A 57,671-nucleotide genomic window follows, 5' to 3' on the forward strand; every position below is an offset into this window, starting at 1 on the left:
ACCTCAGACGACCGCGCCGCCGATCTGCCCGTCTGGACACATCTCTACAATTGGCACAGACCACACGCGGCCCTAAAATCAAAACCACCAATCAGCCGGTTACGATTAAATCGGAACAACCTATTGAGGCTCCACATCTAGCGCCGGGAGGCTACGGAAGGGACCTGCGCATGAAAAAGCCGCCCAACGGGCGGCTTTTGGTGTTCATAGATCTAAAGGATCACAGCTCAACCGGGCGGACCATGCCGATGATGTCGTAGGTCTGGCTCAGGATAGGGGCGGTGATGGCGCGGGCACGGTCAGCGCCGCGGGCGAGGATCTTGTCGATCTCGTCCTGGTTTTCCATCAGCCGGGCCATCTCAGTTGTGATTGGCGCCATCTTGGACACAGCCAGATCCGCAAGCATTGGCTTGAACTCGGAAAACTGCTTGCCGCCTACATCTGCCAGCACCTGATCCACGCTCATCTCTGCCATGGCGGCGTAGATGTTGACCAGATTGCGCGCCTCGGGACGTCCCTCCAGACCATCGGCCTCGGACGGCAGCGCCTCTGGGTCGGTTTTGGCCTTGCGGATCTTCTTGGCGATGGTGTCCGCATCATCGGTCATGTTGATACGGCTGGCATCCGAGGGATCGGACTTCGACATCTTCTTGGACCCATCCCGCAGGCTCATGACACGGGTTGCAGCCCCTTCGATCACCGGCTCAGTTTCCGGGAAGAAGTTCACGCCATAGTCATGGTTGAACTTGATCGCGATGTCCCGTGTCAGCTCAAGATGCTGTTTCTGATCCTCACCCACCGGCACATGGGTTGCGTGATAGACCAGAATGTCCGCAGCCATCAGCGCCGGATAGGCAAAAAGACCAAGCGACGCGTTCTGCGTGTTTTTGCCTGCCTTGTCCTTCCACTGGGTCATCCGCTGCATCCAGCCCATCCGGGCCACACAGTTGAACACCCAGGCCAGCTGTGCGTGCTCTGGCACCTGGCTCTGGTTGATGAGAATGGATTTCTCCGGATCAAGACCTGCGGCGATGAAACCGGCGCACAGCTCGCGCGTGGACTGTCGCAGATCCGCCGGATCTTGCCAGACGGTGATCGCGTGCAGATCCACCATGCAATAGATGCTCTCCACGTCCTTGGTCTGCCAGTCGACGAACCGCTTCAGCGCGCCAAGATAGTTGCCCAGGTGCAGATTGCCCGAGGGCTGGATGCCGGAAAACACGCGAGGCGTGAATGAGGTCTCGGTCATCAGGGAACTCCCGTCTGGAATTAGGATGCTCAGTGGCTTAACCATGGCAGGAACCGTCGTCAACCGCGCGCGGATCCGCAAGACGGACCACAGCGGGGCGATAGCGCAGGCGAGTAGGAGAAAGCCCAAAGATGGACCAGGTCAGAGAACCCTCCCCAGTGAACCCATTGCCCCCCGGTGTGATCGCTTTGGTGTTGATCATCATGGGCATCGAGGCGGCGTTTTCGCTGGGCGCCCGGAGCATCATTGGCGGACCCGAGGCCATCGGCTGGCGGCTGGACGCGGTGCAGAACTACGCTTTCTCGGCGGAGATCTTCGCCTGGATGTGGGAAACCGGCCAATGGCCTGCGGAACATCTGATCCGCTTTGTGTCCTACCCGTTTGTGCATGTGGCCTTCACCCAGACGCTGTTTGTTTGCGTCTTTGTGCTGGCGATGGGCAAAATGGTGGGAGAGCTGTTTGGCGATGCCGCAATGGTGCTGATCTTTGTGTTGTCCGGCATTGGCGGCGCTTTGGGATATGCTGTGCTGACGGGATCACCAACCCCGTTGATCGGTGGCTTCCCGGCCGTCTATGGCTTGATCGGTGCCTTTACCTACATCCTGTGGCGGCAATTGTCGCTTGTCGGCGCCCAGCAAAGCCGCGCCTTCACGTTGATCGCTTTCCTGATGGGGGTGCAGCTGCTGTTTGGCCTGCTGTTCGGCGGCTCGCTGGATTGGGTCGCGGATCTCTGCGGTTTTGCCACCGGCTTTGGGCTGTCGTTCTTCCTTGCCCCTGGTGGCTGGGCCCGCATCCGCAGCCGCATCCGTCGGGATTAGGGCCGGGCTCTACACGCTGCCGCCCCGGCGGACAGATCGTTTCAGATCGCCCAGACGCACCGCGCCGATCACTTGACCAACGCCGAAATAGATCGCTGCGCCCAGAAGGATCAGTCCCAGCAGCGCGAGATAGCGCCAGCTGGGCACATAGAACAGCCAGCCAAACTGCTGCACCACGGCAAAAAGCACGGTTCCCATGATGGCCGAGGCCGCCAGAATGCGCAGGCTGCGGGCATAGAACCGTTGATCGAAGCGCGCGACCTCGCCCATGCGGCGGGCGCCCCACCACAGGCAGGCCACCATCGCCCAGCCTGCCACCGTTGCCGCAATGGCGGGCGCAATCCAGCCCAGATAGGGTTTCAACCCAAAGGCCAGCGCCGCGTTGATGACCATTGCCACCAGCGCATAATGAAACGGCGAACGGGTGTCCTCGCGGGCGAAATACAGCGGCTGCAGCACCTTCTGCAGCACAAATGCAGGCAATCCCGCGCCATAGATCGCGACGGCCAGTGCAATGGCGGCCACGTCCTCGGCCCCTGTGGCCCCACGTTCATAAAGAACCGAGACCAGCACAACTGGTACCGCCAGAAATGCTGCGGTCGACGGCAGGGTCAGCAGCAAAGAAAACTCCCCGGCGCGGGAAAACGCGTCGCGCGCGCCAGCATCATCGCCCGCGCGCAAGCGGCGCGACAGATCCGGCAACAGCACAATTCCGATGGCGATCCCCACTACCCCCAGCGGCAGCTGATACAGCCGGTCCGCCACAAACAGCCAGCTCACCGCGTTTTCGATGTCAGAGGCCACTTGCTGGCCGACCACCAGATTGATCTGCGTCACCCCCATCGCCAACGCGGCGGGCAGGGCGACTTTCACCAGGGCCTTCATGCGCGGGCTCCAGCGCGGCAGACCTGGGCGCAGGCGAATGCCCGCCTGGCTGGTGGCGCGCCAGACCAGTGCCAACTGCGCAACCCCGGCCACCGGAATGGTCCAGACCAGCCAGGTGATGACATCCCCACCCAGAGCGGCGCCCGCCACCATTGCGGCGCAGGCAAAGATGTTCAGCAACACAGGCGCCGCCGCTGCCGCGGCAAAGCGGCCGGTGGCGTTCAACACGCCGGAAAACAGCGCTGCCAGCGACATGAACAGAATGTAGGGAAAGACGATCTGACCATATCCCACTGCCAGATCAAATCGGGCGTCCCCGATGAAGCCGCCTGCCGTGGCCCAGACCAGCGCGGGCATGAACACCATGCCCAATCCCACCAACAGCAACACGGTTGCCGCCAGCAGGTTGAACGCCTCCTGCGCAAAGCCCTGCGGATCTTCGCCGCTTTCGACCCGCTTGGCAAACATCGGCACAAAGGCCGCGTTGAACGCGCCTTCGGCAAAGAAACGGCGGAACATATTGGGCAGGCGAAAGGCTGCAACAAACGCGTCCATCAACGGACCCGGCCCGATATAGGCCGTGATCAGGATCTCGCGCAGAAATCCCAGGATGCGGCTTGCCAAAGTCCAAAAACCAACGGTCAAAAATCCGGAGAGCAACTTGATCGGCTTCATGATCCGGCCCGTTTTGCCCCATCGACGATGGCCTTGCGCAGCTTGGCCTCCAGCGTTTTTTGCTTGGACTCGGCGTAATACTTCAATCCAAACATATCCTTGACGTAAAACGCATCAACCACCTGTTCGCCGTATGTCGCAATCACGGCGTTGGCGATGTAGATATTGGTCCCCGCCATGGTGCGCGCCAAATCATACAGCAAACCCGGCCGGTCCCGCGTGTCGACTTCGATGATGGTGTAGATGTCAGACCCATCATTGTCGAAGGTGATATGCGTGGGCACATTGAAGGCGCGTTCCCGCTTCTTGATCTTGTCGCGCGATTTCAGCGCCTCGCCTGCAATCACCTCGCCCCTCAGGGTCTTGTGGATCATCTGGCTCAGCCGGGCGAGACGATCCACTTCATAGGGGTGGCCCTCGGCATCCTGGATCCAGAACGCATCGGTGACATAGCCATCTTTGGTGGTGTAGGAGCGGGCGTCGACCACATTGGCCCCGACCAGCGCCAAAGCCCCGGCAATGCGGGCAAAAATGCCGGGATGATCCGCCATGCAGAAACAGGCCCGCGTGGCATCGCGGTCTTCGTCCGGATGCAGGCGGATGATGACCTCTGCGGGGTTGTCACGCTCCGTCAGCTCCCGCAGCATCTCGGCAAAATCCACATGCGCGGTCACATGCAGCCCCTGCCAATAGGGATCATAGTGGCGGGCGGTCTCCACCTTGAGATCCGCTTTCGACCAGTCGGGCAGGGCCGCACGCAGGGCTTTCTTGGCCTCGGTGCCGCGATGGGCGCGGTTCAGCGCCTCCATCCCGTTTTCCAGCGCCTCGCGCGTTTGATTGTAGAGCGCGCGCAACAGCGCTGCTTTCCAATTGTTCCAGGTGTCCGGCCCGACGCCGCGAATGTCACAGACCGTAAGCAGCAACAGCAGGTCCAGGCGTTTGACCGTCTTCACCGCCTTGGCAAAGTCGCGCACGGTGCGCGGATCGGCAATGTCGCGTTTCTGCGCCATGTCCGACATCAGCAGATGATAGCGCACCAGCCATTCGACGGTTTCGGTTTCGGTCTTGTTCAATCCCAGCCGCGGGGCCACCCGCCGTGCGATCTGCGCCCCAAGGATCGAATGATCCTGTTCGCGTCCCTTGCCGATATCATGCAGCAGCATCGCCACCAGCAGCACCTTCCGGCTCAGGCCTTTGCGCAGGACCTGCGACGACAGCGGCAGCTCGTCCTCCAGCTCGCCCCGTTCGATGGCCGCAAAATTGGCGATCACCTGAATGGTATGCTCGTCCACGGTGTAGGAATGATACATGTTGAACTGCATCATTGCCACGATCGGTTCGAATTCGGGCACAAAGGCGCTGAGCACGCCGAGTTCATTCATCCGCCGCAGCGCCCGTTCCGGGTTGCCATGCTTCAACAAGAGATCGAGGAAAATCCGTTGCGCTTCTTTGTTGTTGCGCATGTCGTCATCGATCAGATGCAGATTGGCCGTGACCAGCCGCATGGCATCGGGGTGGATCAACATGCCGGTGCGCAAGGCCTCTTCGAACAGGCGCAGAATGTTCAGCTTGTCGGCACAAAACCCATCGGGATCAGCGACACCCAAGCGGTTGTGCAACACCTTGTAGCCGGGCTTCACCCGCGGGCGGCGGCGAAAGATCCGCTCCAGCAGGGGTTCGCTCTTCAGGTGGCTTTCTTCCAGCTTGGTCAGGAAGATACGGGTCACATCGCCGACGGTGGTCGCATGGCGAAAGAAATCCTGCATGAAGACTTCGACCGCGCGCCGCCCAGAGCGATCCTCATAGCCCATGCGTTCGGCCACTTCGACCTGCATGTCGAAGCTCAACTGTTCGGTCGCGCGCCCTGCAATCAGATGCAGATGGGCACGCACAGCCCAGAGGAAATTTTCCGCCCGCGCGAATGAATTCAGCTCATCAGCATTGAACAGCCCCATGGGCACCAGTTCAGCGACGTCCTGAACCTGATAGAGGTATTTGGCGATCCAATAGAGCGATTGCAGATCGCGCAGGCCGCCTTTGCCTTCTTTGACGTTGGGCTCCACCATATAGCGCTGGCCCTGTTTCAGATGGCGCGCGTCGCGTTCGGCCAGCTTGGCTTCGATGAAATCGCCAGCGTCCTTCGAAAACAACTCTTCGCGCAAGCGCAGGGTCAGTTCCTGGGCAAGGGCGCTGTCGCCCTCCAGAAACCGCTGCTCCAGCATCGCGGTGCGGATGGTGAAATCCTCACCGCCCAGACGAATGCAATCGCGTATGGTGCGGCTGGAATGGCCCACCTTCAGCCGCAGATCCCACAGGATATACAGCATCGACTCGATCACGCTTTCGGCCCAAGCCGTGATTTTGTAGGGGGTCAGAAACAGCAGGTCGACATCAGAGGCCGGTGCCATTTCACCACGCCCATAGCCGCCAACCGCGATCACCGAAATCCGCTCTCCCTGGGTCGGGGTGGCCAGCGGGTGCAGCAGGGTGGTGGCGGTGAAATGCGCCGCTGTGACCAACCCATCCGTCAAATACGCATAAGAGCGGGTCAGAGCGCGCGCTGCAAACGGCTCTTTGGCATAGGCCGCCGCGATGGCGGCACGCCCCTCTTTATTGGCCTGCCGCAAGCGCGCGACAACGGCACCGCGCAGCGCGCCATCGTTGCTGTTATTGGCAAGCGAGCGGATATCGGCCCGGATCGCTGCGGCATCAAAAATGTCATTGGGGTCGCAGATCAGCGGCCCCAATGGGTGCAACATCTGGCGGGCGTCGGTCAGGTCGCGATCAGAAGCCTGCGCCGGAGAAACTGGTGGGAGCTGGCTCAATGACGACAACCTTCTGTTCTTGGATGGTGGCAACCGCTAGGCCGCGTTCGTTGGTGCCATCGGCCAGCAGCCGGAACACGCCGCCTGTGCCTTGAAACCCGCTGCCTTGGGTCAGCGCGACGGCGGTCAGCGCGTCGGATTTCCCGGCTTTGACCAGCGCGCCAATGGCCGCCACACCATCATAAGCCAGCCCGCCAATCGGATGGGGTGCTGCGCCATAGGTGCCTTGGTAGCGGGCGCGGAACTGCTGCGATTTCGTCGGATCCGGCAGCGCAAACCAGCCACCCTGAATGCCGGGCAACGCCAGCGTCTGCGCAGGAATGTCCCAACGGGTCAGACCGATGTATTGTGTTTCTGCGGGATTGACCCCCGCTTCGGGCATCAGCTGTGTCAGCAGGGGCAGGGCACCTGCGGTGTTTGCCGTCAGGAACACGGATTGTGCGCCGCTGCTGCGCACCGCAGAGCGGATGGTGGGGATCGCGTTGATGACGCCCTGCTGCGACAGCTCATAGCTGACCGCACCGTTCACATTTGCCGCCGTCTGCGCCGCAGCACGTTCTACCGCCTGGCGTCCAACCTGACCGGCCGGATCATCGCCGCTGACAACGATCATATCGCCCTTGCCCTGACGCGCGGCATAGCCTGCCAGCCTGCGCGCGGTGTTGTCAAAGGTCGGCCCCAGGATGAACACATTGCCCCCGGCGATGGCCGGGTTGTTGGAAAACGCCAGCACATTGACGTTGCGCTGCGCGGCCACCAGACCGGCGGCATTGGCCGCTTCGGCATAGACCGGGCCCAGAATGATCCGCGCGCCATCATTGATCGCTGTCGCCGCCGCCGTCGATGCCTGCTCCGGTGTGCCCGCTGTGTCATAGATCCGCAGATCGACCTGCACGCCATTCAGATCCGCAATCGCCAGACGCGCCGCGTTCTCCAGACTCTGGGCCAAGACTGCATCGCCCGACTGGGCCGAGCCGCGCGGCACTAGCAACGCCACCGGAACCGGCTTGGAGGTGTTGATCGACGGGCCGCTGCCGGTGGGCAACGTATCACAGGCAACCAGCGTCAGGGCCGAGGCCGCGGCCAAAGCCGCCACTGCCGCCTTGCGGGCATGTTTAAAAACAGCAAACATAATGGACTTGAAACTCCCTTGTCCGGCAGCGTAGGCCGTGTTGGTACCCTGACGGATCATAAACGACCAACAAGGCGGGTCCAGCGTGAATCACAAGATCGTCCATTTGCCAAGCGGCCTCTATTTCGTGGCCACCCCAATCGGCACTGCCCGTGACATCACATTGCGGGCGCTTGACGTGCTGGCCTCCGCCGATGTCATCGCGGCAGAAGACACCCGATCTCTGCGCAAGCTGATGGAAATTCACGGGATTCCTCTGAATGACCGACACATTGTGGCCTACCACGATCACAGCGGTGCAGGCGCACGCACCCGGCTGCTGTCGGCGCTCGAAGACGGGCAATCGGTCGCCTATGCCTCAGAAGCGGGGATGCCGCTGATCGCGGATCCGGGCTACGATCTCAGCCGCGCTGCGGCCGAGGCGGGCCATCTTGTGACCGTGGCACCGGGGGCCTCTGCAGCCCTTGCCGCGCTGACCTTGGGCGGTCTGCCAACGGATGCGTTCTTTTTTGCGGGGTTTTTACCCAATGCCAGCGGCGCCCGACGCAAACGCCTGCAAGAGCTGGCCGCCGTGCCCGGCACGCTGGTCTTTTATGAATCGCCCAAACGCATCGCGGCCTCGCTGCAGGATATGGCCGAGGTGCTGGGCGACCGTCCCGCCGCGCTGTGCCGTGAACTGACCAAGAAGTTCGAGGAAATCCGCCGCAACCCGCTGTCAGAGCTGGCCGCAAGTCTGGCGCAGGCCCCCGTCAAAGGCGAGATTGTCGTGCTGGTGGATCGCAGCCGTGGCGACAGTGTCAGCGATGGCGATCTGGAAAGTGATCTGCGCAGCGCGCTGCTGTCCAATTCGGTGAAAGATGCCGCCGCTATCGTTGCCGAGATGCACAATATGCCACGACGCAAAATCTACCAGATGGCGCTCGAGCTCGCCAAAGACGCGGGCTGATCATGGCGGCGGGCAGGGGATCGTCACCGGGACCCAGAACAGCCCGCCAACGCCGCGGCGCGCAGGCCCATCACGCCGGAAGTGCCGCCGAGGAACTGGTCGCCCGTCACTACGAACGTGCAGGTTATGCCATCGCCGCACGCCGCTGGCGGGGCGGTGGGGCCGAAATTGATCTGATCCTGCGGCAAGGCGCGACGGTGATCTTTGTGGAGGTCAAACACAGCCGCAGTTTCGACGCTGCCGCGGCGCGAATCACACCGGCGCAGATGGAACGCATGATGCAGAGCGCGGCACGGTTCCTGGAGGGTGAACCAAACGGCGCGCTGACAGAGTGTCGCCTCGACATCGCGCTGGTGGATGGCACCGGTCGGGTGGAGATTTTGCCAAACGCCTACGGGCAGGGCTGATGGCCCGCGGCTGGACCCGCCCAGATCACAACCACCAGATCGAACCTGCCAGATATCAGCAGCCAGACAACAGCAGCTAGGTAACAGCAACCAGTCAAGAGCCTCCCTGTCAGAGCAATGTGAAACCCACACCCCCATTGAACAAAGCGGCCCACTGCGCCATCTATTCCGCACGGCGGTTTGCTCCGGGGCTTGACCCAGAGGTGATTGTCGACCCATACGCACTGCCACTTGCCCATGTCATGAGGGACCGACATCATGAAAATCGCCTTTCAAATGGACCCGATCTCTGCGGTCGATATCAACGCCGACAGCAGCTTCCGCCTCGCCGAAGAGGCTCAGGCACGCGGGCATGAACTGTTCTTTTACGGCCCCGATCAGCTGGCCTATCAGGAGGGCCGCATCACCGCCCGTGGCCAGGACATGACAGTGCAGCGGGTGGCCGACACGCCTGCCATCCTCGGCCCGGAACGGGAGGTGGATCTGGCGGATTTCGATGTGGTCTGGCTGCGCCAGGATCCGCCGTTTGACATGCACTACATCACCTCCACCCATCTGCTGGACCGGCTGAAAGGTCAGGCGCTGGTGGTCAATGACCCGTTCTGGGTGCGCAACTACCCCGAAAAACTGCTGGTGCTGGACTTCCCGGAGCTGACGCCGCCCACAACCATCGCCCGCGATCTCCAGACCATCAAAGCGTTCAAGGAAAAACACGGCGACATCATCCTGAAGCCGCTTTATGGCAACGGCGGCGCTGGCGTGTTCCGTCTGGAGGCCGACGACCGCAATCTCACCTCCCTGCACGAGCTGTTCACCGGCTTCAGCCGCGAGCCCCTGATTGTGCAGAAATTCCTCCCCGATGTGTCCAATGGCGACAAACGGGTGATCCTGGTGGACGGGGAGCCTGTGGGTGCCATCAACCGGGTGCCTGCGGCGGGGGAAACCCGATCCAATATGCATGTTGGTGGTCGCCCGGAAAAAATCGGTCTCAGCGACCGCGACTTGGAGATCTGCGCCGCAATCGGCCCGTTGCTGCGCGAAAAGGGGCAGATCTTTGTCGGCATCGATGTGATCGGTGACTACCTGACCGAAATCAACGTGACCTCGCCAACCGGCATCCAAGAATTGGAGCGCTTTGACGGTGTGAACATCGCTGAAAAGATCTGGCAGGCCATCGAGGCCAAGGTCTGATCAACGCAGAGGTCAATGCACAGATCAATCTGGCTGCTCCAACTGTCTCAAACGCCTGCCGAATGCGGTGGGCGTTTTTGGTTCAGAACGGCTGCGCCAAGGCTGGCACCTGCTCAGGATGGGATCCGGAAACTCAACGCCTCGGCCACATGGGGGCGGCGAATATCCTGTTCTCCCGCCAGATCCGCAATGGTGCGGGCGACGCGCAACACCCGGTGATAGCCGCGCGCCGTCAGCCCAAAGCGGTCCGCCGCATGCAGCAACAGCGCGCGTCCCTCGCTGTCCGGTCCCGCGATCTCCTCCAGCAGCTTGCCCTCTGCATCCGCGTTTTGGCGCAACCCGCCATAGCCCTGATAACGCGCAGTTTGCACCTCCCGCGCGGTGGCCACCCGCTGCGCCACGCTGGCCGATCCCTCGCCATCGGCGGGCTGGTCGAGATCGGCAAAACCCACCGGCGGTACATCCACCCGCAGATCGAAGCGGTCCATCAAAGGGCCTGAAATGCGCCCCATGTAATCCTCCGCGCAGCGCGGTGCCCGGGCACAGGCGCGGGCCGGGTCGCTCAGCGCGCCGCATTTGCAGGGGTTCGCAGCGGCAACCAGCATGAACCGGCTCGGATAGCTCACATGGGCATTGGCGCGCGCCACATTGACCGATCCGGTTTCCAGCGGCTGGCGCAGTGTCTCCAGCACCGACCGGCTGAACTCCGGCAGCTCATCCAGAAACAGCACACCATTGTGGGCCAGGCTGATCTCTCCCGGCTGCGCCCGCCGCCCACCGCCGACAATCGCGGCCATCGACGCGGTGTGATGTGGCTCGCGAAACGGTCGGCTGCGGCACAGCCCACCGCTGTCGATCAATCCGCACAGCGATTGGATCATGGATGTTTCCAGCGCCTCTGCCGCACTCAGCATCGGCAAAATCCCCGGCAGCCGGGCCGCGAGCATCGATTTGCCAGCGCCGGGTGCGCCCACAAACAGCAGATGGTGCCGCCCGGCCGCGGCGATTTCCAGCGCGCGTTTGGCCCGTTCCTGCCCTTTCACATCGCGCAGGTCCTTGCAGCCGCGCGTATCGATCACCTCTCCCGGTGTGGCGGGGGCAATGACGTTTTGGCCTGTGAAATGACGCACCACATCGCCCAGACTGTCCGCTCCGATCACCGTCGCCTCCGTGACCCAGGCCGCTTCCGCTCCGGACGCGCGTGGACACAACAACCGCCGGTCTTCGCTGGCAGCCGCCATTGCAGCGGGCAACGCGCCCACAACCGGCATTAGGCTGCCATCGAGGGACAGTTCCCCCAAGGCTATCGTATCTGATGCGGCCTCGGGCGGGACGATGTCGATGGCCGCGAGCAGGGCCAGCGCAATCGGCAGGTCGAAATGGCTGCCCTCTTTGGGCAGATCGGCAGGCGACATATTTACAGTGATGCGCCGGGCGGGCAGGGCGATCGACATCGCCGCAAAGGCCGCGCGCACCCGTTCGCGGGCTTCGCTCACGGCTTTGTCCGGCAGGCCGACAATCGAGAACGCAGGCAGGCCCGGGGCCACGGCGCATTGGACCTCCACCAGACGGGCATCGACCCCTTGAAAGGCCACCGTATATGCGCGTGAGATCAAGGCTCCCCTCCCTGTGGTGGATGGCCGTTCCGTAGTTGGGTCCATTGGTTGGATCCGCGGTTCGGAACGTGCCGTGGGGAGAGGCTTGGCAATCGTGGTTTCGGAGTCGTTAACGCCGCCAGGAATTTTCTGGGGATTTTCTGCGGATTTACGGTTTATTTACCGCATCCGTCTGGGAGGGCATGAGCCCACACCCATCAGATTGGACGCGTGATCCCAAGCGATGTGTTGATCCGGGCTCAGATCCACAGCGTGCACACTCATCTGAGCCCGGGCTAATCCCAGGTCAATCTCAGGCTAATCCCAGGCTAATTTCGGGCCAATCCCAGCGAGATCACCCCAACTGCCAGGGGCGGTGCGGCAGATCCATCGGATAGGGGTCGTGGCCATAGCTGGTTTCGTCAATCCGCGCTTGCCAGGCCAGCAGGGCAGGATCTGACAGGGTTTGGCGACAATAGGCCCGCAACCGCTCCGACACCGGCAGATCATACCCCACGATCCGCGCCGCCACCGGGGCATAAAACGCATCTGCCACGGAGTAGGCCCCAAACAGCCAGCCATCCTGCGATCCAGACACGGCACGAGCATGATCGAACAGGGTTTCGATCCGGGCTAGATCCGCGCGCACGGCGTCGGATGGAACAAACCCGTCATAGATATGCGCCAGTTGCATCGGGCAGGCCTGACGCAGCGCCGCAAACCCGGACGCCATTTCCGCCACCAGCCAACGCGCTGTGGCCCGCGCCGCCGCATCTGCGGGCCAGAGGCCTGCATCGGGGTGGCGCTCTGCCAGGGTTTCAGCAATAGCAGCCGTTTCCCCAACCACGGTGCCGTCTGGCAGAACCAAGGTCGGCAGCAACCGGGCCGGCGCCAGAGAGGCCATCCGATCCGCCATCGTGCCCGAGAACATCTCGATCAGCGTGGCCTCATAAGGCAGGTTGAACTTTTCCAGCATCAGCCAGCCGCGCAGCGACCAGCTGGAATACTTGCGATCTCCGATATAAATTTGGTAAGTCATAAGGGCAGTGTAGCGGCGCACGATATATTCTCATATTGAATATTTGTGGCCGAACCTATCACGGAATGTGATTGATCTTACCGCTGCTCCAGCCGCGATCCCACCTCTCCCCCTGATGGCTCAACTCGGTGACCGACAGGTTGTCGATCCGGTGGGAAAACGCCTCTTCCGCGGTCAATTGCTCGGCCCGTTGGATCTGTGTCAGGATCTGGCCGAAATGGCCCACCACAACCAGCGTCTGGCCTCTGTGCTGTTCGATCAGCCGATTGATCGCGCCGTCCACTCGGGCGCAAACCGTGTTCCAGCTTTCGCCGCCGGGTGGGGCGACATCTCCGGGTGTTTCCCAATAGGCGCGGATGTGCTCTGGCGATTCCGCATCAATCTCGGCCCAGCTGCGCAGCTCCCAGGCACCAAAATGGATTTCCCGCAGATCCGGATCATGGGCCAGACGCCTGCGTTGCCCCATGATGGCAGTCGCCGTATCCCGCGCCCGCGACAGATCGGATGACACCACGATGGCATCGCTGGGCAAATAGGCATCCAGCCGCGCCAATGCGGCCGTATCAGACAGATCTGCGGGCAGATCAGACCAGCCGACCATGGTTTTTGCATGGGTTGGCCCGTGACGGATCAGGAACAGGCGGGTGATCGCAGAGGGGGTCATAGCTGTCCTTTCAGAACATGGGGCAGACCAACGCTGACCTGCACAACGGTGTCAGCGGTCTGTGCCAGCAGGATGTTCAGCCGACCCTGTGCCTCGCGAAACTGACGGGCCAGTTTGTTGTCGGGCACAATGCCCTGGCCGGTTTCATTGGTGACCACCACCACCTCAGCGGGGCAGATGGTCAGGGCCGCGATCAGATCGGCCTGCGCGCGCTCCAGATCGTGGTCGGCGAGCAGATGGTTCGACAGCCACATGGTGGCGCAATCCAACAGGCAGATGCTGTCGGCCGCCAAACCGGTCAGCACTGGGCCAAGATCCAGCGGCGCCTCGTGAGTGGTCCAGCACGCCCCGCGCTGCACCAGATGCCGCGCCACCTTTGCCTGCATTTCGTCATCCCAGATCTGCGAGGTCGCAAGATAGACGCGCGGGCGCGCAGTCCCCAGGCAGAGCTGTTCCGCAAAGGCGGATTTGCCGGAGGCCGCGCCGCCAACAACAAGAGTGAGTTTTGAGGCCACGTACAGGATCCCATCAATTGCCGCTGTGATGGGACGCTTTGATCGCGGTCCCGCCAAGGCAGCATAGCGCGGCGGCTTGGATCGGCAACGGCCTTTGGCGCGGCGATCATGACGGCGGCCATCATGGCAGGTGTCGTGGTCAGCATCACGACACAGACCAGAACAGACATGATAGCAGGGCCGACTCTAGTCATAGGTGCTGGTGGCGTCATGTTCGCAACATATGGGAGTAATAAAATGCCCAACGAGCACCCCTCATGGCAATAAAATGACTTTCAGAGTGATTTTTTTTCGAAAATCGACACAGCCAAGCACAGGCCGAAATAGCGCATCCAAAGCAATGGGTTACGGTTTTCACTCGCTCAGACCCTGCTCTGTAACACGCCTCTGTGATCGCTAAATATGGAATTTTTTTGCTGAATTACTGATCCGAACCCGTGGACTGCCCGTATCATAGGAAAATCATCCACGGGGAAGACTAATGGCTCTTGATACCATAATCGAAAACCCGCTGCCCAAACGGGCGATGAAGGCGGAATTGCTGGATTCAGACACGGAATTGCAACTGGCTTATGCGTGGCGCGACGACCGTGACGTCGAGGCGCTGCACCGATTGATCAATGCCTATATGCGGCTTGCTATTTCGATGGCGTCGAAATTCCGCCGCTATGGCGCACCGATGAATGACCTCATCCAAGAGGCCGGGCTCGGCCTGATGAAGGCCGCAGATAAATTCGATCCCGACCGCGGCGTGCGGTTCTCCACCTATGCGGTGTGGTGGATCAAGGCATCGATCCAGGATTATGTGATGCGCAACTGGTCGATGGTGCGAACCGGCTCCACCTCGTCGCAGAAGTCGCTGTTTTTCAACATGCGCCGGGTGCAAGCCCAGCTGGAGCGCGAGGCGCACACCAGCGGCATCGAACTGGACCAGCACCAGCTGCATCAGCAGATCGCCACCGAAATCGGCGTGCCGCTGCGGGATGTGCAGATGATGGATGGTCGTCTGTCTGGCGCGGACTTTTCGCTCAACGCGGTGCAATCCGCCGAGGAAGAGGGCCGCGAATGGATCGAAGCACTGGAAGACGACAGTGCTCAGGCCGCCGAACTGGTCGAAGAAGATCACGACACGCAGCAGCTGCGCACCTGGCTGGTGGAGGCGATGCAGGCGTTGAACGAACGCGAACGCTTCATCATCACCGAACGCAAACTGCGGGAAAAGCCCCGCACGCTGGAAAGCCTCGGCACCGAACTTGGTCTCTCTAAGGAACGGGTCCGCCAGCTGGAGGCTGGGGCCTTCCAGAAAATGCGCAAATCGCTGGAAAACTGTTCCCGCGAGGTTCAGAACTTCCTGCTCTGACTCCCCCACTCGTCATGAGCATTTCAAAGCGCGTCCTCCCCCGGGACGCGCTTTTTTCGTGGTCGTCTCCTGCAGCAGTGCAAAGGCCATTCCCTCTCGCTCCCTCGCACAGTAAGCTGGCGCGCAACACAGACGCGCAACGCTGTTGCGCAACATTGGCGCAAGGATAGGTAAATGCTGGCCAATAAACGTATTCTCCTGATCATTGGCGGGGGCATTGCGGCCTATAAATCCCTCGAACTGATCCGCAGACTGCAAGATCAAGGCGCCGAGGTGGTGCCGGTGCTGACCCAGGCAGGCGAGGCGTTTGTGACGCCTTTGTCGGTCTCCGCGCTGGCCGGGCAGGCGGTCCACCGGGATCTGTTTGATCTCACTGCAGAGGCAGAGATGGGCCACATCCAATTGTCCCGCAGCGCCGATCTGCTGGTGGTGGCACCGGCGACAGCGGATTTGATGGCGAAAATGGCAAATGGCCATGCCAACGATCTGGCCTCCACGCTCTTGCTGGCGACGGACACACCAGTGCTGCTGGCCCCGGCGATGAATGTGCGCATGTGGGAGCATCCCGCCACGCAACGCAATCTGGCCACGCTGCGCGCTGATGGCGTGGCCTGCGTCGGCCCGGACGAGGGCAGCATGGCCTGCGGTGAATTTGGCCCTGGCCGCCTGGCCGAGCCCGAGGCGATTGTGCAGGCCATCCTGGCAAAACTTGCCGATGGCCCGCTGAAAGGCCGTCGTATCCTGCTGACATCGGGGCCAACCCACGAACCGATTGATCCGGTGCGCTACATCGCCAACCGATCCTCCGGGGCGCAGGGCACTGCACTGGCGCGGGCGCTGCGCGATCTCGGGGCAGAGGTGGTTTTTGTCACCGGGCCTGCCAGCGTTGCCCCGCCCGACGGCGTGCAAACCGTGCCAGTGGAAACCGCGCAGCAGATGGCCGATGCAGTAGCCGCAGCCTTGCCCGCTGATGCGGCGGTCTTTGCCGCTGCGGTGGCGGATTGGCGGGTCACCAGCGCCTCTGACCGCAAGCTGAAGAAATCCAAGGATGGCCTGCCGGTGATGGAGTTTGCCGAAAACCCCGACATCCTCAAAACCGTTGCGCATCTGGACAAGGGCCGCCCCGGTCTGGTGGTCGGATTTGCGGCCGAAACCAACGATGTGGTCGAAAACGCCACCGCAAAACGGCTGCGCAAAGGCTGCGATTGGATTGTTGCCAATGATGTGTCTCCGGCCACCGGCATCATGGGCGGGCGCGAAAACGCGGTCACATTGATATCAGAGGACGGCGCGGAAAGCTGGCCGCGCATGGACAAGGACGCTGTTGCCCGCAAACTGGCCGACCGCATTGCACAGGCTCTGGCAGCTGCGGGCTGAACTGGCGGGCTGATCTGCTGCGCCGCCAAGGGGCCATGAGACAGCACCGAAGAGACACGACCAAAGAGACGAAACGGGCACGAGACATGGAACAACACAGGGTCGACATTCGCATAACCTACGATGAGGCCGCCGACCGGAGTGTTGCCTTGCCCGCCTATCAAACGGCAGAGGCCGCAGGCGCGGACCTGCGCGCCAATTTCCCGGACCGCGGAGAGGTGACACTGGCCCCCGGCGCGCGGCTGCTGGTGCCCACCGGCCTGCGGCTCGAAATTCCGCGCGGCTATGAGGTGCAGATCCGTCCGCGTTCGGGTCTGGCACTGAAACATGGCATCACGCTCCCCAATGCGCCCGGCACCATCGATAGCGACTATCGCGGCCCGCTGGGGGTGATCGTGATGAACGCAGGGCAGCAGGACTTTGTCATCCGCCACGCAGATCGGATCGCCCAGATGGTTGTTGCGCCGGTTATTCAGGCTAGCTTCCACGTGGTTGACACATTGACCGCCACCGACAGGGGATCGGGCGGCTTCGGATCCACGGGGCAAAGCTGATGCTATCTATCTTTATTTTGGCCGGGCTGATCTGGTGGCTTGGCCGCTATCTCGGCTTTGGGCGGCAACTGCGGTTGAGCCTGCTGGCGCTGCTGTATCTCGCGATGATTGCGATCCAGCTGACCCTGCCAGAAGGCACCCCCTTGCGCGAAAACACAGGCGGTTCCGTGGCCCCATGGCTGATGCTGGCGGGCGCTGTTGCGTTGATCGTCGCGTACCGCCACCTGCTGCGCCGCCTGCGCCAGCGGGCCCAACCTGACGAGGACGCGGCCACCGATGCGCCCGCACAGCCCGGCCGCTTTTCGGAAACAGAACTGTCGCGATATGCCCGCCATATCGTTCTGCGCGAATTGGGCGGGCCGGGTCAGAAAAAACTCCGCCAGGCCAAGGTGCTGGTCATAGGGGCCGGGGGACTGGGCGCGCCTGCGCTGCAATATCTGGCGGCAGCCGGGGTCGGGACCATTGGCGTGATCGATGATGATGTGGTCGAAAACGCCAATCTGCAACGGCAGGTGATCCACCGTGATCAGGATATCGGCATCCCCAAGGTGTTTTCGGCCCAGGCCGCGATGGAGGCGCAAAACCCCTTCATCACGGTGCGCCCCTATCACCGTCGCCTGACAGAGGACATCGCCCGTGATCTGTTTGCCGACTACGATCTGATCCTGGATGGCTGCGACAATTTCGAGACCCGCTACCTGGCCAATCGCACGGCGGTGGCCTTGGGCAAGCCGCTGATTTCCGGGGCATTGTCCCAGTGGGAGGGGCAGATTTCGCTGTTTCAACCCGGGCAGAGCGGCCCCTGTTACCAATGTATCTTCCCCGAGGCTCCGGCCCCCGGTCTTGCGCCCAGCTGCTCCGAAGCCGGGGTTGTTGGCCCGCTGCCGGGTGTGGTCGGCTCCATGATGGCGCTGGAAGCGATCAAAGCGATCAGCGGCGCGGGGCAGACCCTGCGCGGTGAGATGCTGATTTATGACGGTCTTTATGCCGAAAGCCGCAAGATCAGCCTCAGCGCGCGTAGCGATTGCCCGGTCTGCGGCACGGCGGCAGACACAGACACACCGCCCGAGGTGCCGCCCGCATCACAATCCACACCACCATCCACCGCATCCGCCTGATGCGGCCCTGACCACCAAATAGAGCCCTGCATCTGGCCTTTAGCTGGCGTTTGTCCCATGTTCGAGACGCGCGACGATTTAGGCCACGGACCCCAACGAGGGCTCAACAGAGGAGAGACACCATGACATTTGTTGCAAACTGCGCCGCCACGCTAACGGCGGCCACATTGGGTTTGGCCACGCTGACCAGCGCCGCATCAGCGGCGGATCTGCCCAATCTGGATGGACGCGAAGTGGTGGTTTCGGTCGAAAACGCCTATCCCCCCCTGCAGTTCGTGGATCCCGCCACCGGGGCCGCGATCGGTTGGGAATACGATGCCATGGCCGAGATCGCAGAGCGTATCAACATCACCGTGGTCTATGAAACCACCAGCTGGGACGCGATGATCCCGGCGGTCAGCGACGGTCAATTCGATCTGGGCATGACCGGCATCACCATCCGGGAAGACCGCAAGGAGAAGGTCGATTTCTCTGACAAATATCTGACCTCGCAGATGCGGATGATCGTGGCGGGTGATGAAACCCGTTTTGACGACGCCGCGAGCTTTGCCGCCAACGCAGATCTCTTGGCCGGTGCTCAGCCCGGCACCACGCCATTTTATGTCACCGTCTATGACATTCTTGATGGCGATGAAGCCAACCCCCGCATCAAACTGTTTGAAACCTTTGGCGCTGCGATCCAGGCGCTGCGCACCGGTGACGTTGATCTGGCGCTCTCTGACAGCACTGCCGCCAACGGTTACGTGCAGGCGTCTGATGGGGCGCTGAAAATCGTTGGCGCGCCGCTCGGCACCGAAGACTTCGGGTTCATTTTCCCCAAGGGCAGCGATTTGGTCGCGCCGATCAACGCGGCAATCGCCTCGATGGAGGCCGACGGCACGTTGGACGCGCTGAACACCAAGTGGTTCCTGGAATATAAACTCGGCGGCTGATCACGCAGCCTGCGTTTGATGTGGCTCCGGTGCGCTGCGCCGGGGCCCCTTTTGAAAATATGGACGACCCATGAACGAGCCGCGCAAACCCTCCGCCAGCCATAGCGGCAAGAGCGAGGATTTCCCCTGGTGGCTGGCCACCATTGTCCTGATCGGCGGCTTTCTCGGCTGGCAGGTTGTCACGGACGAACTCTACCTCAACATTCTGACGACCCTGTCAAAAGGCGTGCAGCTGACGGTGTTTGTCACCCTTGTCAGCTTTACCCTGGCGTCGCTGCTTGGTCTTGCATTGGCGGTTGCGGCCGGGTCACGCTGGCTGATCATCCGCCAGACCGCCCGCTTCTATGTGGAGGTGGTGCGCGGTATTCCGATCATCGTGCTGCTGCTTTATGTGGCCTTTGTGCTGGCGCCCGCTCTCGTGGATCTGCGCAACTGGATCGGCGGGCATCTGGGGCTGGACCCGATCCGCACCCGGAATTTTCCGCTGTTGTGGCGGGCCATCATCGCGCTGATGATCGCCTATTCTGCCTTTATCTCCGAGGTGTTTCGCGCCGGTCTGCAATCGGTGGACGAGGGCCAGATCGAAGCGGCCAAAGCGCTGGGGCTCAGTCGCTGGCATCGGTTCCGCTTCATCGTGTTTCCCCAGGCGATCCGCACCATTCTGCCGCCGCTTGGCAATGATTTTGTCGCTCTGGTCAAGGACAGTTCGCTGGTGTCGGTCCTTGGCGTTGCGGATGTCACCCAATTGGGCAAGCTGATGGCGGTGGGCAATTTCCGCTATTTCGAGACCTATAATGTTGTCGCGCTGATTTACCTGACCTTGACCATCGGGTTGTCCCTGGCGCTGCGGCGGTTGGAAAAACACCTGCGCCGCCGACAGGAGCGTGGCTAGGGCTGGCGGCGCACTGTGGGCCAACGGGGTTAAGCGCAGCCGTCATGCAGCAACAGGCCGGGCGACAGTAAAAGGCAGAGCAACAGGCGGAGCAACACGCAGGGGAACAGGGCAGGGGAACGGCCCGGAAGCGGGGGCATGGGACCGCACAAACACAGGTTTGATGAAATTCTCATGATCCCACCTCTGGACGGCGGCACAGGCCGGGCATAGCTTTCAGCCAAAGGAGATCTGCCATGACCAATCCGCTGTTGTCCCGCTGGGATACCCCTTTCGACATCGCCCCCTTCGATCAGATCAAGGACAGCGATTTCGCCCCCGCGCTGGATCAGGCGCTGCAGGAACATCAGGCGCAGATCGACGCGATCGCCACTGCCGAGGGCCCGCCGACCTTTGCCAATGTGATCGAAGCGCTGGAAACGCCCTGTCGTGCGCTGGAACAGGTGCTGTCAGTGTTCTACAGCGTTGCAGGTGCGGACAGCAACGCGGACCGCGAGGCCCTGCAACGGGAGTTCTCCCCAAAGCTCGCGGCGCATTTTTCCGCGATCACCGCCAACAAAGCGCTCTATGGCCGCGTGAAAGCGGTCTGGGACCAGCGCGACAGCCTGGATCTGACGGAGGAACAGCAGCGCGTGCTGATGCTCACGCATCGTGGCTTTGTGCGTGGCGGTGCTGCGCTGGAAGGGGCCGCAGACACCCGCATGCAAGAGATAAAGTCGCGGCTTGCAACGCTCGGCACCGATTTCACCCAGAACCTACTGGCCGATGAACGGGATTGGTTCATGGCGCTCAGCGAGGAGGATCTGGCCGGTCTGCCGCAGTTCGTCATCGATGCGGCCCGCGCTGCGGGGGCGGAAAAAGGGCTCGATGGACCCGCCGTCACCCTGTCGCGCTCGCTGATTACGCCGTTTTTGCAATTCTCTTCGCGGCGCGATCTGCGCAAGCGCGCGTTTGAAGCCTGGGCCGCACGCGGTGCCAATGGGGGCGACAGCGACAACCGTGCGATTGCCGCCGAAATCCTGCAGCTGCGCCAGGAACGCGCCGAACTGCTGGGCTATGACAGTTTCGCCGCCTACAAGCTGGAAACCGAAATGGCGAAAACCCCGGCGGCGGTGCGCGATCTGCTGATGCAGGTCTGGGAGCCCGCCAAAGCCCAGGCCGAGGCGGACGCCAAAATCCTGACAGAGATGATGCAGGAAGATGGCATCAACGACGCGCTGGCACCCTGGGACTGGCGCTACTACGCGGAGAAGCGCCGCAAGGCGGAGCATGACCTCGATGAAGCCGAGCTGAAGCCGTATTTCCAGCTCGATCGGATGATCGAGGCGTCGTTCGATTGCGCCAACCGCCTGTTTGGGTTGCAGTTTACCCCGCTCGAAGTCCCCCTCTACCACGAGGATTGCCGCGCGTGGGAGGTGACGCGCAACGGGGATCATGTGGCGGTGTTCATCGGCGATTATTTCGCCCGCTCCTCCAAACGTTCGGGGGCCTGGTGCTCGGCGATGCGCAGCCAGGCCAAATTCCCAGACCCGCAAAGCCCGGTTGTCATCAATGTCTGCAATTTCGCCAAGGGCAATCCGGCGTTGCTGTCTTATGATGATGCGCGCACGCTGTTTCATGAATTTGGCCACGCGCTGCACCAGATGCTGTCGAACGTGACCTATGAGAGCATCTCTGGCACCTCGGTGGCGCGCGATTTTGTCGAACTGCCCTCGCAGCTCTATGAACATTGGCTCGATGTGCCTGAAGTGCTGGGCAGATTTGCCACCCACGCTGAAACCGGCGCGCCGATGCCGGTGGAGATGCGCGACCGTGTGCTGGCGGCCTCGACCTTTGATATGGGATTTCAAACGGTCGAATACGTTGCCTCTGCGCTGGTTGATCTGGCGTTCCACGATGGGCCCGCGCCTTCGGATCCGATGGCGAAACAGGCCGAGGTGCTGGCCGAGATCGGCATGCCCCCGGCGATTATCATGCGCCACGCAACGCGGCATTTTGCCCATGTCTTTGCCGGGGACGGCTATTCGTCGGGCTACTACAGCTACATGTGGTCCGAGGTGATGGACGCTGATGCCTTTGCCGCCTTTGAAGAAGCAGAAGGTGCCTTTGACGCAGAGCGCGCCGAGGCGCTGGAAACCCATATCCTGTCCGCGGGCGGCTCCCGCGATCCGGCTGAACTCTATACCCAGTTCCGCGGTCGCCTGCCGGGGGTGGAGGCCCTGTTGAAAGGGCGCGGCTTGTCGAAAGGACTGGCTGCCAAGTGATCTGGCTGTGATGCGCCTGTGATCCGCATGTGGCCACTGACCAGTGACGCGCGGGCGTTTCATCCAACGCGAAGGAACAGGTCAAAAATGAAGGGCAGGCGCCGTGCCTGCCCTTTTCCGTTCGGCTCTCTTGCCTGTTGTTGAACCCCCTGTAACCGGGGGCGCATCAGAACAGTTGCAGGTCTTTCTGTCCGCTCTGAATTTCCTGCGCACTTGGCATGTTCTGGATGACAAAGGGGGCAGGCACAGCCCCTGATCCGGCCCCAGCGCCAGACGCACATCCCGGCATCTGCACCGTCGGTTTTACGGTCGCGTTGATGCCAAAGTGTTTGGGGTCCAACTCGCCCCGGATGTCGCGCAGCAGCGTTTTGTGATCGGGCATGGTCTTCAGGATCTGCGCCAGATCGACCTTTGCGCCTTTCCACCATTGATACCAGATCGGCTTTTTCAGCGGCCGCAGACGATCCCGGATCCCGGGGCCAAAGCCGGTGTCATAGACCTGTTTGCCCAGCAGCACAGTCTGATAGACGCGATAATCAAACAGCGTCGCAAACTCGATATCATGGGGCATCGGCAAGCGGTGCTGCCAGAGCTCCAGGTTCTCCGCCAACCGGTCCGGCACCTTCATCTGGGTGCGGGCGTCGATCCAATAGGGATCATCGGTACGGTTGCCCAGCTTGTAGTGCAGGCAGATGAACTCCAGTACCTCTTCGTACAGTTTGTCCATCTGGCGGTTGAACCGGCTGCGCAGGGCAGGGGATACCTCTTTGGTCGGGAGATGTTCGGCAAACCACCGCACCGCATGATCAATCATATGGATGGCGGTGCTTTCCAGCGGTTCGATGAACCCACCGGCCAGACCAATGGCAACGCAGTTCTTGACCCAGGCGTTGCGCACCCGTCCGATCCGCATCGGGATCACCCGGGGCGTGGCCCCTTTGCCGCTGTCGCCCAGCCATTCGAGATATTCATCCGCCGCCTGATCATCGGTCCGATGCGCCGAGGAAAACACATAACCGGTGCCCACCCGATTGTAGAGCGGCACCCGCCAGGTCCAGCCCGCACCCAGCGCGGTCGAGCGGGTGACACTCTCGATCTTCTCGGGATCGGGATGTTCGATCTGCAGCGCCATCGCACGGTCATTGGGCAGATAGTCCGAGTAATCCTTGAACGGTTCGCCAAGCGCCTGGTTGATGATCAGCCCGCGGAATCCGGTGCAATCGATCACGATTTCGATGTCATGGCGTCCGTTCTTTTCCAGCATCAAATGGCTGACATTGCCCTGCTCATCCAACTCGACCGAGGTCACCTCGTCCTGGATATGCTCGACACCGCGTTTGGTGCAGGCTTTGGTCAACATGCCTGCGAATTTCACCGCGTCCAGATGATAGGCATAGCCAAAGCGCTGCTCGAATTCCGGCTGACCCAGCGGTCGCGCGCCCTTGCACATGCGGGCCAGATCGTCATGGGGCGAAATCGACTGGGTGAAATCGCGATCCCCATTGCCAAAGCGCAGGAAATACTCTGCCGCCTCCAGCCCGTCCAGCAACTGGCCATGGGCAAAGGGGTTCACATAGTCGATGCGCTTGCCATTGGCATCATTATTCCAATTGCAGAACTTCACCCCCAGCTTGAAAGAGGCATTGGTTTCGCGAAAGAAAGCCCGTTCCGAAATCCCGGCCTGCCGCAGCGTTTTGGGCATCCGGGGCACGGTGGCTTCGCCGACCCCGACGGTGGCGATATTGGGGCTTTCGATCAGGCAGATTTTTGGCCGATCCTTGGGTCCTGATGTCCGCGCAAATTCCGTTTCCAGAATCAATGCGGTCATCCACCCCGCCGTGCCGCCGCCGACGATGGTGATTTTCCTGAGGCGTTTGGTCATGTCGTTCCGTCCCTATTTGTATTTTTTTTGAAGGGATCGTAGCGCAACTTTCTTACGTCTGGCTAGAAACATCGACGCAAGCGCCCGTGACCTCACGTGAAACATTTTAGGGTTGTGGTGGCGGGTAGCACATCGCCTGACATGCTGGTTTGGTTTGGCGGGTTTGGGCAGTCTTGGCGGAGTTTTATGTAATGAATTACAGGCGTTTAATGCGACTTTGATAGAGTTTCGCGTGATTTCAACCCTTGCGAAAACACCGGTCAACGCGTTCAATTTTGGCTGCGCTCCGGCCTATGATCCACGCCACATTCGACACGAATCTGCATCGGATCGGTGCGCGGCCATGGCAGCCCTTCTGGCAAAACGGTTTGCGAACACGGAGAGGCGCTGCTGGATCCTCACAGTTTGGATCCGGCCAGACATGATCCAGCCACACTCGATCCAGCCAGACGTGCTCCAGCCAGATATTGTCCAGCCAGAGCAGTTCCACAGAACTGGCGAGCAGACACAGCCATTAAACCCGGCCATAAAATACATGCATAAAACACAGGCATAAGTCATAGCGGCACAACAGCCGGGCGCAAAACCATGGCGCAATTGGGGGCATCACCATGACATCCACCACAAAATCCACCATGATATCAGGCTTGCGCAGCGCCGAATACGCCTGTGCGCTGCTATTGCAGGGGGATAAAATTCTGCTGGGTCGGCGAGCGTCGTTGCGGGCGACATATCCCAATTGCTGGGATCTGATCGGCGGCAAGATCGAAGCGGGTGAGACGCCCGAACAGGCGCTGCACCGAGAGCTGGCAGAGGAAGTCGCCATCGCCCCATTGGGCAGCACCTATGTCGAAACGATCCGCGACACCCATATCGACCCACAGACGCCACCGCTCTATCACATCTATGCCGTGCGAGCGTGGTCCGGCATTGGTGCAGCCACAGATACGTCATCTGCCCACACGCAACCGCCGCCGGTGATCAACAACCACGAACACAGCGCGCTGGAGTGGTTCACCGTCGCTCAGGCCTGTGACCTGCCGGATCTGGCCATACCCGACTACCGCCCCCTGTTCCGCCGCATGATCCCCGAACCCACGAGCTCCTAACCCTGTATAATCCCCTAACCCCGTGATCTCTTAACCCAGGGGCGCAGGCCGCATGCGGACGGGGGTTGTGGGTGTAGCTGACAGGGTGGCGGGACTGTTGGTGGCCCGCCGCCCCTTGGGTTTGTTTGCTGCCCGTCTGGTAGTAGGCGCCTGGGCCTTAGCCCTGTGAGGCCAGCGCGCGGTCGAGGGCGGCTGCGACGTGATCGACATCGTCAAGCGACAGGCACAATGGGGGCACCATGCGCAGGCATTGCTGGAACGGGCCGGATTTGGACAAGATGATGCCCTGTTCGCGGCAGGCTTCAAAGACGTTGGTGGTGGCCTCTTTGTCGGGGGTCTTGTCGGCGCGGTCTTTGACCAATTCGATGGCCAACATCAGCCCTTTGCCGCGCACATCACCGATGGTGGGGTATTTGTCCTTCAGATCGTGCAGCCGCTCGAGCAGCTTTGCCCCGACCACGCGGGCGTTGTCCTGCAGGCCTTCGTCCGCCATCACCGCCAGCACGGCACGCGCGGCCGCCGCAGAGGTCGGGTTGGCCCCGTAGGTGTGGAACATGAACTTCTCTGCCATGGGCGCGGCGATGTGTTTTTTCGCCACAACCGCCCCGATGGGAAAGCCGTTGCCCAGCCCCTTGGCCATCACCACGATGTCGGGCACGACGCCATCGGCCTCGAACCCCCAGAAATGCGCGCCGGTGCGGCCAAAGCCGGATTGCACCTCATCCGCAATATAGAGCCCGCCTGCCGCGCGGACGCGGTCTGCTGCGCCCGACATATAGCCGGGTGGCATTTCGATGATGCCGCCATAGCCCTGGACGCTTTCTACAAACATGCCCGCGACCTGGCCCGATGTGGCCGTGGCAATGGTGCGGTCGATTTCGTCGAGATAGGGCTGGGTGCCGGGGCCAAAGATGCCGCGATACTGGTTGGGTTCCGGCACAAAGGCCACATTGCCGGGCATGCCCGGATGGCGCCAACCGGAGATCCCGGTGATGGACTGCGCCGCTGCGGTGGGGCCGTGATAGGCGGTGCGCAGCGCCAGCAGATCAAGATGGCCGGTATAGGTGCGGGCCATGGTCATGGCGAGGTCGATGGCCTCGGAGCCCGAGTTGGTCAGATGCACCACCCAGTCATGGCCTTTGGGCATGGTCGCGGCCAGCTCTTCGGCGAGATGGGCCGGTGTCGGGTGGTAGAACATGGTGGTGCAATGGGTCAGCTCTTGGGCCTGCGCCGTGGCCGCGGCCACCACGCGCGGATGCGAATGCCCCACCGAGATGCAGACATTCATGCCCAGAAGATCGGTGTATTTGCACCCATCCGTGTCCCAGAGATACTGTCCGCGCCCTTGCTGAAACACGATGGGGTCGCGAAACGGGGTGAACCGGGTCAGAGAAGCGGCATAGAACTGGTCGCGGCGGGCCGCTGTATTGGCAAAGTCCCAATCGGTGTGCAGGGGGTGATCGGTCATGCGGAACCTCCGGTCTTGAGTCTGGTGTTGTCTGGATCGAATGGGGGGCGGGACAGGATGGTTGCAGCGCGATGCTGCCCCAGAATGGAGATCGTCAGCCCGTCGCGCGCGCTGGCATCGCGCAGATAGGCCAGCGCCAGCACCTTGCCGGTGCGGTGGCCAAAGGCGCCGGATGTGGCGATGCCTACGGGCTGGCCATCACGCCAGAGGGTATGGGCGTAGAAGGGATCGACCTCATCCGCGGGTGTTTGGCCTGCCTCAACCTCCAGCAGCACCATGTCCCAGGGGGTGTCGCGGGCCAGATCCGCACGCAGGGCTTTGCGCACAAATGGCGTCAGGCCTGCCTCCAGCGGGCTGCGCTCGCTCGTCAGATCACTGCCCCAGGCGCGATAGCCTTTTTCCAGCCGCATCGCATTGGCGGCATAGGCACCATAAAAGCCAAGACCATGTGGCCTGGCCGTCTCTTCCAGGGCCAGAAACAGGGCGACGGCGTGTTCGCGCACGACATGCAGTTCCCAACCGCTTTCTCCGATGTAGGACACCCGCAACGCGCGCACCGGCACATCGTGGAGTTGGGTTTCGCGGGCCTGCAGCCAGCCCATATCGGCCAGCTGCGGCAGCACCTCTGCGGCTTTGGGCCCCATGATGCCGATCACGGCCAGATCTTCGGTCCGGTTGCGCAGTTGCACATCATGCCGGGCTGCCACGTGGCGCAGCAGGTCGGCGTCTCTGTCTTCGGCGGCCGCCGCGCTGTTGAGATAGGCGTGATCCGCAGACAGGCGGCTCACGGTGAATTCCGACGCGACTCCACCTGCCGGGGTGAGCGCATGGGTCAGGCTGATGCGGCCGGGTTTGGGCGCGTGATTGGCGCCAAGATCCTCCAGAAAAGCGGTGACATCCGGTCCGGTGACATCAAATTTGGAGAACACCGACAGATCAGCCAGCGCCACGCGGGTGTGAGCGGCTGCCACCTCTGCGGCGACGGGCGTGAACCAGTTGGACCGGCGAAAGGTCTCTTCCGCAATGGCGCCCGGCGCATCGGCGAACCAGTTCGGCCGCTCCCAGCCGTGGGCCGCCCCCATGACCGCACCGCGCTGCACCATCAGATCATGCAGCGGCGACAGGCGCAGACCACGGCCAGCGGGGCGTTCTTCGTGCGGGTAGTGGACACCAAATTGCAGGCCGAAACACTCCACCGCTTTGGCCACGCGATAGTCGCGATCTGCCCAGCTGCCAAATCGGCGGCTGTCCACGGCCAGCGCATCCATCGGCGGTGCGCCATGGGTCATCCAATGGGCCAGAAACCAGCCCGCGCCGCCGCCTTCCATCACCCCCATGGAGGATCCGGTCAGCAGCCAGGCATTGTCCAGACCAAGCGCTGGGCCAATCAGCGGGTTGGCATCGGGGGTAAAGGTGATTGGTCCGTTGATCACCGATTTCACACCGCCGGTTTCAAGTGCGGGGATGCGTTCCATGGCGGCCAGAATGATCGGTTCCACACTGTCGAGATCCGGCGGCATCAGATCGGCGCCAAACTCCGGTGGGACACCGTCGACGGACCAGACTTTGGCGTCTTTTTCATAGGGGCCGAGGATCAGACCGTCGCGTTCCTGACGCACATACCAGCTCTCTTCCGGGTCGCGGATGATCGGCAATTCGGGCAGTCCGTCCTCGATGCGGCGGGCCACTGCGTCCACCCGGTCGGTGACCAGATATTGGTGCAGCACCGGCACCGACGGGATGTTCAGCCCCATCATCTTGCCGATTTCCCAGCCCCAGGTGCCCGCCGCGTTGACGATATGCCGGCTCTCAACCGCACCTTTGGCGGTGTCGAGCCGCCACTGCGCCCCTTGGCGTTCGATGGCCAGCACCGGGCAGTTGCGCAGGATGCGGGCACCGCCCCGGCGGGCCACCTCCGCCATGGCCTGCGTGGCAAGCGTGGGGTCCACATGTCCGTCATCAGGTTCATAGATGCCGCCGATCAGCCCCTCCAACTGCGCCAGCGGGAACAATTCGGCGATGCGCTCGGGCGTCAGGATCTGCAGCGGGTAGCCGGTAAAGGCCGACAGGCCCGCGACATGGCGAAATTCATCCATCCGGTCGGGGTTGCTGGTGATGCGCATCGCACCGGAGCGGTGAAACCCGCAGTCCCGCCCGGTTTCCTGGGGCAGGATATCGCGGTAGAGCCGCACCGAGGTGGCGCGCAGCTCCTGGATGGTGGGGTTATGGGCAAAATGCGTGCACAGGCCGGCGGCGTGCCAGGTCGACCCGTGGGTGAGATCGTTTTTTTCCACCAGCAGCACATCGGACCAGCCAGCTTTGACCAAGTGATACATCAGGGACACGCCCATGGCGCCGCCGCCGATGATGGTGACCTGGGCTTGTGTTGTCGCGCTCATCAGCCACGCATCCTTTCGCCTTTGGGGTCAAAGGGCGGGCGACGCAGGGGCTGCGCGCTATACTCCTGCCCGGCGACCCGAACTGTAAATTTCCGCTCGCATGTTTCGGCCAGCGTCTCGCCCGGTGTGACATTGATCATGGCAAAACACAGGTTCTGCCCCGTGCGTGGACCGCGCCCGCCAGAGGTGGTCAGCCCCACATGGGTGCCGCCTTCGAACACCGGTTCATCGTGCAACATCAGGGCTGCGCCTTCGATGTTCAGCAGGACCAGCCGCCGTTGCACGCCTTTGGCTTTCTGCTGTTCCAGTGCCGCCTTGCCGGTGAAGTCCTTGGACCAGTCGATGGTGAAGGCGAGCCCGGCCTCCAGCGGTGTGATGTCCGGGCCCAATTCGTGGCCCCAGTGTTTGAAACCTTTCTCCAGGCGGCAGCCGTCGAGCGCGAAATGACCCATCGGGCGCGCGCCGGCCTGCAACAGGCTCTGCAACAGGGCAGGGGCTGCGGCATTGGCCACCGTCAGCTCCCAGCCCAGTTCGCCCACGAAACTGACGCGGGTTGCACGGCACGGGATGCCGGAGATCACCGCCTCTGCGGCCTGTGCAAACGCCATGTCGGGAAGATCGCCCAGCCCCTGCAGTAGGGCGCGGCTGCCAGATCCCATGACGCCGATGGTGCAGAAGTCTTCGGTCACATCCGTGATGCGGAGATCCTGACTGAGTGCCGAGCGCAGGGTGCGGCGCAGGAAAGCGAGATCGCGCGCACGCGTGGCGGCCCCCGAGGTCAGATGGAAATGATCCTTCGCCAAACGGGTGATCGTCACATCCATCTCGATCCCGCCACGTGGGTTCAGCAACTGCGTGTAGACCGCCCGCCCAATCGCCACATCCATCTGCGCGGTGGTCAGCTGGTTCAATGCCGCGCAGGCGGAGGCGCCGGTGATATCCACCTTGGTAAAGGGGCTCAGCTCCAGCAGCGCGCAGCCCTCTGCCAGTTCCGCAGCCTCGGCCCTGGCGAGGGGCCACCAGCCCTGGGCGGCGACGGAATAGGGTTGCTGCGGGCCATAGTACAAACCGCGCTCCCATCCAGCGGTCAGGCCGAACTGCGCGCCTTGGGCGGCCCATAGATCATGCAGCGGCGTTTGGCGCAGGTTGCGCCCGGCCTTGGGCTGTTTGTAGGGCCAGTGCAGCGCAAAGAGGTCGGCGACGGCCTCTTTCATGCGTGCGGCCATGTGATCGGGGGTCGCGGTGGCGGGATCCACCCGCGCGACATCGACCTCCCACAGATCCATTGACGGGTGGCCATCCACGATCCAATCCGCAAGCTCCCGTCCGATCCCGGCCGAGGACATGACCCCCACGGAATTCATGCCCGCTGCCACAAACAGACCATCGATATGGGTTTCCCCCACCAGCGGGCGGGTGTCGGCGGTGAAGCTTTCGGGGCCGTTCATGAAATGCTGGATGCCTGCGGTTTCCAACGCGGGGCACAGCTCCAGCGCGGCCTCCATGAAGGGGGTGAATTGATCCCAGTCTTCCGCCATTTCCAGAAACGGTCGGTTGCCCTCGGGCCCGTAGGGGTTCCAGCATTTGGCGTTGGGTTCAAACCCGCCGATCACCAGTTTGCCGGCATCGCCCTTCAGGTAGATGCCGCGGTTCAGATCCCGGATCACCGGGAAGGGATGGGGCAGATCGGGCAGGGGTTCGGTCACCACATACATGTGTTCCACGGCTTGCAGCGGCAGCGCCACATCGATCCCTGCCGCCAATTCGCGCGACCAGGCTCCGGTGGCCAGCACCACGACATCCGCCTGCATGTGGCTGCCATCGGCCAGGGTGACCCCGGTGATCCGGGAGCCGTCGCGCAGCAGGGCGGTGACAGCGGCCTGTTCGCGCAGATGGACCCCGCGGCTGCGCGCCGCTTTGGCGTAGGCCATACACAGATCGACGGGGTTCACATTGGCGTCTTCAGGCACCTGCAACGCGCCCAGATGCTGGCGCAGATCAAGATGCGGCAGCGGCACATCCTGCGCGGCGATCACCCGTGGGTCGAGCCCGAGGGTCTGGCCCAGATCGGCGATGCGGTGCAATTCATCCAGCCGTGCGGCCTCCCGCGCCAGCCAGTAGCCGCCGGTTCTGCGATAGCCGGTGGAGAGACCGGTTTCAGCCTCCAGCGCGGGAAAGACCTCCAGCGCGGCCATGGCCAGCCGGGTCATATTGGGGGTGGCGCGCAGCGGGCCGACAATGCCTGCCGCATGCCAGCTGGTGCCGGAGGTCAGTTGATTGCGCTCCAGCAGGGTCACATCATCGGCCCCGCGTTTGGCCAGATGATAGGCGATGCTGAGCCCGATGGCGCCACCGCCGATGATCAGGATACGGGGCATCAGAAATACTCCCGGTCCGGCACTTCGGCCTTGCGCGCGGCGATGTAATCCAGCAGCGCCGCGTCGATATCGGGGTCGAGACCCGGGTCGCTGTAGCTGTCCAGCTGGGCTTTCCACAGGGCGTTGGCGCGGGTGCCGGCATCTTTTTCGCCCGCCGCCTGCCACTGTTCGAAAGAGTTGTCATCGGGGGTCCAGGGCCGGAACAGCGCGGACATGAAATTCGCCTGCGTATGCTCGGAACCGAGGAAATGCTGCCCGGGGCCGGTTGCGGCAATCGCCTCCATCGCCTGGGCGTTTTCGCTCATGTCGATGCCGTCGAAGAAGCGGCCAACTTTGCCGCAGATATCATGGTCCAGCATGGTTTTCTCAAACGAGGTGACCAGCCCCCCTTCGAGCCATCCGGTCGCGTGGTTGATCAGATTGGCCCCGGCAAAGAGCGACATCATCAGGCCCCAGGTGGCTTCCTGCTGGCTTTGGCCGTCGGGCAGTTTGGACGCGCTGAGCGTGCCGACCGTGTGCAGCGGCACCCCAAGACGGCGGGCCAGTTGCCCGGCGGCCAGCACCAGAAGCCCGGCCTCTGGCGTGCCAAAGGTCGGAGCGCCGGATTTCATCGACATGGTGGAGGCGAAACTGCCCATCAGACAGGGCGCACCGGGACGCACCAGTTGGGTCAGGGCCATGGCGGCCATGGTTTCGGCCAGAACCTGCGCGAGCGTGCCAGCCACGGTGGCGGGCGACATCGCGCCGGTCAGCACCCAGGGCGTGCAGGCCACGGGCTGGCCTGCCTTGGCGTAGGTTTTCAGCGCGCCGGACATATGGCTGTCCATGACCAGCGGCGCATTGGTGTTGGACACGCAGTAGAGCACCGCGTTTTCGGCCACGAAGGCTTCGCCAAACAGGATCTTCGCCATGTCGATGGCGTGGCCTGCACGTTCGGCCCCGATGAAGGCCCCCATGAAGGCGCGGTCAGAGTGGCGGATATGGCCATAAAGCATGTCGAGGTGGCGTTTGTTGGCGGGCAGATCCACCGGTTCACAGACCACCCCGCCAGAGTGATGCAACCAGGGCAGGGTGTGATGCAGTTTGACCAGATCGGTGAAATCCTGATGCGAGGCATAGCGTCGGCCGCGGTCCAGATCATGCACAAAGGGCGGGCCCCAGGCGGGGCAGAGCACGCTGGCATCGCCGCCCAGCTGGATCGTATTGGCGGGGTTGCGGGCATGTTGCTGGAATTGCGCCGGTGCCGTCGCGGTGATCAGGCGGCGGCACAGCCCCGGCGGAAAGCGCACCCGCGTGCCGTCGATGTCACAGCCTGCATCGGCAAACAGGGTCAGGATTTCCGGGTCGTCCTGAAATTCCATGCCGGTGTCGGCCAGGATGATGTCTGCGTTGGCTTCGATCTGTTCCAGACCGGCCTCGCTGAGCACGTTGAACGTGCCAAGCTGGCGCTGGATATAGGGCGCGCGCGCGGTGTCATCGGGGCGGGTCTTGGCGCTTCGGCGGCGGCGGGAAGAACGTGGAGCTGTCATGGCCAAAGTGTTTGCGCAGCGGTTGACGAAAACCAAGAAAATCCCAACAGTATAAGTCAGAATTATACTAAGGATGATGCCGCATGGATCAGCGTAACCTCTCTCCCCGTCTGATGCGGTCGCTGGAAGTCTTTGTTGCTGTTGCAGAAACCGGCCAGATGCGCGCCGGGGCGCGGCTGTTGAACCTGTCGCAGCCTGCGGCGTCGCAGCATATCACCGCGCTGGAGGCGGCCTTTGGCACCACGCTGTTGGATCGCAGCACCCGGCCCGCCCGGCTGACCTACGCGGGCGCGCGGCTGCATGGAAAGGCGCAGAAAATTCTGGATGCGCTGTCGGATATGGAAACCGAGCTGCGCCACGTGGGGCAGAAATCACTGTCGCTGTTGCGGGTGGGGTTGCAAGCCTCCATTGCCACCACGCTGACGCCGGGGCTGATCGAGCTGGCGCAACAGGATTTCGGGGTCGAAGACATCACCCTGCACGCCGGGCAAAGCGGCAATCACGAACATCTGCTGCGCACCAAACAGGCGGATCTGGCGATCACCTCGAACCCGTTTCTCGATATGGACGGGCTGGAGCGTCATCCGGTGCTGACCGAAAACTACCTGCTGGTGCTGCCTGCGGGGTATGACGGGGCGACCAACAGTCTGGAGGCGATCCAGACCCGGCTGCCGCTGGTCCGGTTTGGCGATACCACCAATGCCGGGCGGCAGATCGCGCAGCATCTGCGGCGGTTGCGGTTTGAGCCCCGCAAGGTCATTCAGGCCGACCGTTCCAGCATGGTGACCTCCTGTGTGGAGGCGGGGCAGGGCTTTAGCCTGCTGACGCCGACCTTGTTGATTGACGGGTTGGTTGAAAACATGGGGCTGCGGCTGTGCAAATTACCGGTGGTGGGGCTGTCGCGCACCCTGACCGTGGTGGCGCGCAAAGACGAGTTGCAGGGGTTGCCGCAGGCCTTTGCCGCGCTGTCCGAGCGGGTGCTGCGGGACAAGATCTCTGACTATATGGGCGAAATTGGCCGCAGCAGTATCCGCCCGGCGGAGTGACCGAAGAGCGGGTTTGGGCAGCCGGTTTGGGCGGTGGATTTATGTAGCGCGCAGCACTGTGTGGCGGCCTGCCCATAGGCGGCCGCGGGTTGGGATGTGAGGCATCCGCCCTCGGGTGGACAATCACCCGCGGGATTTCGGTGCGACACCAAGCTGTATTGAACCAAACTGTGTCAATTCAAACTGTGTTCAGCAGATCCCACCTTGTCGGTCACTCTTTCCTGCGGTGGATTTTTCCCTTGGTGTTTGGTCGGTCTTTCAGTGGGCATAAAGTGGACGGCGCCGCCACGGGGGCGGAGGTGGTCAGGCCAGCGGCCTGCGTGCGTAAATCCTTGCACAGCCCCAGACTGTAGGGGCCCGGTTCCTGGATGGGCCCGGGGTGCCAGACCCGGGTCCGATAATCGCGATTGGCCCCAGTATAGCGCTGCGATCTAAACGAATGTTCAGCGATGCGTGCGCAGGGGTTACCATTTGTTAACCTTGTTGCCCGCAGGGGTCGCCGCCGCAGGCTCAATACCCGAGATTGCGGTCAACCTGATGGAGAAACGGCTCTGACGCCTCGCCGCGGCGAATGTTCTCGGCAATGACACGCGCGGCCGTGATGCTGCGGGTTTCGGCTGCGATATGGGGTGTGACGGTGACATTCGGATGCGCCCAATAGGGGTGGTCTGCGGGCAGCGGTTCGATGCGGAACACATCGAGCGTGGCGTGCCCAATCTGGCCGCTGTCCAGCGCCGCCAAGAGCGCGTCATCGTCGATCAGCGGACCACGTCCCGGATTGATCAGCCGTGCGCCCCGCGGCAGCATCGCCAGGGTTTCCCGGTTCAGGGTGTTTTCGGTGGCGGCTGTGTCCGGCAGCAGCAGGACGACGATTTCCGCGTCGCGCAATGCCTGCTGCAATCCCTCGCTGCCATGGCGGCAGCTGATGCCCTCCAGCGATTTTGGCGAGCGCGACCAGCCGGTGACAGGAAAGCCAAGCGTGGCCAGCATATTGGCGCAGGCCTGACCCAGCGCGCCGAGGCCCAGCACGGTGACGGGGCGTTCCTCTGCCAGCGGGGGAACACGCGGTTGCCAGCGGTCCTGGGTGTGGATCGAACGGTCGATATCAAGATGATAGCGCAGCACATGGCCGCAGACCCATTCCACCATGCCGGCGGTCAATCCAGGGTCCACCATCCGGCACAGCGGCATGGTCAGGGTTTGATTGTTGGCGATTTTTTCCACCCCGGCCCACAGGCTCAGCACGGCCTTGCAGCGGGTGTAGGGCGTGAAGTCCTGCAGGTCGCCATTGGGGGCATAGATCACATAATCCACCGTTTCGGGGGCGTGATCGCGGCGCAGATCGACCTCCAGCCCGGCGGCGGCGAAGGCATCCCGCAAGGGGGCTTCCTGGCTCTCCCAACGGTCGGAGCGGGCGGCATATTGAACGGTGATCATGTGGCAAATACTCCGGCCATATCCACAAACCCTTTGATTTCAATCGGGTTGCCTGCGGGGTCTTGAAAGAACATGGTGCTCTGCTCGCCCGGCTCCCCGGCAAAGCGGGTGGTGGGTGGCATGATGAAATCGATCTCGGCTGCGACCAGACGGTCAGCCAGCGCCTGCCAGTCGGCCTGGGGCAGGATCACGCCGAGATGTGGCATCGGCACCATATGTTCGCCGACCCGCCCGGTTCTGGCGGTGGCAAACACTGGACCGAGGTGGAGCGAAATCTGGTGGCCGAAGAAGTTGAAATCGACCCATGTGTCGGTGCTGCGGCCCTCCTGACATCCCAAGAGACCGCCATAAAACGCGCGCGCCTGGTCGAGGTCATCGACGTGATAGGCCAGGTGAAAAATACTCATCTCTCTGCTCCTTGATGTCCTGGGTCAAAGGAATAGGAGCAGCCGTGCGGAATGGATAGGTGGTTTGTCCCGCTAGACCGTAAAAATGCGCGGTGGCTGGCCTGTTTTGGTATCTGGCCTGTTGCGGTGGCTGGCCCGTTCTGGTGGCGGACAAGCCTAGCGCGGGCGGTGGATATTGGCGCTTTGCACCAGACCGAAGGCGCCCATCAGCACCAGCATGACCGATCCGCCATAAGACACCATCGGCAGCGGCACGCCCACAACCGGGGCGAGCCCCATGACCATCGACATGTTGACCGCAAAGAACAGGAAGAAGGTGATGGCGATGCCGAGGGTCACCAGAGAAGAAAACCGATCCTTTGTGGCCAGTGCAGAGACCACGCAGAAGATGATGATCAGCATGTAGATGAACAACAGCGTGAAGCCGCCGATAAAGCCGAATTCCTCCGCCAGGGTGGTGAAGATGAAATCGGTGTGTTTCTCCGGCAGAAAGTTCAGCTGCGATTGCGTTCCCTGCATGAAACCGCGCCCGGACCAGCCGCCCGAGCCAAGGGCGATCTTGGACTGGGTGATGTGATAACCGGCGCCCAGAGGATCCTGCGAGGGGTCGAGAAACGTGTCGATGCGGCGGAACTGATAGTCTTTCAGCAGCTGCCAATCGGTGCCCCGGCTCTGGAAGACGGAGAAGATCAAGCCGACCACGCTGCCGATGACGGCGGCGAAATATCCCCAATGCACGCCTGCCAGAAACATCACCGCGCCGCCAGCGGCCATCAACAGGATCGACGTGCCCAGATCCGGTTGCTGAAGCACCAGGAAGGTGGGCAGCAGGATCAGAACGACCGGGAATATAACCCACTGCGGGCGTGATGTTTTTTCCGGTGGAAGCCAGTCATAGAAGGCCGCCAGCAGCATCACCATTGTGATTTTCATCAATTCCGATGGCTGCAGCCGCATGAAGCCCAGATCGATCCAGCGCTGTGCGCCCATGTTTTCTTCGCCAAAGAACTCCACCCCGATCAGCAGGGCAAAGGCACCCAGATAGGCGAGGGCAGAGACATTGCGCCAGAACCAGATCGGCGTCATTGCCACCACCAGCATCACCACGAGGCCCAGCACGAAGCGTTCCATCTGCAGTTCGGCCCAGGGGGAGAAGCTGCCGCCGGCCACGGAGTAGAGCATCAGAAAGCCAACGCAGGCGACGCTGATCAGCAACAGCGTCAGTGGCCAGTTCAGATAGAGGATCTTGCGAAACCCGGTTGGGACGCTTTGCGCATTGTTGGCAAGATAGCTCATCAGATGGTCTCGTGTTCTGCGTGGCGGTTGATGGGGGCTGGCGCGGGATTAGGCCTGCGCGGGATTAGGCCTGGCTGCTGTCGTTGGGGCGTTTGCGTTTCAGGCGTTCCTGTTCCAATCGTTCCTGCTGTGTCTTGATGCGGTCACGGTCCTTGGTCGGATAGGCATCGAGGGGCGGCGTGCCGCCATAGAGCGCCTGCAACAGCACGTCGCGGGCGATGGGTGCAGCGGCCTTGGAGCCACCGCCGCCATGTTCCACCACGACGGAGACCGCGTATTTGGGGTTGTCATAGGGGGCATAGGCCACGAACAGAGCGTGGTCGCGCCGTTCCCAGGGCAGATCTTCGTTGCGGATCACGCCCGCGGCGCGTTCGGCTGCGGTGATGTTGCGCACCTGGCTGGTGCCGCTCTTGCCTGCCATGCGCATACCGTCTGCGATGATCCGAGAGCCGTAGCCGGTGCCACGCCGTTCATTGCTGACCGAGAACATGCCCTTGCGAATGGTGTTGAGGTTGGCGGCACTGACGTCGATTTCGGCGCCACCGGTGCTGGGCTGTTCGATGCCATCGATGGATTTCAGTAGCCTGGGTTCCAGCGCGCGGCCACTGGCCAGCCGGGCTGTCATCACCGCCAGTTGCAGCGGGGACGCCAGCATATATCCCTGCCCGATGGAGGCGTTCACTGTGTCGCCCACCAGCCAGTCCTGACCATAGGTTTCGGATTTCCACGCCCGGTTTGGTGCCAGGCCACGGGCGACGGCGGACATCGGCAGATCGTGGCGCACACCGAGGCCAAAGCGCTGGGCCATGGCCGAGATCTTGTCCATGCCGACCTTGATGGCGAGGTCGTAGTAGTAGACGTCGCAGGAGCTTTTGAGCGAGGTGTTGAGATCGACATGGCCGTGGCCTGCGCGTTTCCAACAGTGGAAGCGGCGGCCAGAGACCTCCATGTGGCCGGGACACCAGACTGTTTCTTCCGGCCCAACCAGCCCCTCTTCGAGAGCGGCGAGCGCAGTGATCATCTTGAAGGTCGAGCCGGGCGGGTAGGTGCCTTGCACGGATTTATTGGCCAATGGGCGGTATTTATCATCGGTCAGCATGCGGTAGTCCGCTACTGAGATGCCGCGCACAAACAGATTTGGGTCAAAGCTGGGCGAGGAGGTGATGGCGTGGATATCGCCGGTTTCGCAATCCATCACCACGGTGCTGGCGCTTTCGGACCCCATGCGGGCCTGGGTGTAGCTTTGCAGTTCGGCATCCACCGTCAGCTGCATGTCGGCCCCGGCCTCGCCTTCGCGGCGGTCCAATTCGCGCATCACGCGACCTGTGGCGTTGACCTCGACCCGTTTGGCACCGGCCTTGCCGCGCAGGCCGCTTTCGACCTTGGCTTCGAAACCGACTTTGCCGATCTGAAAGCGGGGAATGCGCAGCACTGGTTCCGGGTCAGTCAATTTGCTGAGGTCATAGTCCGACACCGGCCCGACATAGCCGACCACATGGGCAAAATCCTCCAGCTGGGGATAGACCCGGGTCAGCCCGACCTCTGGGGTGATGCCCGGCAGCGCAGGCGCGTTGACCGCGACCTTGGAGATGTCGTCCCAGCTGATCTGATCCGCCAGCGTGATGGGCAGAAACGGGGGCGAGCGGCGCATCTCGGCTTTGGCGCGTTCGATGTCTTCGGGATCAAGAGGCATCAGCTGGGACAGGCTGTCGATGACCTCATCAACGTCACCGGCGTCCTCCGGAACGATGGTGATGCGATAGGATTGGGCATTTTGCGCCAGCACCATCCCGTTGCGGTCGTAGATCTGGCCGCGGGCGGGTGGGATCAGCCGGATGTTGATCCGGTTTTCTTCGGCCAGCAGGCGGAACTGATCGGCCTGATCCACCTGCAGATACCGCATCCGCATCGCCAGCCCACCAGCAAAGGCCAGTTGCAACCCGCCCAGCAGGATGGCCCGTCTGGTCAGTTTGCGATGTGCGCTTTCGACGTCTTTGTTGTTGCGTTTCATCTGCGGTTTCCCAAAGCTTCGGCGTCAGCCGGGGACAGCTTGCGCACGCCCAGCAGATTCTGGCTGATCAGCACCATCAGCGGATAGGCCACCACTGTTGCCACCATTTGCAGCAAAATCAAACCCAAGGACGGTTGCACCACCCCCAGCATGGCAAGGATCAGCCGGTTCGCCAAGGTGATCGCAACGATCACCACGCCGACGCTGATCCATTCCCCGACAAAAGCGGTTTCGCGATGCGGCTGGGCCTGGGTTTTCAGCACGCTGCAGCCCAACACCACCAGCAGGGCCATCAGGCCCGGAGGGCGCTGAAACAGCAGATCCGCCATCAGAAAGGTCACGGCAATTGACAGGGTTGGCAGGTAGTCGGGCCGCCGCACCACCCAGGCCAGCGCCAGCAACAGCAGCAGATCCGGTGGTGCCCAGCGGCTGGGCAGGGTGCTGAGCGGCAGCAGATGGAAAAACGCAATCAGCATTGCCAGCATCGGAAAGGCGAGCCGCATCAACCAGATCCGCATCGGGGAGATGGTGTCAGCCATCGTCAGCCCCAGAGATCTGCGCGCCGCCCAGACCTTCGGGGCGGGGGATATTGACGCCGGGCGCGGGCACGATCAGGCCGCCGGGGTCCTTGATCACCTCGCTGCCGTGATGGCGCAGCACCCGCAGAAATTCCAGCCGCTCATAATCGGCTGACAATCGCACCCGCAGCCGATCAAACCGGTCCTGAGTGACCTGCCCGATCAAGAGCCCTGCGGGAAACACATTGCCATCACCAGAGGTGACCACCCGGTCGCCGGGGCGGACCAGATCGGGGTTTTCGAGGAAATCGATCACCGGTGCCAGACTGTTGTCGCCCGCAATCAGCGCGCTTTGGCCCGAGGGCTGGATCGTGGCGGGCACCGAGCTGGAGGCGTCGGTCAGCAGGATCACCCGCGATGTGTCCTGGCCGGTGCCGGAGATCCGACCGACCAGACCGATCCCGTCCATCGCGGCCCAGCCATCGCGCACCCCATCACGGGCGCCGACATTCAGAATGACGGATTGGCGAAACGGCGAGCCGCTGTCGGCCATCACCACGCCGGTCACATAGGTGAGTTTCGGATCCAGCCGCACATTGTTGAGATCCAGCAGCCGGGCGTTTTCCTGCTCCAGCTGTAGAGCGGCCTCTTTCCAGGCGCTCATCTGGCGTAATTCGCTGCGCAATTCGCGGTTTTGTTCTGCCAGCCGCTGGTAGCTTTGGAAGTCGCGGAAGAGGTTGATGGTGCCTTCGACCGGGACCATGGCCCAGTCCATGTTGGGGATCACTGCATCGACGACCTGAGCGCGAAAGCGCTCTACCCGCGGGCTGTCGATCCGCCAGACCAGAAATATGGCCAGCAGGCACAGGCAAATCACCCCGGTCAGCAGACGCCTAAGCGGAGCTGCGTAGTCTTCTCGCTGGGAGCGATCCTTGGCCAAGTCTTCCCTTCCTCAACCTCGGGCCTTTCTCAACCCGTAAGGCCTGCCTCAAACTGGGCACGGCCACCACGGGGGGTGGGCCGCAGGCTCAGCTGTCGTAGTCGATGGCGTGGGCCAGCTGTTTTTCGTATTCCAGCGCCTTGCCGGTGCCAAGCGCCACGCAGTTCAGGCTTTCATCCGCGATGGAGACGGCAAGACCGGTCTGCTCACGCAGGGCCAGATCCAGATCGCCCAGAAGCGCGCCACCGCCGGTCAGCATGACGCCGCGATCAACGATGTCTGCCGCCAGGTCCGGTGGGGTGGTTTCCAGCGCGGTCATCACCGCCTCGCAGATCTGTTGGACCGGCTCGGCCAGGGCCTCGGCCACCTGGGCCTGGCTGATTTCGATTTCCTTTGGCACCCCATTCAGCAGGTCGCGCCCGCGGATCTGCATCGACTGGCCACGGCCATCGTCGGGCATCCGGGCGGTGCCGATGGAGGTTTTGACCCGCTCTGCCGTGGCTTCCCCGATCAGCAGGTTCTGCTGGCGGCGCAGGTAGGAGATGATGGCTTCGTCCATGCGGTCACCGCCGACGCGGACGGAGCGGGCATAGACGATATCACCAAGCGACAGAACAGCCACCTCGGTGGTGCCGCCGCCAATGTCGACAACCATGTTGCCGGTGGGGTCGGTGATCGGCATGCCAGCCCCAATGGCGGCTGCGATGGGTTCGGCGATCAGACCGGCGCGACGGGCGCCTGCCGACAGCACGGACTGACGGATCGCGCGTTTTTCAACCGGGGTGGCACCGTGGGGCACGCAGACGATGATTTTTGGCTTGGAAAAGGTGGAGCGTTTGTGAACCTTGCGGATGAAGTGTTTGATCATCTCTTCGGCGGTGTCGAAATCCGCAATCACACCTTCGCGCATGGGGCGGATCGCTTCGATGGAGCCGGGGGTCCGGCCCAGCATCAATTTGGCATCTTCGCCGACTGCGAGGACTTTTTTCACCCCATCCTTGACGTGATAGGCCACAACGGAAGGTTCTGACAGAATGACGCCGCGCCCTTTGACGTAGACCAGCGTATTGGCTGTTCCGAGGTCAATTGCCATATCGGACGTGAACAATCCGCCAAGACTTCCGAAGATCGACATAGAGTAGGGTCCTGTAAATTCTGCCACCAATTCCGCGACTCTGATGAGGGCGGCTCTTTGTCTTATAAGCAGCGCCTGCTGCTCGCGAAAGGGAAGATTGGGGCCAAATGGCACCTTTCCGCCGCCGGGCAAATGACCGCTTGTCATGCGATCTGGTTTTGCAGGCAGCGCGTCTTTCGGCGCTGCGGCATCCGCTGCACTTGTCCGCTGCATTGGACCGCTGAACTGGTCCGCTGAACTGGGATGGCGCCATAGGTGGCAGCCCGGCAGGCGATGGGTGCGGTGGTGGCGGCGCGTCAGCTGTTGCGCGCGCGGGGGTGGGCGAGTGTGGGTTGGCCGTGATCTGCCTCTTTCGCAGGGCGGGATTTGACGCTAGAGGACGGGCATGCTGTCCTATCAACATATCTATCACGCTGGCAATCTTGCCGATGTCCAGAAACATGCGCTGCTGGCGCGGATGCTGGACTATCTGACCCGCAAGGACAAACCGCTCAGCTATATCGAGACCCACGCGGGTCGCGGTCTGTATCAGCTGGATGCGGCCGAGGCGGTCAAAACGGGCGAGGCAGAGGCAGGGATCAGCCGTCTGCTGGATGACGCGTTGCTGGCGCAGGATCACCCGTTGGCGGAGGCGATTGCCAAGACGCGCGATACACATGGACCTGCGGCCTATCCCGGCTCGCCCATGATTGCGACGCATCTTTTGCGCAGCGGTGACAGTTTGACCTTTGCAGAATTGCACCCGCAGGAAAACGCGGCCCTCCGGCAGGCGTTGCGCCCCTATGGTGCTGCGCGCAGCACACGGGTGCATCAGCAGGATGGGTTCGAACTGGCGCTGTCGATCGCGCCGCCTACACCGCGCCGGGGGCTGCTGCTGATCGATCCCAGCTATGAAATCCGACAGGATTACGCCCGCATTCCCGGCATCATCGCCAAGCTGCACCGCAAGTGGAACGTGGGTGTGATCGTGCTGTGGTACCCGATCCTGACCGATGGGGCACACAAACCGATGCTGACCGCCCTGCAGGCGCAGGATCTGCCCGGTGCGCTGCGCCATGAGGTGACGTTCCCACCCGCCCGCAAGGGGCATCGTATGGTGGGGTCGGGCATGTTCGTGGTGAATGCCCCCCATGGCACCGAAGAGGAAGCGGCCCGGTTGACCAAACTGTTCCACCAGCTGAGCTGATCCGGCCTTTGCGCTGACCTGGCCTGTGGGTTGTCCCACGCTGCGAATTGATTTGGTTTGGCACGGCAGTCAAACGGAAAAGGCCACCCGCTGGGGTGGCCTTCGTGCGTTACAGATGCGTTTCAGATCAACGGGTTGATCAGGTGACGTCCTTGTAGGAGATCTCCCGCGCGTCGGCGCCTTCGCCCATTTTGTTGCGGCGTACGATCAGGCGGTTCAGCGCGCTGATATAGGCCGCAGCCGAGGCCACAACAGTGTCGGTATTGGCGCTTTCACCCGTAGCGATCACCCCGTCCTCTTCCAGCCGGACAGACACAGTGGCCTGCGCGTCGGTGCCTTCGGTCACCGCATGCACCTGATAAAGCTGCAGATGCGCGGCGTTCGGGTGGATCTTGCGGATCGCCTTGAAGGTCGCATCCACCGGGCCATCGCCCTCTGCGGTTTCGGTCACATCCTTGCCGTCGACTTCCATTTCGATGGTGGATTCCGCGGGACCGCCGGTGCCGCAGACAACCTTCATCGAGACCAGTTTGAGGTGATCATCCTCGTCACCACCGGTGCGTATCAGGGCGACGATATCATCGTCGAAGACCTCTTTCTTGCGGTCGGCCAACTCTTTGAAGCGGACAAACAGATCCTTCAACTGGTTGTCGCCCACCTCGAACCCCAGCTGGTTCAGCTTGTCGCGCAGCGCGGCGCGGCCGGAGTGTTTGCCAAGCGGCAGCGAGGTGCCTGCAATCCCCACATCTTCGGGGCGCATGATTTCAAAGGTTTCTTTGTTCTTCAGCATGCCATCCTGATGGATGCCGCTTTCGTGGGCAAAGGCGTTTTTGCCGACAATCGCTTTGTTCGGTTGCACCAGAAAGCCCGACACGGTGGAGACTCGCCGCGAGATGTGCATGATTTTCTGGGTGTCGATCCCGGTGCTGAACGGCATGATATCACCGCGCACTTTCAGCGCCATCACGACCTCTTCCAACGCGGTGTTGCCCGCGCGTTCGCCCAGACCGTTTATGGTGCATTCGATCTGCCGCGCGCCGCCCGCCACAGCGGCCAGCGCGTTGGCGGTCGCCATGCCAAGGTCATTGTGGCAGTGGGTGGCAAAGATTACATCATCAGCGCCCGGAACCGTTTCGATCAAACGTTTGATCAGATCGGCGCTTTCTGCGGGGGCAGTGTAGCCGACCGTGTCGGGGATGTTGATGGTGGTGGCGCCGGCTTTGATGGCGATTTCGATCACCCGGCAGAGGTAGTCCCATTCGGTGCGGGTGGCATCCATTGGCGACCATTGCACATTGTCCACGAGGTTGCGCGCGTGGGTCACGGTTTCGTGGATCTTCTCCGCCATCTCATCCTTGGTCAGGTTGGGGATGGCGCGGTGCAGGGGCGAGGTGCCGATAAAGGTGTGGATACGGGGCTGCGCGGATTTGCGCACGGCTTCGGCGCAGCGGTCGATGTCCTTGAGGTTGGCGCGCGCCAGACCGCAGATCACGGAGTTCTTGGAGCGCTCTGCAATCTCGCTCACCGCCTTGAAGTCGCCTTCGGAGGCGATGGGGAAACCGGCTTCGATGATGTCCACGCCCATATCGTCGAGCAGTTCAGCGATCTCGAGCTTTTCATCGTGGGTCATGGTTGCGCCCGGGCTCTGCTCGCCATCGCGCAAGGTGGTGTCGAAGATCAAGACGCGATCTTTGTCAGCTGCAGTCGTCATGTCGGTATCTTTCTTGTCTGTCCTAAAAACCAATCCGTATGGCGCGCATGCCTTCCCCTCTGAGCGGGCGCGCCGGATGGCACGCTCAGAGGCGGATTAGGATCAGTAGGGCGCGCAGATCTGCACCGCGGAGCGCGGTGGCGGAGCGAAGGATATCTGCACGCATGGTCATGACGCAGAGTTATACAGAGCCGGATGCGAATGGAAAGACAGAATTTCACGCAAAAAGCGCAAAGCACGATTGGCCGGTCGAACCAGCGCACACGGCGGAGATGACCCGCATGAGCCGAAGGGCAAGCGGATGGGCGCCTGTCTGGGTGTATGTCTGGGTGCATATTTGGACGCGGGCCGTGCTGTCGTCGTGGCCCGCGTCAGGCTGCGGTCGGATCAGTTGCCTGTTGCGTTGCTGTCGGTGCTGTCGCCTGCGTTTTCAGATGTACCCTTGGCCGTGGCACCCTCTGCGCCCGGCTCGCGTTTTAGCGCGCCATTCTCCCAGGTGCCTTCGGCCTGTTCGCCGCTGGCATAGCGCATCACACCCGGACCCTGACGTTTGGAGTTGAGGAAACTGCCCTCATAGATATCGCCATTGGCATATGTGGCGGTGCCGGTGCCACTGATTTTGCCTTCTTTCCAGTCGCCTTCGTAGGTGAAACCATCGGCCATCACGATCTTGCCGGTGCCATGGCGCTGGCTGTTGGCAAAACCGCCGGTGTAAACCGACCCGTCAGGGTAGGTCACAACTGCATCGCCGTGGCGTTCGCTGTTCAGCCAGCCGCCTTCGTAGCGGTAGCCATCGGGGTAGGTCAGGACGCCTTGGCCGTGATTTTTCGCATTCTTGAAGTCACCGGTATAGACCAACCCATTGGGATAGGTGGTGGTGCCGCGGCCTTCGATCACGCCTGCAACCCAGTCACCATCATAGGTGGAGCCATCGGGGTAGGTGATTTTTCCGGTACCATCGGCGAGATCATCGCGGAACTGCCCCTCGTAAACGGATCCATCGGGGTAGGTGACCTTACCCTGGCCTTCGATTTGACCTGCCCGCCAGCTGCCGGTGTATACATAGCCGTCGGTCTTGGTGAAGGTGCCTTCGCCGTGGCGCAGATCATCCTCGAAGTTGCCAATGTAGATGTCGCCGTTGGCGTGGATCTGCTTGCCTTCGCCCTGGCGGCGACCCGCCACCAGCGGGCCTTCGTAGATATCACCGTTGGGCTGGGTCAGCCGGCCCTCGCCGTTCATCTGGTTGTCGGCCCATTCGCCCTCGTAGATCAGCCCATCGGTCATTTCCAACCGGCCGGTGCCATCGAGCTGGCCGTCGCTGACATCGCCCTCGTAGACTGCCCCATCAGGATAGGTGATGCGGCCTTTGCCCTGTTTCTTGCCGTCGACCCAGTCGCCTTCGTAGATGTAGCCGCCCGGATTGGTCATCGTGCCTGTGCCGTGATGTTTGGCATCGCGAAAGCCGCCTTCGTAGCGGGCGCCATTGGCATAGACTGCGATGCCGTTGCCGTTGATCACACCATCGGACCATTCGCCTTCGTAGGTGCCCCCGTCGGCAAAGGTGATGCGGCCCACGCCCTCTGGCTTGCCCTTGGCAAATTCGCCTTCATAAACAGAGCCATTGGGGAACCGGGCCACGCCACGGCCGAGCACTTCGCCGTCGACCCAATCGCCGCTGTATTGATAGCCGTTGGGCAGCGTGTAGGTGCCGGTGCCGTGCTGCAGCCCGCCCCGGAACGTGCCCTCGTAGATGCCGCCGATTTCGTCCTGCGTGGTCAGGACCTTGCCATCCTCGTCCTGGCCGGTGCTCTGGGCCTCAACTGCCGTGGGATACAGGAGAGGCGGTAGGGCGGTGCTCAGCGCCAGCGCAGAGGTGAAAAGGGTCGCATTGAAAAAGCGTGTCATCTGAGATCTGCTGGTCATATCAGGGCCGGAACCGTCCACTAGAGTGATTTTGTCAGGAAACTAAGACACAGCCGCTGTTGTCGCAATGTCTTTTGCCGCTGTGGTCTTTTCCTCGTGGCGCTATCTGTTTAAGGGCAAGAGGCAGGTAATCGAAGGACGCAAGCAGGATGGCCGACCGTTTCCGTGTGACTTTGGCACAGCTGAACCCCACTGTGGGGGATATCGAAGGCAATGCAAAAAAGGCCCGAGAGGCCTGGGCGGCCGGTCGTGAGGCCGGTGCGGATCTGGTGGCGCTGCCAGAGATGTTCATCACCGGCTACAACACACAGGACCTGGTGCAGAAACCTATTTTCCACCAAACCGCCATGGCCGCGGTTGAGCGGTTGGCCGCCGATTGTGCCGATGGGCCCGCGCTGGCGATTGGGGCGCCCTGGGCGGACGGTGACCAGCTGTTCAACGCCTATCTGATCCTGAAAGGCGGGCAGATCGCGTCTCGGGTGCTGAAGCATCACCTGCCGAATGAAACCGTGTTCGATGAGGTGCGAATATTTGATGCCGGGCCTTTGGGCGGTCCTTACAGTGTGGATGGCACCCGCATCGGCAGCCCGATCTGCGAAGATGGCTGGCACGAAGATGTGGCCGAAACCCTGGCGGAAACCGGTGCGGAGTTCCTGTTGATCCCGAATGGTTCGCCCTATTACCGCAACAAGATGGAAGTGCGGCAAAACCTGATGGTGGCGCGCAGCATCGAAACCGGATTGCCGGTGATCTACCTGAATATGGTGGGCGGTCAGGACGATCAGGTGTTTGACGGCGGCTCGTTTGTGTTGAACCCAGGGGGCGCCTTGGCGCTGCAGATGCCGGTGTTTGACGAGGCGCTGCAGCACGTTGATCTGGAACGCACCGATGAGGGCTGGCGCGCGGTCGAAGGGGCCAAGGCCAGCCTGCCAGATGTCTGGGAGCAGGATTATCAGGTGATGACCTATGCCCTGCGCGACTATATGGGCAAGACCGGCTTTTCCAAGGTGCTGCTGGGCCTGTCCGGTGGCGTGGATTCGGCGCTGGTGGCAGCGATTGCGGTGGATGCCCTTGGGGCCGAGAATGTCCGTTGTGTGATGCTGCCGTCGGAATACACCTCCAAAGCCTCGCTGGAGGATGCGGAGGCCGTGGCCAAGGCATTGGGCGTGCGCTATGACTATGTCCCGATCTCCGAAGGGCGGGCAGCCATCACCAACACGCTGGCGCCCTTGTTTGCCGGTCTGGACGAGGATTTGACCGAAGAGAACATCCAGTCGCGTCTGCGTGGGTTGTTGCTGATGGCCATGTCCAACAAATTCGGCGAGATGCTGTTGACCACAGGCAACAAATCCGAGGTCGCAGTGGGCTATGCCACCATCTATGGCGATATGAACGGCGGCTATAACCCGATCAAGGATCTTTACAAAACGCGGGTGTTTGAAACCTGCCGCTGGCGCAATGCCAACCACAGGCCCTGGATGATGGGCCCTGATGGGGAGGTGATCCGCCCGTCGGTGATCGACAAGCCACCGTCAGCCGAGCTGCGGGACGATCAGAAAGACAGTGACAGCCTGCCGGATTATCCGGAGTTGGATGCGCTGTTGGAGATCCTGGTGGATCAGGACGGATCGATTGCGGATTGTGTTGCGGCGGGTTTTGATCGTGATGTCGCCAAACGGGTTGAGCATCTGATTTATATCAGTGAATACAAACGCTTCCAGTCCGCGCCGGGGGCGCGCCTGTCGCCTCGGGCGTTTTGGTTGGACCGCCGCTATCCCATTGCCAACCGCTGGCGCGACCCGAGCGGCGCCTGACAGATTGTTTAACTGATTGGCCAAGCCAAATGACAGGCCGTCATGTAGTGCGAACAAAAAGGCGCGGACCGGATTGGCCGCGCCTTTTTGGTGTTCAGTTGGCGGTCAGGTCGGAGGCCAGTTTGGTGGCAAGGCCTCCGTCCCTTAGGGGGCTGGCGCTGTGAGGGTCGCAGCTGCCCTACGCCCCTTTCGCCTGCTTAGCCCATCATCTGATAGCTGACCGGAACAAACCGGAAGCCATCACCGCGGGTTTCGACAAATCCGGCCGCCGGGAAGGGCATGTGATAGCCGATCATCGGCATGCGCTCGGCCGCGAGCATCTCCATCACCTTGCGCCGTGACGCGGTGGCAGCGGCCTTGTCCATGTCAAAGCGCACTTCCCACTCCGGATGGGCAAAGGACCAGACGTAGTGGTTGGCCAGATCCGCGGTCAGCAACAGCTGCTGCGAGCCACCATCCAGCAGATAGGTCATATGCCCAGGCGTATGCCCAAATGCGGCCATCGCGGAAATCCCTGCCGCCACTTCGCCGCCATCGTCGATGAAGGACATTTTCTCCGCCAGTGGCGTGACCTTTTCAGCAACGAGATCACCAACCCGGTTGCCTGCCTCCATCTTGGCCCAGAAATCATATTCTGCGCTGGCCGTGACATAGCGGGCATTGGCAAAGGTCGGCGCGCCATCGGTGGTCATACCGCCAATATGATCGGGGTGCATATGGGTCAGCACCACAACGTCGATCTGATCCGGGGTGACGCCCACTTCTGCCAGGGCCTTCTGGATGCCGCCCTGGCCGAGGCCGGTGTCAAACAGGACTTTCTGCTGGCCGGTGTCGACCAATGTGGGGGTGAAGAAGAATTGCGCCATATCCGCAGGGATGAAGTTTTCGGCCGAAACAGCAGCGAATTCTTCATCCGTTGCACCACCGCCAAAGATCCCCTGCGCCCCGTCACGGGGGAAACTGCCATCCAACAACGCGGTCACGGTGAGCGAGCCGAGGTTGAAACTGCGAGACTGGCTGGCGGGGGCTTTGGCGCCGTGACCGTCTGCTGCTGCGGCAGGGGCGCTTGCGGCAGTGACAGCGGCAGCCAGGGGCAGGGCGGCGGCGCCTGTGAGCGCGGCGCGGCGGGTCAACGGACTGGTCATGGTGGAACTCCTCTCTGTTAAAAAATCTTTCTGTCTTTTGTCAAACATAGGGCGCGGGGGGCGCTTGCCATCCTGTGGTGTTTGTTTTGTGATCGCCGTGGGGGGCGGCAGGCGGGTCAAATACGGACCGAGCACGGCACAAGCACGGATCAGAAACAGGCCAGACACAGGCCGGATACGGCGAAGCACCTGGGCGCTAACGGTGCCGGTTCTCGCCCGGGTCTTGCCGATGATCCCGGACATGATCCGCGCCTTGCCCCAGAACTTGACCGCGCGCTGCAAACCCCAGGCGAACTGGACAAAACGGGCTTCATGTGACATGGGGCAAAGCAACAGGAGACATGAGATGACAACCACCCGATTTGCCCCGTCGCCAACCGGCTATATCCACGTCGGCAACCTGCGCACGGCGCTGATGAATTACCTGATCGCCCGCAAGTCGGGCGGGACATTTATCCTGCGGATCGATGACACCGATCCGGAACGGTCGAAAGAGACCTATGTCGATGCGATCAAACAGGATCTCGAATGGCTCGGTCTGACCTGGGACAAGGTCGAGCGCCAGTCGGAGCGCCTGGACCGCTATGTGGCGGCTGCCGACAAACTGCGCGAAATCGGTCGTTTCTACGAGGCGTTTGAAACCCCGACCGAACTGGATCTGAAGCGCAAGAAGCAGCTGAACATGGGCAAGCCGCCGGTCTATGACCGCGCTGCGCTGAACCTGTCTGATGACGAAAAGACCGCCCTGCGGGCAGAGCGCGGCGATGGCGTCTGGCGCTTCAAACTGGACCATCAGCGCATCGAATGGACCGATGGTATTCTGGGCGATATCTCCATTGATGCGGCCTCTGTGTCGGATCCGGTGCTGATCCGCGGCGATGGTCAGTTCCTCTACACGCTGGCCTCTGTTGTGGACGACACGGAAATGGGTGTGACCCATGTCGTGCGTGGCTCTGACCATGTGACCAACACCGCAACACAGATCCAGATCATCGAAGCCCTGGGCGGAACTGTTCCGTCCTTTGCCCATCACTCGCTGTTGACCGGCCCGCAAGGCGAAGCGCTGTCCAAACGTCTGGGCACGCTGGCCCTGCGCGACCTGCGCGAAGCGGGTGTACAGCCGATGGCGTTGTTGTCGCTGATGGCGCGGCTGGGTTCCTCCGATCCGGTGGAATTGCGCTCTGACATGGCCGAGCTGGTCGAGGGTTTTGACATCAACCGCTTTGGTGCGGCACCGACCAAATTCGATGTCGAAGATCTCTATCCGCTGACCGCGCGCCACCTGCAATCCCTGCCGCTGGCAGCGGTTCAGAGCGTGCTGGAAGGCTTGGGTGTTCCGGCTGACAAACAGGCCGCTTTCTGGGATGTGGCGAAGGAAAACATCACCACGCTGAATGATCTGGGCCCATGGTGGGATCTGTGCCGTGATGGGGCTGATCCGCTGATTGCGGATGAAGACAAGGATTTCATCGCCGAAGCCATGGCGCTGTTGCCAGAGGGTCCTTATGACAGCGACAGCTGGGGCACATGGACCGCTGCCGTGAAGGAAAAGACCGGCCGCAAGGGCAAGGGCCTGTTCATGCCACTGCGCAAAGCCGTGACCGGCATGGAGCGCGGCCCTGATATGTCCGCATTGCTGGCGCTGATGGAAACGGTCCGCGCCCGCGGCTGATCCGACAGCGATTTTGCGACACAGGACAAAGGCGGGGCCCCAGGCTCCGCCTTTTTTTGTACCCCCGCCTTTTATTGTCCCTCCGGCTGTTTTTGCAGCCCGACTTGGCAAAAGCCGCCCGGTAACGGCCGGGCAGCAGACGATCAGTGGGTGCAGTACGGCAGTGCGCGGTCGCTGGTGGGTTTGGCGGTATTGCCCCGCAGCATGGCCTGATCGCCACTGACGGCGGGCCCAAGGATCCGGCATCAAGCCAGGAGAAAACCCCCACAGGAGCCGCCTCATGCCCCGCTTTCTCCGTCTCGGCCTTTTGGCCTGCGTCCTCTATTTCAGCGCTATGTCCGTGGCGCATTTCTTTGGCCTCAAACTGCCGCTGCTGTTTGTCTATTACGACACCCCGTTTTACGCCTATCAGGACAAGATCATCTCCTTTGCGGTGCTCGCCTATGTCGGGTTGTTCTGGCTGGCCTCTCGCGACATTGCAGCGGTCCCGGTTGCACTGGGGGTGCTGGCTGCGACGCTGGTGGGGTTGGTGTCCGTGAACCTCTCTGACGCGCTGGCATCTGTTGTGCCGCCCGGGCAATCGACATGGGCCTCGACATGGGCTTATTGGGCGCAAACCGGCCTGCTCGCCGCAATCTGGGTGGCTCTCATGGGGCTTTATCTGCGGTGTGATCGGTATCGGGCCGCACCGGGTGATGCATCCCGAAGCGCTGCCGATAGGCCGACGGAGTGAGCCCGACCCAGCGGTTGAAGATCCGCCGGAAACTGGCAGCATCGCTGTAGCCAAGATCCCAGCTGATCCGCTCAAAACTGTCGCGGGTCAGCTCAAGCCGGGCGCGCGCAGCCTCCACCCGCAGGGCTTGCAGGTATTGCAGCGGGCTTTGGCCAGTGGCCTGTTTGAAACGGCGTAGAAAACTGCGCTCCGACATCGCGGCGGCCGCGGCCAAATCGGGGATGTTGTGAGCGTTGGACAGGTTGTCCTGCATCAGCGTCTGCACCGTCGCGATCGCGGCATCACCGTTGTTCGTGGCAGGCACAACGGTGGCGTAATATCGCTGCTCCCGCTGGGGTGGGTCCAGCACAAACATGCGGGCCACATCCAGCATGAGTTTGCGGCTGCCAAACCGCTCGATCAGATGCAGGGTCAGATCGGTCCAGGCCATTACGCCACCAGCGGTCACGATGTCGCCGAGATCCACAATCAGGCGCTGGCTGTCGACGCTCACGCCGGGATAGTGCTGGTGAAACTCGGCGGCATGACGCCAATGGGTGGTGATCCGGCGCCCGTCCAGGATGCCCAGTTCTGCCAGTAAAAACGCACCAGAGCAGACCGAGGCCAGCACGCCGCCAGATGCATGATGCTGGCGCAGAACGTGCGCCCAGCCCACCGGCAGGACAGGACGCTCGGTTTGTAACGCGGGTGGCAGCAGGTACAGGTCGGCAGGAGCGCTGGGCATGGTTTGGATCTGCGTATCAAACAACGCAGGGCCATAGGCTGCGGCTTCGGTGTTGGCGTGATCCAACAAGTCCTTTATCCCCCACAGCGCGGATTTTTGCGCCCCGGGGTAGTCGAGCAAGCGTATGCGCAGCGGTTGGTCCATGGTGTTGCCTTGTCCCTTTTCCCTTGTCTGCGGTCCCTCATCAGGCGCCCTTTGTCAGCTGGCCCCTGTCGATGGATTGGCCTTTGCTGCGGTTGTGCCGGACCCGGCCCGGCCGGACGATCTTGTCTAGGGCTCTGGGTCTGCCATAACCTGCACCTGCAGCTCGGCCAGATGCTGATCGACCCAGGCTGTTTCCGAGGCGCTGAGCCTCTGATGACGCGGATAGCGGGGATTGGCGCGGTCATTCAGGATAGGCGCGTCCCAGCCATCGGTGGTGGCGATAAAATCTGCAACCCCTTGGACGCCAAAGATCTGATGATAGCCCTGCAGCACGACATCCAGATAGCTCAGCAGGATCGGGTGCTGGGCGGTGGCGTGCTGGCGGCTGTTTTCGGGCACCGCGTAAAAGGCGATATCGGTCAGCGGATCCAGATCATGGCGCACCGCACCACCAGCTGGCAGGCGTTCATAGGCGAATTCGCGTTCATCCAGCGCGGCCCAATCGGCATCCGGCACCTCTGCGATCAGACCGTCCAGGGTGGTGTCAGCGCAGGGCACGACGCTCAGAAACGCCACCGGACGCAGCGCAGTATGCACCCAGGCGCGCCGCCATCCCGCCAGACGGGCGGGCCGGGCCTGCCCGTAGGTGTGGGTCTGGCGATTGACCAGGCTGCCGTAGCCAAAGAAAAAGGGAGCGGGCATGCGATCCTCCGTTTGGGGCCGTTTTTAGCGGTGTTTTTGCGATCTGATTCTATTATCGCGGGATTGATGCATGTCAAAGTGCCCTTTGTTCGCCTATGCCACATATGTCGGCAGATGCGCCAAGGGAGGGCCTGCCATGCGGATCACCAAACGGACCAATATCGCTGTCAGATTGCTGATGTATTGCGCGTCCCATGAAGGGCGTCTGGTGACCAAATCGGAAATCGCGGCCCGCTGCAATGTGTCAGAGAACCATCTGGCGCAGGTGATCAACCAATTGGCGCAGTTGGGGTATCTGCGCACACAGCGGGGGCGCAATGGCGGGCTGAGCCTGGGCAAACCGGCGGCCAAGATCGGTATTGGCGATGTGTTTCGCGATATCGAAGGCACAGTGCCGATTGTCGAGTGTTTTGCTGATGCCGACAACACCTGTCCCCTGGTTGAGGCCTGCCGGTTGCGGCTGGCCCTGCATGATGCGGCACAGGCGTTTTTTGCCTCTTTGGATGGGATCACGCTGGCGGCGCTGGTTTGTGACAACACCGAGCTGTTTTCGCTGTTCCAGACGGTGACCTGCGAGAAAACCGCCGCGCTCTGATTGTGCAAAGCCGGGCAAGGGGGTGTGTCCCTCACCCGGCAGTTGTGTTCAGTTCGTCTTGCCAGTCTGCTTGCGCTTATGCCTCAGTCCTGGGCGCGCAGGATGCGTGCGGGGCGCACCCGCAATGGACCCCAGGCAAAGGCCAAACCAGCCAGCAGCGTTGTCAGAATGCCACAGGCGATGATCGCCAGCGCGTTGGACCAGATCACGACATAGTCGCTTTCGAAGACAAAGACATTGATCGCCCAGGCCCCGGTCATCCCGGCGACCAGCGCCACCATACCGGCCCCGGCCCCCAAGATGGCTGATCGCGTGGCAAAGCTGAGCAGGATCTGCCGTCTCGGTGCGCCCAGGGTCTTCAGGATCGCGGCCTCGTACCGGCGGGCGGGTTCCCCAGCGGCGGCGGTGCCGATGAGCACCATGAAGCCGGTCAGCAGCGTTGCCGCCGCGCCATAGGCGGTTGCAGAGGCCAGCTGGCGCAACAGGTCAGACACCCGGTCGAGCGCATCGCGCACCCGGATTGCAGTGATGTTTGGCATCGCTTTGGCCAGGTCGCGCAGGATCTGTGCCTCGGCCTCGGTTTCGGCATAGACCGTGGAAATGAAGCTATGCGGCGCACCGGCCAGTGCAGATTCGTTCAACACCATCACAAACCCCATGCCTGCGGTGGAAAAATCCACTTCGCGCAGGCTGCTGATTGTGGCGGTGATGTCGCGGCCCAGCACGTTGAGGGTGATGTTATCGCCCAGCGTCAGGCCCAGCTCTTCGGCCTCTTCGCGTGCAAAACTGACCAATGGCGGACCGCTGTAGTCCTCGGCCCACCATTCGCCCGCCACCACTTCGGTGGTTTCAGGTTGGGCTGCAGCATAGGTGATGCCCCGATCGCCGGTGACGACCCAGTGGTCGCCCGCCACTTCGGTGGCTGGCACGCCGTTGATGGTGGTCAGGATGGCGCGCAGCATCGGGGCGCTTTCCACCCGGCTGACCGCTGGATCCTGTTCCACACGGCCCAGAAACTCGTCCATCTGGTCGCGCTGGATGTCGACAAAGAAATAGGAGGGGGCCAGATCCGGCAGGTTGCCTTCGATGGAGCGGCGCATGTTGCCATCGACCTGGCCGATGGCGGCCAGAACTGTCAGGCCCAGACCCAGTGCCAGGACCGTGGGCACCGCAGCATCGCGGGAGGTGCCGATGGCGGACAGCGACCAGCGCAGGGCCGGTCTGCCGCGGGTGAGGGGCGTGACACGCCGCGCCAGCCAGCTGATCACCATCGCTGCCAGCAACAGCACGAACAGCGCCCCGATCAGACCCGCAGCGGTCCAGAGCGTCAGTTCAATTGCGCCGCTCAGCACCGCAGCCGAGCCCACCAGCAGCGCCACCACCAAAGCCGTCGCCACAATGTAGCGCGGCGCGGGCAGACGGGTGCGACTGTCCTGGGCGTCGCGAAACAGAGCGGCGGCGCGGATCCGTTCCGCCCGCGCCAGAGGCCACAGCGCAAATATGAACGCGGTCAACAGGCCATACAACGCGGCTTCGGCCAGCGCGCCGGGTGCAAGGCCAAAGACCGCCGGAAACGGCAGCTGCGCAGCAATCCAGGGGCCCAGGATAACCGGGACCGCCCCACCGATCACCAGGCCGATGAGCACCCCCAGCAGGGCCAGCGCCCCGATCTGCAGAAAATAGGTCAGAAACAACGTGGCGCGATCCGCACCCAGCGTGCGCAGCGTGGCAATCGTGGTGGTTTTGCCCGCCAGATACGCCCGGACCGCGGCGGACACCCCGATGCCGCCGACAGCCAGACCCGACAGGCCAACCAGCACCAGAAACCCTGCCAAACGCTCGACAAATGTAGAGATGCCAGGAGCGCCGTTGCGGGCGTCTTTCCAGCGCATGCCAGAATTTTCAAGCGCCGCTTCCGCCCGGGCCTGCACCGCATCAAAGGGTTGATCCGGAGGCAGGATCAAACGGTATTTGGATTCAAACAGCGTGCCCTCGGACAGCAGGCCCGATTGGCCCAGATCCGCAGAGCGCACAATCGTGCGCGGCCCAAGGGTGAAACCTGCGCTGGCGGCGTCTGGTTCGTTTTCCAACAGCGCGGTGAGGGCAAATTCCTGGGTCCCGAGCACAAAGACATCGCCAACCGCCAGCCCAAGCCGGTCTGCCAGCACCCGTTGCATGACCCCGCCGGGCAAGCCATTGTCCCCAGCAAGCGCCTGATCCAGCGCCATGTCGGGCTCCAGTCGCACGGTGCCAACCAGCGGATAGGCCGAGTCGATCGCCTTGACCTGGGTCAGCGCCCGGTCCTCTCCGACCACGGCCATGGAGCGAAAATCGATGATTTCGGAGGTCGCGGTGGCGTTGTCTTCCATCCAGCTCCGTTCAACGTCAGTGGCGCGGCGATAAGTGAACTCCAGTTCAGCGTCGCCGCCGAGCAGCACCGAGCCCTCTTCGCTCAGGCCGGTTTCAATGGCCGAACGCAATGATCCGATGCCCGCGATGACGGCAACGCCGAGGGCGAGACAGATCAGAAAAACACGAAACCCGCGCAAACCGCCGCGCAGTTCTCGCAGGGCAAATCGGGTCGCCAGTGACAGGCGGGACGGGGTCATTCCGCAGCCTCGCGGCTGGCGTCGACATCCAGACGACCATCGCGCAGCCGGATCACCCGGTCACAGCGCGCAGCCAGTTCGGGCGCGTGGGTGACCATGATCAACGTGGCGCCATAGCGGTCGCGCAGGTCAAACAGCAAATCCATGATCGCAGCCCCATTGGCCGCATCGAGGTTGCCTGTCGGCTCATCCGCAAGCAGGATCCGTGGCCGGGTTACCAACGCGCGCGCCAGTGCGACCCGTTGCTGTTCACCACCCGACATCTGTGCCGGGAAGTGATCGGCGCGGTGGCCGAGCCCCACAGCGTCCAGCTCTGCGCGGGCCCGGTCGAAGGCGTCTTTTTCGCCCGCCAGCTCTAGTGGAGTTGCAACGTTTTCCATCGCCGTCATGGTCGGGATCAAATGGAAACTTTGGAACACCACCCCCATGGCATCACGGCGAAACCGGGCCAGGGCGTCTTCGTCCATCGCGGTCAGATCCTGACCGAGGGCATGCACGCTGCCGCCTGTGGCCTGTTCCAATCCGCCCATCACCATCAGGAGCGAGGATTTGCCGGACCCCGACGGCCCGATCAGCCCCAGGGTTTCCCCGGTGGGCACATCCAGGGAAATGCCATGCAGAATGTCGACCGGTCCGGTATTGCCAATCAGCGACAAAGAGGCATCTTGGAGGGACAGGATCGGGTCGGGTTGAGTGGATGTGTTGGAATGCATAGATCAC

At 62.1% G+C, this 57,671-nt stretch carries 45 protein-coding genes and 1 pseudogene; 19 read left to right on the forward strand and 27 right to left on the reverse strand.

Annotated features, from left to right (window positions below; genetic code table 11):
• Window positions 1-141, forward strand: a pseudogene (locus Q0C28_RS05495) (IS481 family transposase); the annotation flags it as partial.
• Window positions 142-220: 79 nt separating this feature from the next.
• Here Q0C28_RS05495 and trpS read toward each other — a convergent pair.
• Complete coding sequence (trpS, locus tag Q0C28_RS05500; protein ID WP_293573649.1) at window positions 221-1,249, reverse strand: tryptophan--tRNA ligase; 1,029 nt, start codon at window positions 1,247-1,249, stop codon at window positions 221-223.
• Between the two features lie 131 nt (window positions 1,250-1,380).
• Here trpS and Q0C28_RS05505 point away from each other — a divergent pair, with 131 nt between their 5' ends.
• Entirely contained in the window at window positions 1,381-2,067 is a 687-nt protein-coding gene (locus Q0C28_RS05505) for a rhomboid family intramembrane serine protease (RefSeq protein ID WP_293573650.1), read from the forward strand.
• Between the two features lie 9 nt (window positions 2,068-2,076).
• On the opposite strand, the gene murJ is transcribed toward Q0C28_RS05505, so the two are convergent.
• The 3 genes from murJ to Q0C28_RS05520 are packed head-to-tail and all read right to left on the reverse strand — an operon-like array spanning window position 2,077 to window position 7,584.
• Entirely contained in the window at window positions 2,077-3,627 is a 1,551-nt protein-coding gene (murJ, locus tag Q0C28_RS05510; protein ID WP_293573651.1) for a murein biosynthesis integral membrane protein MurJ, read from the reverse strand.
• Entirely contained in the window at window positions 3,624-6,386 is a 2,763-nt protein-coding gene (locus Q0C28_RS05515) for a [protein-PII] uridylyltransferase (protein ID WP_293573697.1), read from the reverse strand. The genes murJ and Q0C28_RS05515 overlap by 4 nt, the downstream gene beginning before the upstream one ends.
• A 25-nt stretch (window positions 6,387-6,411) precedes the next feature.
• Window positions 6,412-7,584: a penicillin-binding protein activator gene (locus Q0C28_RS05520; RefSeq protein WP_293573652.1), complete on the reverse strand. Its 1,173-nt coding sequence runs from the start codon at window positions 7,582-7,584 to the stop codon at window positions 6,412-6,414.
• Window positions 7,585-7,669: 85 nt separating this feature from the next.
• On the opposite strand from Q0C28_RS05520, the gene rsmI reads away from it, so the two are divergent.
• The 3 genes from rsmI to gshB all read left to right on the forward strand — a co-directional run bounded on the left by rsmI (window position 7,670) and on the right by gshB (window position 10,128).
• Complete coding sequence (rsmI, locus tag Q0C28_RS05525; RefSeq protein ID WP_293573653.1) at window positions 7,670-8,530, forward strand: 16S rRNA (cytidine(1402)-2'-O)-methyltransferase; 861 nt, start codon at window positions 7,670-7,672, stop codon at window positions 8,528-8,530.
• A gap of 2 nt (window positions 8,531-8,532) precedes the next feature.
• Entirely contained in the window at window positions 8,533-8,937 is a 405-nt protein-coding gene (locus tag Q0C28_RS05530) for a YraN family protein (protein ID WP_293573654.1), read from the forward strand.
• A gap of 258 nt (window positions 8,938-9,195) precedes the next feature.
• Entirely contained in the window at window positions 9,196-10,128 is a 933-nt protein-coding gene (gene gshB / locus Q0C28_RS05535; RefSeq protein WP_293573655.1) for a glutathione synthase, read from the forward strand.
• A gap of 113 nt (window positions 10,129-10,241) precedes the next feature.
• Here the strand turns inward: gshB and Q0C28_RS05540 are convergent, their stop codons facing one another.
• From Q0C28_RS05540 to cobU, 4 genes are all read right to left on the reverse strand, one after another.
• Complete coding sequence (locus tag Q0C28_RS05540; RefSeq protein WP_293573656.1) at window positions 10,242-11,744, reverse strand: YifB family Mg chelatase-like AAA ATPase; 1,503 nt, start codon at window positions 11,742-11,744, stop codon at window positions 10,242-10,244.
• Between the two features lie 334 nt (window positions 11,745-12,078).
• On the reverse strand, window positions 12,079-12,762 hold the full coding sequence (locus tag Q0C28_RS05545; RefSeq protein ID WP_293573657.1) for a glutathione S-transferase: 684 nt from the start codon (window positions 12,760-12,762) through the stop codon (window positions 12,079-12,081).
• Between the two features lie 58 nt (window positions 12,763-12,820).
• A complete protein-coding gene (locus Q0C28_RS05550; RefSeq protein WP_293573658.1) occupies window positions 12,821-13,426 on the reverse strand; it encodes a histidine phosphatase family protein in 606 nt (201 codons plus the stop codon).
• Window positions 13,423-13,941, reverse strand: a complete 519-nt coding sequence (gene cobU / locus Q0C28_RS05555) for a bifunctional adenosylcobinamide kinase/adenosylcobinamide-phosphate guanylyltransferase (RefSeq protein ID WP_293573659.1) — start codon at window positions 13,939-13,941, stop codon at window positions 13,423-13,425. The genes Q0C28_RS05550 and cobU overlap by 4 nt, the downstream gene beginning before the upstream one ends.
• Before the next feature lie 481 nt (window positions 13,942-14,422).
• On the opposite strand from cobU, the gene Q0C28_RS05560 reads away from it, so the two are divergent.
• From Q0C28_RS05560 to Q0C28_RS05590, 7 genes are all read left to right on the forward strand, one after another.
• On the forward strand, window positions 14,423-15,301 hold the full coding sequence (locus tag Q0C28_RS05560; RefSeq protein WP_293573660.1) for an RNA polymerase factor sigma-32: 879 nt from the start codon (window positions 14,423-14,425) through the stop codon (window positions 15,299-15,301).
• Window positions 15,302-15,475: 174 nt separating this feature from the next.
• Entirely contained in the window at window positions 15,476-16,678 is a 1,203-nt protein-coding gene (coaBC, locus tag Q0C28_RS05565; RefSeq protein ID WP_293573661.1) for a bifunctional phosphopantothenoylcysteine decarboxylase/phosphopantothenate--cysteine ligase CoaBC, read from the forward strand.
• Between the two features lie 86 nt (window positions 16,679-16,764).
• Window positions 16,765-17,232, forward strand: coding sequence for a dUTP diphosphatase (gene dut, locus Q0C28_RS05570; protein ID WP_293573662.1), 468 nt, complete (start codon window positions 16,765-16,767; stop codon window positions 17,230-17,232).
• Window positions 17,232-18,350, forward strand: a complete 1,119-nt coding sequence (locus tag Q0C28_RS05575) for a HesA/MoeB/ThiF family protein (RefSeq protein ID WP_293573663.1) — start codon at window positions 17,232-17,234, stop codon at window positions 18,348-18,350. Before dut ends, Q0C28_RS05575 begins: the two co-directional genes overlap by 1 nt.
• 122 nt (window positions 18,351-18,472) lie before the next feature.
• On the forward strand, window positions 18,473-19,282 hold the full coding sequence (locus Q0C28_RS05580) for a transporter substrate-binding domain-containing protein (RefSeq protein WP_293573664.1): 810 nt from the start codon (window positions 18,473-18,475) through the stop codon (window positions 19,280-19,282).
• A gap of 70 nt (window positions 19,283-19,352) precedes the next feature.
• Window positions 19,353-20,174 carry an amino acid ABC transporter permease gene (locus tag Q0C28_RS05585; RefSeq protein ID WP_293573665.1) on the forward strand — a complete coding sequence of 274 codons (822 nt, stop codon included), beginning with the start codon at window positions 19,353-19,355 and terminating at the stop codon, window positions 20,172-20,174.
• 236 nt (window positions 20,175-20,410) lie between these two features.
• Entirely contained in the window at window positions 20,411-22,438 is a 2,028-nt protein-coding gene (locus Q0C28_RS05590) for a M3 family metallopeptidase (RefSeq protein ID WP_293573666.1), read from the forward strand.
• A 166-nt stretch (window positions 22,439-22,604) separates the two neighbouring features.
• Here the strand turns inward: Q0C28_RS05590 and Q0C28_RS05595 are convergent, their stop codons facing one another.
• Window positions 22,605-24,320 (reverse strand): tryptophan halogenase family protein, encoded by a 1,716-nt coding sequence (locus tag Q0C28_RS05595; RefSeq protein ID WP_293573667.1) that lies wholly within the window; start codon window positions 24,318-24,320, stop codon window positions 22,605-22,607.
• Between the two features lie 611 nt (window positions 24,321-24,931).
• Here Q0C28_RS05595 and Q0C28_RS05600 point away from each other — a divergent pair.
• The gene (locus tag Q0C28_RS05600) at window positions 24,932-25,429 is read left to right on the forward strand and encodes an NUDIX hydrolase (protein ID WP_293573668.1); all 498 of its coding nucleotides are present in this window, start codon (window positions 24,932-24,934) and stop codon (window positions 25,427-25,429) included.
• Between the two features lie 157 nt (window positions 25,430-25,586).
• Here the strand turns inward: Q0C28_RS05600 and Q0C28_RS05605 are convergent, their stop codons facing one another.
• From Q0C28_RS05605 to Q0C28_RS05620, 4 genes are read right to left on the reverse strand one after another with little or no spacing between them, the layout of a single operon-like run.
• Window positions 25,587-26,897: an aspartate aminotransferase family protein gene (locus Q0C28_RS05605; RefSeq protein WP_293573669.1), complete on the reverse strand. Its 1,311-nt coding sequence runs from the start codon at window positions 26,895-26,897 to the stop codon at window positions 25,587-25,589.
• A complete protein-coding gene (locus tag Q0C28_RS05610) occupies window positions 26,894-29,296 on the reverse strand; it encodes an FAD-dependent oxidoreductase (protein WP_293573670.1) in 2,403 nt (800 codons plus the stop codon). The genes Q0C28_RS05605 and Q0C28_RS05610 overlap by 4 nt, the downstream gene beginning before the upstream one ends.
• Complete coding sequence (locus Q0C28_RS05615) at window positions 29,296-31,674, reverse strand: FAD-dependent oxidoreductase (protein ID WP_293573671.1); 2,379 nt, start codon at window positions 31,672-31,674, stop codon at window positions 29,296-29,298. Before Q0C28_RS05615 ends, Q0C28_RS05610 begins: the two co-directional genes overlap by 1 nt.
• Window positions 31,674-33,203: a trimethylamine methyltransferase family protein gene (locus Q0C28_RS05620; RefSeq protein ID WP_293573672.1), complete on the reverse strand. Its 1,530-nt coding sequence runs from the start codon at window positions 33,201-33,203 to the stop codon at window positions 31,674-31,676. The genes Q0C28_RS05615 and Q0C28_RS05620 overlap by 1 nt, the downstream gene beginning before the upstream one ends.
• Window positions 33,204-33,286: 83 nt before the next feature.
• Between Q0C28_RS05620 and Q0C28_RS05625 the strand changes: the two genes are divergently transcribed.
• Complete coding sequence (locus tag Q0C28_RS05625) at window positions 33,287-34,249, forward strand: LysR family transcriptional regulator (protein WP_293573673.1); 963 nt, start codon at window positions 33,287-33,289, stop codon at window positions 34,247-34,249.
• 510 nt (window positions 34,250-34,759) lie between these two features.
• Here the strand turns inward: Q0C28_RS05625 and Q0C28_RS05630 are convergent.
• The 7 genes from Q0C28_RS05630 to Q0C28_RS05660 all read right to left on the reverse strand — a co-directional run bounded on the left by Q0C28_RS05630 (window position 34,760) and on the right by Q0C28_RS05660 (window position 41,993).
• On the reverse strand, window positions 34,760-35,686 hold the full coding sequence (locus Q0C28_RS05630) for a glyoxylate/hydroxypyruvate reductase A (protein WP_293573674.1): 927 nt from the start codon (window positions 35,684-35,686) through the stop codon (window positions 34,760-34,762).
• Complete coding sequence (locus Q0C28_RS05635; RefSeq protein ID WP_293573675.1) at window positions 35,683-36,093, reverse strand: VOC family protein; 411 nt, start codon at window positions 36,091-36,093, stop codon at window positions 35,683-35,685. The genes Q0C28_RS05630 and Q0C28_RS05635 overlap by 4 nt, the downstream gene beginning before the upstream one ends.
• 156 nt (window positions 36,094-36,249) lie before the next feature.
• Window positions 36,250-37,389, reverse strand: coding sequence for a rod shape-determining protein RodA (rodA, locus tag Q0C28_RS05640; protein ID WP_293573676.1), 1,140 nt, complete (start codon window positions 37,387-37,389; stop codon window positions 36,250-36,252).
• A 64-nt stretch (window positions 37,390-37,453) separates the two neighbouring features.
• Complete coding sequence (gene mrdA, locus Q0C28_RS05645) at window positions 37,454-39,400, reverse strand: penicillin-binding protein 2 (protein WP_293573677.1); 1,947 nt, start codon at window positions 39,398-39,400, stop codon at window positions 37,454-37,456.
• On the reverse strand, window positions 39,397-39,939 hold the full coding sequence (locus Q0C28_RS05650; RefSeq protein ID WP_293573678.1) for a rod shape-determining protein MreD: 543 nt from the start codon (window positions 39,937-39,939) through the stop codon (window positions 39,397-39,399). The genes mrdA and Q0C28_RS05650 overlap by 4 nt, the downstream gene beginning before the upstream one ends.
• The gene (gene mreC / locus Q0C28_RS05655; protein ID WP_293573679.1) at window positions 39,932-40,858 is read right to left on the reverse strand and encodes a rod shape-determining protein MreC; all 927 of its coding nucleotides are present in this window, start codon (window positions 40,856-40,858) and stop codon (window positions 39,932-39,934) included. The genes Q0C28_RS05650 and mreC overlap by 8 nt, the downstream gene beginning before the upstream one ends.
• Before the next feature lie 88 nt (window positions 40,859-40,946).
• Window positions 40,947-41,993 carry a rod shape-determining protein gene (locus Q0C28_RS05660; protein ID WP_293573680.1) on the reverse strand — a complete coding sequence of 349 codons (1,047 nt, stop codon included), beginning with the start codon at window positions 41,991-41,993 and terminating at the stop codon, window positions 40,947-40,949.
• 385 nt (window positions 41,994-42,378) lie between these two features.
• On the opposite strand from Q0C28_RS05660, the gene rlmJ reads away from it, so the two are divergent.
• The gene (gene rlmJ, locus Q0C28_RS05665; protein ID WP_293573681.1) at window positions 42,379-43,179 is read left to right on the forward strand and encodes a 23S rRNA (adenine(2030)-N(6))-methyltransferase RlmJ; all 801 of its coding nucleotides are present in this window, start codon (window positions 42,379-42,381) and stop codon (window positions 43,177-43,179) included.
• A gap of 139 nt (window positions 43,180-43,318) precedes the next feature.
• On the opposite strand, the gene Q0C28_RS05670 is transcribed toward rlmJ, so the two are convergent.
• Both Q0C28_RS05670 and Q0C28_RS05675 read right to left on the reverse strand, forming a co-directional pair.
• The gene (locus Q0C28_RS05670) at window positions 43,319-44,890 is read right to left on the reverse strand and encodes a 2-isopropylmalate synthase (RefSeq protein ID WP_293573682.1); all 1,572 of its coding nucleotides are present in this window, start codon (window positions 44,888-44,890) and stop codon (window positions 43,319-43,321) included.
• Between the two features lie 387 nt (window positions 44,891-45,277).
• Window positions 45,278-46,795, reverse strand: a complete 1,518-nt coding sequence (locus Q0C28_RS05675; protein ID WP_293573683.1) for a 2-isopropylmalate synthase — start codon at window positions 46,793-46,795, stop codon at window positions 45,278-45,280.
• 167 nt (window positions 46,796-46,962) lie between these two features.
• Here Q0C28_RS05675 and Q0C28_RS05680 point away from each other — a divergent pair, with 167 nt between their 5' ends.
• Entirely contained in the window at window positions 46,963-48,627 is a 1,665-nt protein-coding gene (locus Q0C28_RS05680) for an NAD+ synthase (RefSeq protein ID WP_293573684.1), read from the forward strand.
• Between the two features lie 197 nt (window positions 48,628-48,824).
• Here Q0C28_RS05680 and Q0C28_RS05685 read toward each other — a convergent pair whose 3' ends face one another.
• The gene (locus Q0C28_RS05685; RefSeq protein ID WP_293573685.1) at window positions 48,825-49,772 is read right to left on the reverse strand and encodes an MBL fold metallo-hydrolase; all 948 of its coding nucleotides are present in this window, start codon (window positions 49,770-49,772) and stop codon (window positions 48,825-48,827) included.
• Window positions 49,773-50,118: 346 nt separating this feature from the next.
• Between Q0C28_RS05685 and gltX the strand changes: the two genes are divergently transcribed.
• Window positions 50,119-51,444, forward strand: coding sequence for a glutamate--tRNA ligase (gene gltX, locus Q0C28_RS05690; RefSeq protein WP_293573686.1), 1,326 nt, complete (start codon window positions 50,119-50,121; stop codon window positions 51,442-51,444).
• Window positions 51,445-51,724: 280 nt separating this feature from the next.
• Window positions 51,725-52,177, forward strand: coding sequence for a hypothetical protein (locus Q0C28_RS05695; RefSeq protein WP_293573687.1), 453 nt, complete (start codon window positions 51,725-51,727; stop codon window positions 52,175-52,177).
• Here the strand turns inward: Q0C28_RS05695 and Q0C28_RS05700 are convergent.
• Both Q0C28_RS05700 and Q0C28_RS05705 read right to left on the reverse strand, forming a co-directional pair.
• On the reverse strand, window positions 52,092-53,045 hold the full coding sequence (locus Q0C28_RS05700; RefSeq protein WP_293573688.1) for a helix-turn-helix domain-containing protein: 954 nt from the start codon (window positions 53,043-53,045) through the stop codon (window positions 52,092-52,094). The two genes, Q0C28_RS05695 and Q0C28_RS05700, sit on opposite strands and share 86 nt — an antisense overlap.
• Before the next feature lie 126 nt (window positions 53,046-53,171).
• Complete coding sequence (locus Q0C28_RS05705; RefSeq protein WP_293573689.1) at window positions 53,172-53,747, reverse strand: gamma-glutamylcyclotransferase family protein; 576 nt, start codon at window positions 53,745-53,747, stop codon at window positions 53,172-53,174.
• Window positions 53,748-53,883: 136 nt separating this feature from the next.
• On the opposite strand from Q0C28_RS05705, the gene Q0C28_RS05710 reads away from it, so the two are divergent.
• Window positions 53,884-54,342, forward strand: coding sequence for an Rrf2 family transcriptional regulator (locus Q0C28_RS05710; RefSeq protein ID WP_293573690.1), 459 nt, complete (start codon window positions 53,884-53,886; stop codon window positions 54,340-54,342).
• An 83-nt stretch (window positions 54,343-54,425) separates the two neighbouring features.
• On the opposite strand, the gene Q0C28_RS05715 is transcribed toward Q0C28_RS05710, so the two are convergent.
• Both Q0C28_RS05715 and Q0C28_RS05720 read right to left on the reverse strand, forming a co-directional pair.
• Window positions 54,426-56,951, reverse strand: coding sequence for an FtsX-like permease family protein (locus tag Q0C28_RS05715; protein WP_293573691.1), 2,526 nt, complete (start codon window positions 56,949-56,951; stop codon window positions 54,426-54,428).
• Window positions 56,948-57,664, reverse strand: a complete 717-nt coding sequence (locus tag Q0C28_RS05720) for an ABC transporter ATP-binding protein (protein WP_293573692.1) — start codon at window positions 57,662-57,664, stop codon at window positions 56,948-56,950. The genes Q0C28_RS05715 and Q0C28_RS05720 overlap by 4 nt, the downstream gene beginning before the upstream one ends.
• Between the last annotated feature and the right edge of the window lie 7 nt (window positions 57,665-57,671).

This window comes from Phaeobacter sp., assembly GCF_022825805.1.
GTDB lineage: Bacteria > Pseudomonadota > Alphaproteobacteria > Rhodobacterales > Rhodobacteraceae > Phaeobacter.

Excerpts from the sequence above, each read along its gene's own strand:
- Q0C28_RS05595 (WP_293573667.1), bottom strand. The coding sequence starts at position 24,320 with ATGACCAAACGCCTCAGGAAAATCACCATCGTCGGCGGCGGCACGGCG.
- gltX (WP_293573686.1), top strand. The coding sequence starts at position 50,119 with ATGACAACCACCCGATTTGCCCCGTCGCCAACCGGCTATATCCACGTC.
- rlmJ (WP_293573681.1), top strand. The coding sequence starts at position 42,379 with ATGCTGTCCTATCAACATATCTATCACGCTGGCAATCTTGCCGATGTC.
- Q0C28_RS05605 (WP_293573669.1), bottom strand. The coding sequence starts at position 26,897 with ATGACCGATCACCCCCTGCACACCGATTGGGACTTTGCCAATACAGCG.
- Q0C28_RS05575 (WP_293573663.1), top strand. The coding sequence starts at position 17,232 with ATGCTATCTATCTTTATTTTGGCCGGGCTGATCTGGTGGCTTGGCCGC.
- Q0C28_RS05520 (WP_293573652.1), bottom strand. The coding sequence starts at position 7,584 with ATGTTTGCTGTTTTTAAACATGCCCGCAAGGCGGCAGTGGCGGCTTTG.
- Q0C28_RS05585 (WP_293573665.1), top strand. The coding sequence starts at position 19,353 with ATGAACGAGCCGCGCAAACCCTCCGCCAGCCATAGCGGCAAGAGCGAG.
- Q0C28_RS05675 (WP_293573683.1), bottom strand. The coding sequence starts at position 46,795 with ATGACACGCTTTTTCAATGCGACCCTTTTCACCTCTGCGCTGGCGCTG.
- Q0C28_RS05715 (WP_293573691.1), bottom strand. The coding sequence starts at position 56,951 with ATGACCCCGTCCCGCCTGTCACTGGCGACCCGATTTGCCCTGCGAGAA.
- trpS (WP_293573649.1), bottom strand. The coding sequence starts at position 1,249 with ATGACCGAGACCTCATTCACGCCTCGCGTGTTTTCCGGCATCCAGCCC.
- gshB (WP_293573655.1), top strand. The coding sequence starts at position 9,196 with ATGAAAATCGCCTTTCAAATGGACCCGATCTCTGCGGTCGATATCAAC.
- Q0C28_RS05545 (WP_293573657.1), bottom strand. The coding sequence starts at position 12,762 with ATGACTTACCAAATTTATATCGGAGATCGCAAGTATTCCAGCTGGTCG.
- dut (WP_293573662.1), top strand. The coding sequence starts at position 16,765 with ATGGAACAACACAGGGTCGACATTCGCATAACCTACGATGAGGCCGCC.
- Q0C28_RS05550 (WP_293573658.1), bottom strand. The coding sequence starts at position 13,426 with ATGACCCCCTCTGCGATCACCCGCCTGTTCCTGATCCGTCACGGGCCA.
- Q0C28_RS05695 (WP_293573687.1), top strand. The coding sequence starts at position 51,725 with ATGCCCCGCTTTCTCCGTCTCGGCCTTTTGGCCTGCGTCCTCTATTTC.
- Q0C28_RS05615 (WP_293573671.1), bottom strand. The coding sequence starts at position 31,674 with ATGCCCCGTATCCTGATCATCGGCGGTGGCGCCATCGGGCTCAGCATC.
- Q0C28_RS05685 (WP_293573685.1), bottom strand. The coding sequence starts at position 49,772 with ATGACCAGTCCGTTGACCCGCCGCGCCGCGCTCACAGGCGCCGCCGCC.
- Q0C28_RS05700 (WP_293573688.1), bottom strand. The coding sequence starts at position 53,045 with ATGGACCAACCGCTGCGCATACGCTTGCTCGACTACCCCGGGGCGCAA.
- Q0C28_RS05705 (WP_293573689.1), bottom strand. The coding sequence starts at position 53,747 with ATGCCCGCTCCCTTTTTCTTTGGCTACGGCAGCCTGGTCAATCGCCAG.
- Q0C28_RS05720 (WP_293573692.1), bottom strand. The coding sequence starts at position 57,664 with ATGCATTCCAACACATCCACTCAACCCGACCCGATCCTGTCCCTCCAA.
- Q0C28_RS05600 (WP_293573668.1), top strand. The coding sequence starts at position 24,932 with ATGACATCCACCACAAAATCCACCATGATATCAGGCTTGCGCAGCGCC.
- Q0C28_RS05680 (WP_293573684.1), top strand. The coding sequence starts at position 46,963 with ATGGCCGACCGTTTCCGTGTGACTTTGGCACAGCTGAACCCCACTGTG.
- Q0C28_RS05515 (WP_293573697.1), bottom strand. The coding sequence starts at position 6,386 with ATGTTGCACCCATTGGGGCCGCTGATCTGCGACCCCAATGACATTTTT.
- Q0C28_RS05580 (WP_293573664.1), top strand. The coding sequence starts at position 18,473 with ATGACATTTGTTGCAAACTGCGCCGCCACGCTAACGGCGGCCACATTG.
- coaBC (WP_293573661.1), top strand. The coding sequence starts at position 15,476 with ATGCTGGCCAATAAACGTATTCTCCTGATCATTGGCGGGGGCATTGCG.
- Q0C28_RS05670 (WP_293573682.1), bottom strand. The coding sequence starts at position 44,890 with ATGACGACTGCAGCTGACAAAGATCGCGTCTTGATCTTCGACACCACC.
- Q0C28_RS05660 (WP_293573680.1), bottom strand. The coding sequence starts at position 41,993 with ATGTCGATCTTCGGAAGTCTTGGCGGATTGTTCACGTCCGATATGGCA.
- Q0C28_RS05530 (WP_293573654.1), top strand. The coding sequence starts at position 8,533 with ATGGCGGCGGGCAGGGGATCGTCACCGGGACCCAGAACAGCCCGCCAA.
- murJ (WP_293573651.1), bottom strand. The coding sequence starts at position 3,627 with ATGAAGCCGATCAAGTTGCTCTCCGGATTTTTGACCGTTGGTTTTTGG.
- Q0C28_RS05610 (WP_293573670.1), bottom strand. The coding sequence starts at position 29,296 with ATGAGCGCGACAACACAAGCCCAGGTCACCATCATCGGCGGCGGCGCC.
- Q0C28_RS05590 (WP_293573666.1), top strand. The coding sequence starts at position 20,411 with ATGACCAATCCGCTGTTGTCCCGCTGGGATACCCCTTTCGACATCGCC.
- Q0C28_RS05650 (WP_293573678.1), bottom strand. The coding sequence starts at position 39,939 with ATGGCTGACACCATCTCCCCGATGCGGATCTGGTTGATGCGGCTCGCC.
- Q0C28_RS05635 (WP_293573675.1), bottom strand. The coding sequence starts at position 36,093 with ATGAGTATTTTTCACCTGGCCTATCACGTCGATGACCTCGACCAGGCG.
- mrdA (WP_293573677.1), bottom strand. The coding sequence starts at position 39,400 with ATGAAACGCAACAACAAAGACGTCGAAAGCGCACATCGCAAACTGACC.
- Q0C28_RS05630 (WP_293573674.1), bottom strand. The coding sequence starts at position 35,686 with ATGATCACCGTTCAATATGCCGCCCGCTCCGACCGTTGGGAGAGCCAG.
- Q0C28_RS05625 (WP_293573673.1), top strand. The coding sequence starts at position 33,287 with ATGGATCAGCGTAACCTCTCTCCCCGTCTGATGCGGTCGCTGGAAGTC.
- Q0C28_RS05505 (WP_293573650.1), top strand. The coding sequence starts at position 1,381 with ATGGACCAGGTCAGAGAACCCTCCCCAGTGAACCCATTGCCCCCCGGT.
- rodA (WP_293573676.1), bottom strand. The coding sequence starts at position 37,389 with ATGAGCTATCTTGCCAACAATGCGCAAAGCGTCCCAACCGGGTTTCGC.
- Q0C28_RS05620 (WP_293573672.1), bottom strand. The coding sequence starts at position 33,203 with ATGACAGCTCCACGTTCTTCCCGCCGCCGCCGAAGCGCCAAGACCCGC.
- Q0C28_RS05560 (WP_293573660.1), top strand. The coding sequence starts at position 14,423 with ATGGCTCTTGATACCATAATCGAAAACCCGCTGCCCAAACGGGCGATG.
- Q0C28_RS05710 (WP_293573690.1), top strand. The coding sequence starts at position 53,884 with ATGCGGATCACCAAACGGACCAATATCGCTGTCAGATTGCTGATGTAT.